A 57,671-nucleotide genomic window follows, 5' to 3' on the forward strand; every position below is an offset into this window, starting at 1 on the left:
ATTGCTCATATAACTAACCCCTTATCTTTAAAATGACAATCTCTATTATAGCAAAAAATGAAGAATGGAGTTTTCTCACATATAAAGGGGGAGCTTATAGGTGAAATAATAAAAAGGATGCATTACATGCATCCTTTTTATTCTGCAATTTTTTCTAAATTACCGTTTCGGTCCATTCGGAAAGATGTTTGAGAACGTTCTTCGTCATCCATGACTGCCAATTTACGAGCTCGGTTCATAATGTTCATAAGTGTTTCGTAATCTTCTTGTACAGTATGAGATTGCTTTTCTAATTTTTCTAGTTTCTTTTCTAGTTCCTCATTCCGAAGGATTTGTGCTTTAATTTCTTGTTTCAATCTCGTATTCTCGTTTTCAAGAGCTGTCACTTTTATATTTGAAGATCCGACTGTTTGTAAAAAATAAATAACATCTTGCATTGTCATAGAGCTTCTTGCAGCAGGAGCAGTAGATTCTTGATATGGAATAGCTTCTTTATATTGTACGATTGATTCTTCTTGTACTAATTCTTCATAATCAGTTATCGAATCTGAAGCTGGTGGTGTATAAAGTAAACGTTTTTTCGCTTGTTCACCGCTTGCAGCACGCATTTTATCTTTACGATGTTTTTTTGCTAGTTGAAGAGCTTGTTCATAGCTATAGCGAACAACAGCATTCCAGCGGAAACCACAAGCAGCAGATGTACGATTTAACTGATCCCCTACTTCCTCAAATGCATTTAATTGCGTACTTCCTTCTCTAACATGACGAAGTACCGTTTCAGCAAGTAATAAATCATCCTCATCTGTCCAAGCATCTTGTCTTACTTTCATAGATTCAACTCCCTTTCTTTTTATGAACTTCCTATTTTTATAATGGGCAAAAAAATAAACTTTTATACAAAGCTTTTAAAAATATGGTAGATTTCGATGAAAGGTAAAAATTTTCCCATGAATGGTGAGCGCTTCTGTAGGAGAGCATATAAAATATGTAGCATTATGTAGAGAATAGGCTTTGTAGGGAAACTTGCAACGAGCTTCAAAGAGCGGTAAAATACCATTTAGTGTTTATTTTTAAACGTACTTGAGAAAAGTTTAAAATAGAGGAAGTGTTATATAATGGGAAACGAGTTTCGCGTGTGCGATGACTGTCAGGCAACGAACGTTAAAACGTTAGTTCCGAAGTTAAAAAAAGTAGATTCATGTGCAACGATTGAAGTTGGATGTCAGTCTTACTGTGGTCCTGGTCGTAAAAAATCATTCGCATTTGTAAATAACCGTCCAGTTGCGGCTCCAACAGAAGATGAGTTAATCGCAAAAATTGAAGCAAAGTTAAATAAGTAAGAAAAAGAAGAGTGAAAAGATTACTCTTCTTTTTTATGCCCATAAGAGGAATAATTTATTCTGCGAAAGTACTCTTGTATGGACGAACGTTTTCTAAAGGATAGACACAACTTTTGTATTAAAATTCCAATTTGTATAAATTTATATTTCAAAATAATGGTTGACAGTCTTTTAAAGCGATAGGTAGAATAGAAGTGTCTGATTCTGAGAATCATTATCAGGAAAATAACAATTCACCTAATTTTTTTATTACTATTTGAGAATAAATTTCATTTCAATAAATATATGTTGTTAGTTAGGATGGTTGAGGGATGGAAGCGAGCGCAAGCAGTATAGAACAGCAAGAAGAGAATGTTAAAGAGATTAAGAGCAGACCGCTTATCGCTTCTATTATTTTAGTAGCGGGTACAGTTTTGTTAGCTTTAAGCATGGCAGTTTCTATTTCTTTTGGGGCTGCAGATATTAGTTTAAAGACTGTATGGCAAGCTGTATTTCAGTTTGATGGATCTATTACACATCATAATGTAATTCAAGAGCTTCGCATGCCTAGAGCAATAGGGGGCGTAGTTGCAGGTGCCTTTTTAGCGGTATCGGGAGCAATTATGCAAGGTATGACGCGAAATCCACTTGCTTCGCCATCGTTAATGGGGATTACAGATGGGGCTGTATTTGGAATTGCAATTATGTATGCATTTTTTCCTAATTCACCTTATTTAATGTTTGTTATCGCATCTTTTATTGGAGCTGCGTTTGGTGCAAGCATTGTATATGGAATTGGGTCTTCTTCACCAGGTGGATTAACACCTGTGAAATTAGCTTTAGCAGGTGCAGCTATTAGTGCTTTATTAGGGGCAATTTCATCTGGAATCGCATTGTATTTCAATCTTGCCCAAGAGGTAAGCATGTGGAATGCAGGCGGGGTTGCTGGAGTGAAATGGCAAAGTATTAATATGTTAGTGCCAATTGGCCTTGTTTGTCTTTTTATCGCAATTATGATGTCGAGATATATTACAATTTTGAGCTTCGGTGAAGAAATTGCAATTGGACTTGGTCAAAATACGACATTAATTAAATTTATCGGAACAGTACTTGTTCTTGTTTTAACGGGTTCCGCAGTTTCCATGGCAGGATCAGTTGGATTTGTTGGTCTTGTAATTCCGCATATGACTCGTTTTCTTGTAGGCTCGGACTATAGATGGGTTATTCCATGTTCTGCGGTCTTAGGCGGGCTGTTAATTGAATGTGCAGATATGTTATCTCGCGTTATTAACCCGCCATTTGAAACGCCAATTGGAGCAATTACAGCGCTAATTGGGGTTCCATTCTTCCTCTACTTAGCACGTAATGAAGGGAGAGGAAAGATGTGAGGACGAGTGTCTTAACAAAAAAGAACATTTCTATATTAACGATTTTAGTAGGACTAATCGTTTCTATATTTCTTATTAGTTTAAATACAGGAACTTTTAAAATCCCGCCAATGGACGTATTAAAGTCATTGGTTGGACTAGGGGCTGAAGATCAGTCTGTTATTTTATTTGAATTCCGCATGCCGCGTATGGTAATTGCTATACTAGTCGGATCTGCTTTAGCTATGTCAGGTGCGATTTTGCAAGGTTTATCACGAAATCCGCTTGCTGATCCAGGTATTATAGGTATTAATGCTGGAGCGGGATTAACAGTTGTTATATTCGTCTACTTCTTCTTCGGGAAAGTAGGGACTGGTACATTTTTATCTGTATTCATTCTTCCATTCTTCGCACTAGTTGGAGCGATATTAGCAGCGGTAATTATTTATTTACTAGCATGGAAAGATGGCGTTTCATCGACTCGATTAATACTTGTCGGTATTGCCGTTGCAGCTGGATTTGGAGCTGTTAGTTTAATTTTCTCTATGAAGATGACATCTAACGATTTTCGTTTTGCTACGATTTGGCTGGCGGGAAGTCTATGGGGTACAGATTGGAAATTCGTATTAAGTGTACTTCCATGGATGGTTATTTTCTTACCGCTTGCTATAAGTAAAGCACACATATTAAATGTAATGAACCTAGGCGATTCTACAGCAGTTGGCCTTGGTGTAAACGTAGAAAAAGAAAGACGTAAATTATTATTTATTGCAGTTTGTTTAGCAGGTGCATCTGTTGCTGTTGCGGGCGGAATTGGCTTTATCGGTTTAATGGCCCCGCATTTAGCAAGGCGCCTTGTTGGTGGTAAACATCAAATTATGTTGCCCACCGCTGCGCTAATAGGAACGTTTTTACTTTTATTCGCAGACGTAATTTCAAGAAGTGTATTAACAACTTCAGAAATACCAGTCGGTCTTGTTATTTCTGTAATTGGTGCACCATATTTCATTTATTTACTTATGAGGACAAAATAAAGGGAGGCTTTTCGTATGGCAACTTTAGCGGTGGATGCGGTATCTGTTGGCTATAATGAAGGTTTAATTATTGACGGGTTAACAGTTGAAATTCCGGAAGGGAAAATTACAACAATTATTGGACCAAATGGTTGTGGGAAGTCCACATTATTAAAAACGGCGTCTCGTATTTTGAAGGCAAAGCAAGGTACTGTTTATCTCGACGGAAAAGCAATTGAGAAACAGCCAACGAAAGAAATTGCAAAGAAAATGGCGATTTTACCACAAACTGCAGAAGTGCCAACGGGCCTTACTGTATTTGAGCTTGTGTCATATGGAAGATTCCCTCATCAAAAAGGGTTTGGCACGTTGAAAGAAGAGGATTATCGCTACATTAACTGGGCACTTGAAGTGACAGGAATGAAAGAATTTGCGAATCGTCCAGCAGAAGCGCTATCAGGTGGCCAACGTCAACGTGTTTGGATCGCAATGGCTCTTGCACAAGGAACAGAATTACTTGTATTGGATGAACCAACAACGTACTTAGATATGGCTCATCAATTAGAAGTATTAAACTTATTGAAAAAGTTAAATGAAGAAGAAGGTAGAACGATTGTTATGGTTATCCATGACTTAAACCACGCTTCTCGTTTCTCTGATCATATGATTGCATTAAAAGCAGGTAAGTTAATGAAACAAGGAACGCCAGATGAAGTTATGACAAGTGAAACACTTCGTAACGTATTTGAGATTGAAGCTCAAATCGTTCCATGTCCAGTAAACTGTAAGCCAATTTGTTTAACATATGATTTAGCGATGATTAGTAATCAATTGCGTAAAAAAGCATAAGTAGAACCCCCTCGTAAAGAGGGGGGCTTCTAATGGACGTTGAGCTTCTTATATATGAATGGGAAGTTGAACGCCCGTTAGAATGGGTTATTAACAACAGTTAATAAATATATATTAATTAATTGTTATCTTTGTTTCTTATAGTTCATTGTAACTTATAAGATAAATACAGCTAGAAGGAGTGGGAACATGAAGAATTTTAAAATGGCACTATTAGCAATGGTACTAGTTGTGACTTCTGTACTATTTGCAGCTTGTTCTAACAAAGAAGAAGAAAAGAAAGCAGATGCAAAGACTGAAGAGCGCACTGTAAAACATGCAAAAGGGGAAATTAAAATTCCTGCAAACCCAAAGAAAATTGCTGACCTTAGTGGTTCAACAGAAGAATTATTAATTTTCGGTATGAAACCGGTTATTACTGCTAATACATCTCAAGAAAAAATTGATGCACATATTGAAAAGAAACTAAAAGACGTTAAACCAGTTGGTTCTGCTTGGGGCGATAAAATTAACATTGAAGCAGTAGCTGCTGCAAAACCAGATTTAATTCTTGTAAATAATCGTCAAGAAAAGATTTATGATCAATTATCTAAAATTGCACCAACAGTTATGTTAAACACTCCATTAGATCAATGGCGTCCAAAATTCGAAGAAGTAGGTCAAATCTTCGGTAAAGAAAAAGAAACAAAAGAATGGTTCAAAAAGTATGATGAAAAAGCAAGCAAATTACATGACAAAATCGTCGCTAAAACTGGTGAAGCAACATTTATGAAAATGGCTGCATATCCAAATGCTTTCCGCGTATATGGTGATTACGGTTACGGTAGCGTAATCTTTAATGATTTAAAACTACCAGCAGTTAAAGGTACACCAACTGATAAACCGTTAGTACAAGTACAAAAAGAAGCTTTAATCGATTACAACCCAGATTACTTATTCGTATTTACAACTGGTGACGGTTCTCAGCGCTTAAAAGAATTCCAAGAAGAATCAATTTGGAAAAACATGAACGCTGTTAAAAATAACCACGTATTTACAATTAAAAATGAAGACTTAAACAAAGGTTACTTCCCACTAGGGAAAGATATGATCTTAGACGAAGTTGCTGAATTCGTTTTAGGTAAATAATGTATAAAGGAAATCACTTTTACTTCGGTAAAGGTGATTTTTTCTTTTTATAAAGGGAATTAATACAGTCTTTCATTTCTTTCTGTTTCTCATTTCGTTTATAATATAAAGTAAGAATGTAGTAAAGAAAGGGGGATGTCGGAAAGTGGTATATTTAAACGACAAACTCAGCGAAACAAAAGTGTTTAAAGACCCAGTACATAAATATGTGCACGTGCGTGATCGTGTTATTTGGGATTTAATCGGAACGAAAGAATTTCAACGCTTGCGCCGTATTAAGCAGCTTGGAACGACATTTTTTACATTTCACGGTGCAGAGCATAGTCGCTTTACTCATTCGTTAGGTGTATACGAAATTATTCGTCGTATGATTGATGATGTGTTTGATGGCAGACCAAATTGGAATGCTGAAGATAGATTGTTATGTTTATGTGCGGCATTACTTCATGATGTCGGTCACGGCCCATTTTCTCACTCGTTTGAAAAAGTATTTTCATTAGATCATGAGAAATTTACGCAAAAGATTATCGTAGGCGATACGGAGATTAATGATGTATTAAGTCGTGTTGATAAGGAGTTTCCACAAAAGGTAGCAGATGTAATTGCAAAAACATCTACTAATAAATTAGCGATTAGTATGATTTCGAGCCAAATTGATGCGGATCGTATGGATTATTTATTAAGAGATGCTTATTTTACAGGCGTAAAGTACGGAAACTTCGATATGGAACGTATACTGCGTGTAATGCGTCCGTATGGGAATCAAGTAGTCATTAAAAATAGTGGTATGCATGCTGTTGAGCATTACATTATGAGTCGTTATCAAATGTATTGGCAAGTATATTTCCACCCGGTAACGCGAAGTGCAGAAGTTATTTTAACGAAGATTTTACACCGTGCGAAATCACTGCACGAGAAGTATTATACATTTAAAAATCATCCTGTTCATTTCTATTCTTTATTTGAAGAAGAAGTAACAGTAGAGGATTATTTAAAGTTAGACGAGAACGTTATGTATTACTACTTCCAAGTATGGCAGGAAGAAGAAGATCCAATTTTAAGCGATTTATGCCGCCGTTTTATGAATCGAAATCTATTTAAATATGTAGAGTTTACAGATAAACACGGTTTAGATAATTGGATGGAGTTAAGTAGTTTATTTAAAAAGATTGGACTTGATCCAGAGTATTATTTAGTAGTTGATTCAACATCAGACTTACCGTATGACTTTTATCGTGCAGGAGAAGAAGAAGAGCGTCTACCAATCCTACTTCTTATGCCAAACGGAGAGCTTAGAGAGCTTTCACGTGAGTCGGATATTGTTGAGGCGATTACAGGTAAGAAAAGAACAGATCAAAAGCTATTCTATCCGCATGATTTAATCTATGAAGATGGAAGAAAAGGAAAATATAAAGAGAGAATTATTGAGTTGTTAGAAGGAAAGAAATAAGAAGCAGCTAATGACTGCTTCTTATGAAAAAACTTGAAATTATTTGTCGCTTAAGCGTTTTCCGCCAACTGCATAATGGTTTTTAGACATTTCTTCGATGAAAACAACGATGTTTTCTTCAGGAGCACCAGTTGTTTCGCTTACTGCTGCTGTTACTTTCTCAGCAAGAGCTTTCTTTTGTTCTTCTGTGCGTCCTTCTAGCATTTTCACTGTTACGTATGGCATGTACAATCGCTCCTTTTATGTAAGTTACACTCTTATTATAGCGGATTATGGGGAAGAACAATCGAAAAAACAAATAATTTCTTTTTTTGACATATGGAAGAGGAGATGAAGCATGGATCAGTTATTTAGATACCCGTTGCACCAAATTCCTTTGGTAGCAATGGCCATTATTATCGCATTATCAGTTCATGAATTTGCACATGCATATGTAGCATATAAATTTGGAGACGATACAGCAAAGAGACAAGGCCGTTTAACGTTATCACCGATGGCACACTTAGATCCTATAGGTTTGATTGCAGTATTAATTCTTGGATTCGGTTGGGCAAGACCGGTTCCTGTTAACCCATATAACTTTAAAAGACCGCGTCTTGCAGGTATATTAGTTTCAATTGCAGGGCCGATTAGTAACTTAATTTTAAGCGCAATTGGTTTAATTATTTGGTATAGCTTATTAAAATTTGGTGTATTATACTCAATTCCATCTGCAGTAGCAGATACGTTAGCTCAATTTTTCCAGATTTTTATTATGCTGAATATCGTTTTACTTGTCTTTAATTTATTACCGATACCGCCACTTGATGGGTATCGCGTAGTGGAAGATTTAGCACCAGCAAATATTCGCGCGAAAATGACACAGTATGAAAAATACGGGGCAATTGCGTTATTAATTCTTGTTATTACACCGCTTAGTAATTACACAATTCAGCCTATTTTTAATGTTGTTATTCCGTATGTATTAATATTTTTACAGAATATCATTGCGCCTATTTTCGGCCTTTAAACGAGGAGGAACTTACATATGACAGAGAAAAAGAAAAAAATCGGTTTTAATATCGTGAAAAATGATTCAACAGATGGACATGGTGGATTTGGTGTTGGGGCATTAAGCTTAGAAAACATTTCACCTGTATTTGTTGATGTACTAGAGAGAACTGCATTCGTTGATATTGGTGCGATGCACGCGCGTAGTACAGTAGAAAAAGGTATTAAGTTTTTAACAAATAAAGATGAAGTTCCAAACGGAAAACCATTTTGGCTTGTTTGGGTAACGATTGAAAGAACTGCGACAGGTGCGTATTATGCAGGTGTAACAGCTTGTGAAATGACAGTAGACCGTGAAATTCGCCGCGGATATAAATCACTTCCAGAGCACGTAAATAAAATGGATAAATCATTGAAGCGTCACATTATGGTTGACCATATGGATGAATCATCTAAAAAGGTACTTGGTACGTTCTTGAAAGAACATAATGAAGCGATTTGGAACGAATCTAGTGAAGAATTGCGCCGTGCATTATTAAGTGAATAAAAAATAGCTGACGGATGCCCGTCAGCTATTTTTTTTACCAAGGAAGATATTTTTTCCACCAACTTGTTTTTTTCTTTTCTTCAGTCGTTTTTTCAAATTCTTCTTTATCATCGACGTGATCCATACAATATTCAGTCGGTTCGGTACCTTTAGCGAAATACATTTTCACAGAAATAGGACAATTTTTTGTAGCAATTTTACCGTTCTCTGGATTGATATTAACCGCTACGACGTCACTTGGTTGTTTAAATTCTTTTTTTGGTTGTCCCTCTAACCCTTTCTCCATCGTATCAGTCCATATTTTCTTCGCATATCCTTGTTCTGCTACGTTTGAAATAGATTTAGGTTGATCATATCCGACCCACACACCAGTTACGATTTGCGGAGTAAATCCGATCATCCAACTATCCGTTTCAGTAGAACCAGATTTGCCGGCATATGTTCTTGATAGTTTGGATAACATCGATTGACCAGTTACAGCAGCATAGCTGCTTAGTTTCTTATTAAACATACCAGTCATCATTTCTTCCATTACAAACGCTTTGCTCTTGTCGAGAACTTGTTTACTCTCTAAATGAGCATCGTATAATATATTTCCTTCATGATCCATAATGCGGCGAATGAAAGTAGGTTTTACTTCTTTTCCACCATTTGCGAACATGCTATAAGCGTTAACCATTTCAATTGGTTTTACTGGTGATGTACCAAGAGCTAGAGAAGGCACATCTTTTAATGCACTTTTAATTCCAAATTGTTTCGCTGTTTTTGCAAGCGCGTCATCGCCTAAAAACAAATTCGTTTTCACAGCATATATGTTATCAGAGACTGCGAGAGCTTGTGCCATCGTTACGAAATCATCTGCATAATAATCTTTATAGTTCTTCGGTTTATACTTTGAAACGCCGTCACCTAAGGTGAATACAGTATATTCGCTTTTTAAGCGCGTAGCAGGCGTGAATCCTCGTTCTAATGCCGCATAATATAGAAATGGCTTAAATGTAGAACCAGGCTGACGAATGGCTTGTGTAGCCCTGTTAAATTGACTCGTAGTATAATCAGTTCCACCAACAAGAGCAGCCACTTCACCTGTCTTTGGATTCATAGAGACGAGAGCAGTTTGTATGTTTGTTGTGTCAGGTATGTGATCTTTTACAGCTTGTTCTGCTACAGCTTGTAGTTTAGGGTCTAGCGTTGTATAAATTCGCAAGCCACCCCGTTGTAAAGCTTGTTCGTCTAATCCAACATCACGAAGGAGCGAAGCTTGTACAGCATCTTGGAAATATGGTGCGACCTCTGCTACTTTTTTCGTATCTAATGAGGCAAAAGTTAGTGGCTCTTTCTTCGCTAAGGCTGCTTGTTGCTTCGTAATATATCCTTGTTCTACCATTTCATCTAATATGAGAGCTTGTCGTCCTTTCGCACGATCCTCTTTCAAAAAGGGAGAATAGACACTTGGCCCTTTCGGGATACCTGCGAGCATACTAGCTTCTGCTAATGTTAACTCTTTTGCCGTTTTATCGAAATATAGACGGGATGCAGCTTCGATGCCATAAGCGCCATGTCCGTAATAAATTGTATTTAAATATCCTTCTAAAATATGATTTTTATTATAATTCACCTCAAGGCGAATTGTGTACATTGCTTCTAATAGTTTACGTTTCCACGTTTTATCATGATCTAAGTAAAGGTTACGAGCATACTGTTGTGTAATCGTACTAGCACCTTGGACTTTTGCCATCGCTTTTAAATCGGCAACAATGGCACCAGCAATACGTTTCATATCAAAGCCATGATGTTTGTAGAATCGTTGATCTTCAATAGATAGTGTCGCCTCTTTTACATAAGGTGAAATTTCATTAAGAGATACATTGTAACGTTTTTGCATTTCATTACTTTGTCCTATAACAGTGTCATCATTTGCGTAAAAGACGCTTGTTTGCGGGACCGCAACAGGAGGAGGTCCCATAATTTTTGCAACTATAATAATAATAAAAAAAGAAAAAACGAAGAAAAGGACGCAAGAAAACATTGCGGTGAAGAAAAGACGTTTATATTTTTTAAGTTTTGGATTCATAGTTTGATCCATCTTTTTTCAGCCCCTCATTAATACAAGCGTTATTGTATTAGTATTGAGGGTTTTCATTTATTTTAAACAATGAAATTTCGAAAATAAAAAAGCCCCTTCCATTAAGAAAGGAGCTCAAAGGCACGTGCTGGCCAATCAGTAATGATGACATCTACACCATAATCAATCATAGTTTGTAAATCTTTGTATTCATTAATTGTATATGGACGGAAAACATACCCTTGCTCTTGTGCTAACTGCACAAATTCTTTCGTTAATAACTGGAAGTTTGGATGTAATCCATTTGCTTCTCTATGTTTTGCTTCGGCAATTGGATCAGAAAGTGGTGTATCATATAAAATTGCTCTTGGGATTTCAGGAGCAATTTCTGCTAATAATGAAACAGAGTCATGGTTAAATGATGAAAATACAATTTGATTAGAAAGATGATATTCACGCACAAGTGCAACAGCTTTTTCCTCAATATTTGGGTAATGAATAACATCTGTCTTTAATTCAATATTTAGTTGTAAGTTCGTTGTGGAAAGCCAAATGAAAACCTCACGCAACGTTGGGATTTTTGCTTCATGGAAAGAAGGGTCTTTATAGCTACCAGCGTCCAATGATTGTAGTTCCTCTACCGTTTTTTCCGAAACAAGTCCAACGCCATTTGTTGTACGATCGACGGTTTCATCGTGAATTACGACAAGTTCACCATCTTTTGATAAGTGGACATCGAGTTCAATTCCGTGAGCGCCAATGCGTTCTGCTTCTTGGAAGGCAATCATCGTATTTTCGGGATGTGTTCCTTTTACTCCGCGGTGAGCGAAAATAAGTGGTTTACTCATGTGAAATTCTCCTTATTATCTCTTTTCTTTCATTATGAAACTGCTTTAGGGAAAATACAATTGAATATGACAAACATTTACAAAAGTCTAACAGTTGCACAAAAGTTAACGTTAACGTAAAATGTAATAATCAAGTGAAGGGAGGAATAAACATGTATAAAATTGATGAAGTAACAAAGCAAGTTGGTTTGACAAAACGTACACTTCGTTATTATGAGGAAATTGGTTTAATTCATCCCCCTGAACGTAGTGAGGGGAACATTCGCCTGTATACAGACGGGGATATCGCCAGAATTAAAAAAATTGTGGAAGCGAAAGAAGTGTTAGGAATTACGCTTCAAGAGATGCAGCATTTTTTATCGTTAAAAGAAAGAATGGAGCAAAGAAGAAATAGCGAAAACCCTCGTGATCGTGAAGTGATTCAAGAAATTAAAGATATGCTTGAAAAACAAGTGGAAACGCTAGACGAAAAAATGGAGCAAATGCAACGTGTAAAGGCAGAACTAGAAGATAGTTTACATCGTGCAGTAACATTTTTAGAGAACACAAAAGGAGAGTAATCAAAATGGAGAGCAAACAAAAACTAGGGAGATTGATTACAGTGGTGGCTACCTTCCTTGCCTTTTCGGGTATAGGGGTAGTTGACCCAATTTTGCCAATTATTGCTGAGAAAATCGGTGCAACGCATTGGCAAGTTGAAATGTTATTTACCGCTTATATTTTAACGATGGCAATCATGATGTTACCAGCTGGTATATTTGCATCGAGATTTGGTGATAAACGGATGATGACAATCGGTCTTGCGATTGTGACTGTATTTGCGTTTATATGCGGTATATCGCAAACGATTGCTCAATTATCTCTTTTCCGCGCTGGATGGGGATTAGGAAATGCGATGTTTTTTGCTACAGCAATGACGCTATTAATAGCATTAAGTAAAGAAGTTCATGAAGCAGTAGGATTATACGAAGCAGCTATCGGTTTAGGCATGGCTGGCGGACCATTATTAGGCGGGATATTAGGTGGTCATTCTTGGCGTTATCCGTTTTTCGCGACAAGTATTTTAATTTTCTTAGCATTTATTTTAGTATTCTTTTTTGTAAAAGAACCGGAGCGAAAAGTGAAGCGTAAGGCTGCTGGGGTAGGAGAATTACTTAACCTGGTGAAGTATAAACCGTTTATGCAAGGTGCGATTTCAGGAATGTTATACTACTACGGATTTTTCGTTGTGTTAGCATATTCACCACTTATTATGCATTTATCAGCTATTCAATTAGGCTTTGTATTTTGCGGATGGGGGCTCGCGTTAGCTTACGGTTCTGCAATTTTAGCACATAAGCTAGAAGGGAAATATGAACCAAAAACATTATTAAAGGGTAGTTTACTCGTATTTGCGATTTTCTTAATTGCACTATTCTTTGTGAAAATTATGTGGTTACAAATTACTCTTATCGTTTTATCAGGATTGGCATCTGGCTTAAACAATGCATTATATACAAGTTATGTAATGGATATTTCACCTTATGAAAGATCTGTTACGTCAGGTGTTTATAACTTTGTTCGTTGGTTAGGTGGTGCGATTGCTCCAATTTTATCAGGAATTATCGGTCATACTGTTTCACCACAAAGTCCGTTTTTAGTAGGTGGAATTGTTGTGTTAGTTGGTTGTATTATGATCCTAATTCCAATTCGTAAACCAGTAGAAATAGAGACAAAAGCCCTTTCTTAAGAAAGGGTTTTCTTTCCTTTTACGGTGCAAACCCTTTCCGCACATATGTTAGAACCCTCTGACTAAAATATATTTTCGGTATTTTTGTACTTTTAACTATACATTTTGGATGTTTTGTTTTATTTTTGTTAGGGGACATTAATGATGTCCCTATTATAAATTTGCATTGAAAGGCGTGATTGTACGATGGAACTATGGTTCACTGAAAAACAAACAAAACATTTTGGGATTACGGCGCGTATTAACCGCACATTACATACGGAGCAAACAGAATTCCAAAAACTTGATATGGTCGAAACGGAAGAGTTCGGAAACATGCTTATTTTAGATGGCATGGTTATGACAACAGAAAAAGATGAGTTCGTTTATCACGAAATGGTAGCACACGTACCCTTATTTACACATCCAAACCCTGAAAACGTATTAGTTGTTGGTGGCGGTGATGGTGGTGTTATTCGTGAAGTGTTAAAACACCCAAGTGTAAAGAAAGCAACTCTTGTTGAAATCGATGGAAAAGTAATTGAGTACTCTAAACAATACTTACCATCAATTGCAGGCGCATTAGATAATGAGCGTGTAGAAGTAAAAGTAGGAGACGGTTTCCTACATATCGCAGAAAGCGAAAATGAATACGATGTAATTATGGTAGATTCTACTGAGCCAGTAGGACCAGCAGTAAACCTATTTACAAAAGGCTTCTACGCTGGAATTTCAAAAGCGTTAAAAGAAGATGGTATTTTCGTTGCACAAACGGACAACCCTTGGTTTACACCAGAACTAATTACAACTGTGTTTAAAGACGTAAAAGAGATCTTCCCAATTACTCGTTTGTACACAGCAAACATTCCAACTTACCCAAGTGGTCTTTGGACGTTCACAATTGGATCTAAAAAACATGATCCATTAGAAGTAAGTGAAGAGCGTTTCCACGAAATCGAAACGAAATACTACACAAAAGAATTACACAATGCAGCATTCGCATTACCGAAATTTGTTGGGGATTTAATTAAGTAAGAGAATTGTATCAAACAAATAAAGTGTAAGTAGCTCATTTAAGGTGTTTGTCCAGAAGACTTGAACATGCTAGCTACTTACACTTCTGTAGAGAAAATCGTCTTCTTGTTGTTAAAAAGAAGACCCGGTAAATCGAGAAAGAGGAGCAATTCGCTCCAAATTTGAGAAATAGTGAAAGGTTGGGATACCTTAAGTTCCACATAAGGAGGAAAAGAATATGCGTTTTGATGAAGCTTATTCAGGTAAAGTATTTATTAAAAGTCATCCAAGTTTTGAAGAGTCAAAGGTAGTTATTTATGGGATGCCTATGGATTGGACAGTAAGTTACCGTCCGGGATCTCGTTTTGGCCCTGCACGTATTCGTGAAGTATCAATCGGTCTTGAAGAATATAGCCCGTATTTAGATCGTGAACTAGAAGAGGTAAAATATTTTGATGCGGGTGATATCCCATTACCATTCGGAAACGCACAACGCAGCTTAGACATGATTGAAGAGTATGTATCAAAACTTTTAGATGCCGATAAGTTTCCACTAGGTCTCGGCGGTGAGCACCTAGTGTCTTGGCCAATTTTTAAGGCAATGGCAAAAAAATATCCGGATTTAGCAATCATCCACATGGATGCTCATACTGATTTACGTGAATCGTATGAAGGGGAGCCTTTATCCCACTCTACACCAATTCGTAAAGTGTGTGATTTAATTGGTCCGGAAAACGTATATTCTTTCGGAATTCGTTCTGGAATGAAGGAAGAATTTGAATGGGCGAAAGAAGTAGGTATGAACTTATACAAATTTGACGTATTAGAACCGTTAAAAGAAGTATTACCGAAACTTGCTGGCCGCCCAGTCTATGTCACAATCGACATTGATGTATTAGACCCAGCTCACGCTCCAGGAACAGGAACATTAGAAGCTGGCGGTATCACATCTAAAGAATTATTAGATTCCATCGTAGCAATTGCAAATTCAAATATAAATGTAGTTGGAGCAGACTTAGTAGAAGTAGCTCCAGTCTACGACCATAGTGATCAAACACCAGTCGCAGCAAGCAAATTCGTGCGGGAAATGCTGCTCGGTTGGGTGAAATAAAAGCGGAAGCCGACTGTTTAGACCCGGTGACTAAGGTTCTTAGACGCAAGGGTCTAGGAGGCGTAACTGGATAGTAATAAAAGCGGAGGCAGCTCGCTCAGAATCGCAGGTCATTGGAACGCTCGACCGAGAAGTACTTTTAGCGTAGGCCGAGAGTGTGAAATGGCTGGAGATTCTAGCCGCTGCAGCTAGATAAAGTAAGAGCCCTCTATATGATTAGAGGGCTCTTATTTTGTCGTTATGTGTCGGTAAGTCGATATATTAAAAAAATCGCTGATATAATTCGAGTTGCGCCGATATATTAAAAAAATCGCCGATATAATTCGAGTTGCGCTGATATATTAAAAAAACCGCCGATATAATTTCATTTACCGTTACGCAACACAAAAAAAAGCTATTCTCAAACGATGGGAATAGCTCTTTTTCTTATGCAACCTTCTCTTCCGAAGTAACTCCGCGAATTTCATCAGCAGAGCGGATTGGATATTTACGGAACACAATAGATCCAATGTATCCGACAATAGTGGTAACGATTCCACATAGTACGGCAGCGATCGTTACTTTTATAACGTCATTAAATCCGAATAGGACAAGAAGACCTGGAATTGGTGATGCTGTTCCTGGTGCATTATTAACAAGTTGGAATAGCGATGTAATAATACCGGCAAGTGCACCGCCAACGAAATTTGTCATATAGATAGGAATTGGATTTGCTGAGACAATATCGGCTTGTGTTAAAGGCTCGATTGCTACAGCAATTGTATCTTTCTTTGAACAAATTTTTAATCGTTTAAAGAAAATAAAGTTCATCGGGGCTGAGGCCGCAACGGCAAGACTACCAATTGCCATAGGTAAACCTGTTAATCCAAGCATTGCAGTTAGTGCCATAGAACTTAGTGGAGAGGTAGAAATAACTGTTATTAATCCACCAAGCATAATACCCATAATGATAGGACTTTCTGTAGTTGCAACTGAAATCATAGAACCGATTTTACCGAGTGTTGCGTTAACAAGCGGATCCATAAGCATTGCCATTCCGCGTGAGATTGGTGCAGCGATAAATAGGATTGCTAAAAATTCCACGCCAGCTGGTAATTTCTTTTCGAGAAATTTCACGACGAAAGCACAAACGTATCCAGCGAAAAATCCTGGTAAAATACCGAATCCACTAGTAGCGATACCAATTAAAACAGCGTATACGGGGGAAACACCGATTGCTAATGCGACTAAAATCGCTGCTGCGACACCGCTCATACTACCGGAAGCTTCTCCTACTGATTGTAAAAAGTCATTATGAAACATTTCTCCACCTATATAACGGTGAAATGCTTCAATAAGAAAACTTGCGATTGCTGCATTAGCTAAAGCACCCATCGCCTTCATTCCATAAGGCGCACGGTAACTAAAAAGTGTAAATAGACAAAGTACAACAAGTAATAGTGCTAAACCTTGCAAGATAGCCATTTGAAAACTGTCTCCTTTGATTTTTGTAATAAAAATTCGTATCATTCAATAATAATATAAAAGTGTATGAAACGGAAAAATTTTTTCTTGGGAACTTGCTGTAAGAAAAAATCCCTTACAATAATGTAAGGAAAGTGTAAGACTTTTAGATAGAGTATAGTATGCTCTTTTCCGTATAATACAAGTATAGATATAATACTAGTGAGAAAGAAGTGCAAACAGGAGGTTCATGTATGAAATTGGTAATTAAAGTTTTAGCTATATTCGCCATTATTCTAGGTGGAACAGCGTATTATTTGAACACAAAAACAGAAGGTGTACATGCTTTTGTAGACAACTTCTTTTCAAATAAAGAAATACAAGATTATTATGCGGTTATAGATAAAGGTGAGAAAAAAGACGGAGAATACTTGTATACTTTTAAAGGGTATACAGAAGACGGAAAGTTACAGATCATTAAAAGAATGATGAACCGTGAATTGCATACGGGGGCGTTTATAAAAATTTATGCAAAAGGTATGCAAGGAAAAGGATGGGCTGAAATCCCGAAAGAATCTATTCCACAAAAAGCGTTGGAAAAAATAGAAAAACCATAAAAGGAGCGACTCATTCGCTCCTTTTTAGTGCGTTAAAATAGTGATAGATGTTTTTTCCTTGTTAGAAATAATTTTTGCACGTCCACCAATTGGGAAAGTGAAAATCGGGGTTGTATGCCCGAAACTTGCGTTTGCAATGATAGGAATATGTGCAAGTTCAGGTTTTGAAGCAATCATTTCTTGAATGTCTTCTATCGTACATTCTGCACCTTTTTGCATCTTTCCTATAATGATTCCCTTTATGTATTCAAAATCTTGCTGCTGCATAAGGGAATGTAAATAACGATCAAAAGTTTTAAGAGTAGATGTTCCAGTTAAACTATCTTCTTCAATAAATAAAATTTTGTCCTTTAAATTTGGCATATATGGTGTGCCTTGCAGTAAGTTAAATGTGCTCATATTGCCACCGATAATATCTCCCGTAGCTTCTCCTTCCTGAATTGAAACGTATCCTTCATTTTTAATAAATTCTCGATTTTCCTGATCTATATACCAAGAATCATCGCTCCATGTTTCAGATGGCAGGACTTCAATAGGCTCATTAGAAGTTAAGCACTTTAAAAAGTAATCGGTTGTATACTCGAGCCCTTTCTCCATTCCAAAGGAAGAGAAATGGGGTCCTGAATATGTAACGAGACCTGTTTTTGCGTAAATTGCATTATTTAAAGCAGTAATATCTGAATAACCACAGAAAAATTTCGGGTTTTTATGAATTAGATCATAATCGAGATGTTTCAATAAACCATTGGAGTTGTATCCGCCAAGTGTCGTCAAAATAGCTTTTACATTAGGGTCTCCAAATGCTTTATGGAGGTCTTGAATGCGGGAAGAAATAGAAGAGGAAGCAAATCGATCTATCTCATCGGCATATTTTGAGAATGTAACTTGAAAGCCCATGTCGGTTAATCTCTTTATAGCAAGTTTTCTATTTTCATTTGAAACAATACTTAAACTACACGATGGTGAAATCACTCGTATTTCATCACCCTTTTTTAACTTTGTTGGTATCACTATATTCACCTCTTTAATTGAAAGAATATTTAGATTTAAAAAATATTTTATCATATGAAATAAAGTAGAAGTGAATTATTTTTTGAAATGGAGTTTTCCTGATTTTTCAGCAGACAGACAGAGTCTTTTTTTGATATGATAGGAAAAGTGATTTATTATAAGTAGTATTTAATATCTATAACATTTGAAAGGTGTGCAAGACGTGGAGAAACAACTTGCAGGCTTGCCGGTACACGTTCATTTCGTAACAGAAATCCGTGAAGGGGCGAGGAAGGAAACCGTTGCTTTTGAAGCAAATGGTCAATACTATGTAAAAGGTCAAGGTACATATGTAACATTCCAGGAGCCGAACGAACAAGGCGAAGTGAAAACAATTATTAAAATTCAAGATGAACAAGTTCTCATTATGCGTTCAGGTGCTGTTTCTATGCGTCAGACGCATGTGAAAGGTGAATGGACAACTGGTACGTATACGAGTGAACTTGGTACGTTTGCATTGCAAACAAAGACTGATAACGTTCTTTTTAAATGGTCGGATGAAAAGAAAAAAGGACAACTCTTCTTAACTTACGCATTGCTTCTAAGTGAACAAGAAGCTGGCAGATATACTATTACAATTAATTTGAAGGAGGCAAAATAATGAATTCCTTAGAACAAGTAAAAGGATTGATTAAAGAAGAAATTCAGGCTGCTGTATTAAAGGCAGAATTAGCGACAGAAGAACAGATTCCAAACGTTGTATTAGAATCTCCAAAAGATAAAACAAATGGTGACTTCTCTACAAATATGGCAATGCAACTTGCACGCGTTGCGAAAAAAGCACCTCGTATGATTGCAGAAGAACTAGTTGCAAACTTCGATAAAGCAAAAGCTTCTATTGAAAAAATCGAAATCGCTGGTCCTGGTTTTATTAACTTCTATATGGATAATAGCTACTTAACAGATTTAATTCCAACAATCGTAAACGCTGGTGAAGCTTACGGTGAAACGAATACTGGTAAAGGTGAAAAAGTACAAGTTGAGTTCGTATCTGCTAATCCAACAGGTGACCTTCACTTAGGACATGCACGTGGTGCGGCAGTAGGTGACACTTTATGTAACCTATTAGCAAAAGCAGGCTACGATGTATCTCGTGAGTACTACATTAATGATGCTGGTAACCAAATTCATAACTTAGCTCTTTCTGTTGAAGCTCGTTACATGCAAGCTTTAGGCTTAGATAAAGAAATGCCAGAAGACGGTTACCATGGTGCGGATATCATTGGAATTGGTAAACGTTTAGCAGAAGAATTCGGCGATCGTTATGCGAAAGCTGATGAAAAAGAAAGCTATGAATTCTACCGTGAGTACGGTTTAAAATATGAATTAGCAAAACTTCAAAAAGACTTAGAAAGCTTCCGCGTTAAATTTGATGTATGGTTCTCAGAAACATCACTATACAAAAACGGAAAAATCGATCAAGCTCTTGCTGTATTAAAAGAGCGTGAAGAGATCTTTGAAGAAGACGGCGCAACTTGGTTCCGTTCAATGACTTACGGCGATGACAAAAATCGTGTATTAATTAAAAACGACGGTTCTTACACATACTTAACGCCAGATATCGCGTATCACCGTGATAAATTAGAGCGTGGTTTTGATAAGTTAATCAACATTTGGGGTGCTGACCACCACGGTTACATTCCTCGTATGAAGGCTGCTATTCAAGCACTTGGTTACGATAAAGACACGCTTGAAGTAGAAATCATCCAAATGGTACAACTATACCAAAATGGTGAAAAAATGAAGATGAGTAAGCGTACGGGTAAAGCAGTTACACTTCGTGAGCTTATGGAAGAAGTAGGCGTGGACGCAATGCGTTACTTCTTCGCAATGCGTAGCGGTGATTCTCATTTAGACTTCGATATGGACTTAGCTGTATCAAAATCTAATGAAAACCCAGTATACTATGCACAATATGCTCATGCTCGCGTATGCAGTATCCTTCGTCAAGGCGAAGAATTAGGATTAGCTGTAGATGGAGATGTGAACTATAAACTTGTTACTTCTGAGAAAGAAGTAGAGTTACTGAAAAAACTTGGTGAATTCCCAGCGGTAGTTGCGGATGCAGCACAAAAACGTCTACCACACCGTATTACAAACTATGCATTTGAATTAGCAGCAACATTACACAGCTTCTACAATGCAGAAAAAGTATTAAACCAAGATAACTTAGAATTAAGTAAAGCTCGTTATGAGTTAATGAAAGCAGTACGCACTACACTTCAAAATGCATTAGCAATCGTAGGAGTATCTGCACCAGAAAAAATGTAATGAAGAAAAGCGGAAGCGGCTCGTTTAGAATAGGAGGGGGATGGAGCTCCTGACAGAGAGGTGTACTTTGCCTCGGAGGAAGGCGCGAAGCCACCGAGTATTCTAGCCGCTGGAACTGGACAATAAAGAAAAGCGGAGCCGACTGTTTAGTCCCGAAGGCTAAGGTTCTTTCCCACAGAAGATGCATTTTATCTTCTCGTGGGGAAGGTTCTTAGACAGAAGGGGCTAGGAGGCAGAGCTGGACATAAAGAAAAGCGGAAGCGGACTTTCGTTTTTAAATAAAAGGCAATCACACGATGTTGTGATTGCCTTTTTATGTGGAGATAATAAAAAAAATTTATCAAACAAAAGGGGAATTTGCGTCGTCTTATATAAATGACAGGAGGCTTATGATGGAAGAAAAGATAGAAGAATTAATTGATATATATAAGCAGCAAATATATTCCTTATGCTATAAGTTAGCGAAAACGAAAGAAGATGCGGAAGATATTTTTCAAGAGACGTGGATAAAGGTTTTTTCATCAAGGCACCAACTTTTTTATGTGGATAATTATAAAAAGTGGATTACTACAATTTGCGTTCGTACATTTTATGACTTTTACCGCAAGAAGAAAAGATGGAAAGATCGCGTCTTAGATTTATTTCATAAAGAAGATGGTGGAGAAATAGATTTCGCAGATGATGTGAATATATCAGAAGAATTTATTCAAAAAGTGGAAGCGGAAATGATACGGGAAGTTATACAGCTATTGAATGAAAAATATAAAACCGTGCTCGTACTCTACTATTATGAACAATACTCTTATAAAGAAATGAGCGAAATATTAAATATACCGATTGGTACAGTGAAATATCGCCTTAATTATGCGAAGAAGCAAATGCGAGAACATTTGGAGGGGTTCGTTTATGACAGAAGATAAATTTGAACAGAAGGTAAAGAGTAGCTTAGCAGAAGAGATAACTCCAAGCGAAGAGCTAATAAATAACACGAAGCAGGGCGTGCGAAAGGCTCAGAAGTTAGAGAGGAAATGGATGATTTGTATTCACACCATTTGGATTGTTTTGTTAACAATTGTTATAGAACAATTTGTCACACATTTGGATTATAAAATTCCTATGTTGATAGCCATTGTGATTATGATGCATGTATACATTCCGATATATGTTGTAATACAGTCATTTTTAAAGAAGGAGTATAGATTACATGAAAGAGTTCGCTAATCCGTTTGTACTATTTGAAGTAGCTGGAGTGACGATGTTTTTAGCTTTTATAGCACTTTTAATATGTGTTGCATCATGGGTATATACAGATGCTAAAGCACATCAAATGAGCAAAGGATGGAGTATTTTAGCAGTTATATTGCCATTCTTTATTGGGTTTTTATTATATATGGTAAGAAGAAGTAAAAAGAAGGTTGAAGGAGAATGTAAGGTGAATTTTGTTAAAAAACAGAAAGTAACATTAGTTGCGATATTGGCAAGCACAATGTTTGTATTACTTAGTGCTTTTACTTTTGCACAAACGTTAGATGATGCATGGAGAGCCGGGGATATATATTTAGCAAATGAGAAGCAAGGGAAAACAAGTTATGAGGCAAAATTCTCATCATGGGATATTGCCAGTAAGGATATTGAATTTCAGTATGAAAAGGATACAGAAGTGACATTTTCTTATGAGACAGATGCAAAACGAGGAAACTTATGTTTTAGTGTGTATGAAAGACAAGGAGAAGGTATAAAAGAGTTAAAGGAAATTTGTGAATCGAAAAAAGGTACTTTTACAGTTACTTTAAAAGCAAATGAAGAATATGTATTGAATATAAGCGGATTAACAGTAAAAGATGGATTTGTAAAAGTGAATTGGCAAGAGAAATAAAAGGGGCCCTATAAAGGACCTCTTTTTTATTGAATAGTATAAGTAACAGAAAAACTAACAGGACTATAGTAAACGTAAGGTGCATGAAATTGAACATACATATTTCCATCTGTTTTTGCAGTGAAAATTCGGCCGTAACCATCAGAATAACGTCCAATTAGGTTATGATTTGAGTCATAAACACTGTAACTAGGAGTTTTGCTGTTAGGATGAATTGTTAGTTCTTGTCCTTTTTGAAGGAAAATAGGTTCTTGTTCAGAACTACCTCCAGTTTGCAAAGAATAAAATTTTGTAAAGCTTTGTTCTTGAGCGGCAGCAGCGACTTTTGTTTCAGGAATAAACGCAGTAGCTCCAGTAATTCCTGCTAAAGTTAATGCACCTGCTAAAATCATTTTTTTCATAATAGAAAAAGCCTCCTTATTAGTTGTAATCAGTTTTGTTACAATTAATATTGTATACGATAATGGGTAGGATAAAATATGCTTTTATGCATATATATTTTTTCTCAATAAAAGACCACCGATAAAATCAGTGGTCTTTTAAATGATTAAGCAGCTTTCTGTTCAGTTTGAGGAACAGGTTTTTGAAGCGAGTTATAAACTCCTGTTCCGATAACGTCTAATGCCATTCTCATTCGTTCAGGTGAAATGTTTTCTAATACGTTATCTTGAGGTGTATGGTATACCTTCTCAATATGATAGATTAATGGATTCCAACTATCGACACCCATCCAAATGAATAGAGCAGCAGGAATACCAGCTTCAGCAAATGGAACATGATCACTAGAACCGAATTTACCTTGTAGGATGAGGTTATTATTTAGTTGTTTACCTGCTTGCAAGGCAGCGTCTGTTACAAAGTTTGTAGAGCCATCAGGTGTCATAGCATATAAATTCTTTGCTTTATCATAATTTGTTGCAACCATGTCGGCGTTAAAGACACCTAAAATACGGTCGCGTTCTTTTTGGGATAGACTATTCACGTAATAATCCGAACCAAGTAATCCAGTTTCTTCAGAACCAAAGGTAATAAAGCGAATTTCTTTATCAGTTTCTACATTTTGAAAAGCACGAGCTAGTTCTAATACTAATCCAGTTCCAGAAGCATTATCATTTGCGCCAGGTGCTCCGACAACACTATCATAGTGCGAGCTTACAACGACTGCTTTTTCATTACCTGTACTCTTTTTTGGTTTCTTTTTGGCGATAACATTTAGAGATGTTAATTTAGATTCATGTCTCGCTTTTAGGGAAAGAATTGTTGTCCCCTTTTTAGCGATTTCTTCTTTAAATGCATTTCCTTGCGCATAAGCAAGACCAAAGACAGGGATAGATTGCTTTTTCATTAGGTGGGGATTGAAGGTTTGTCCATAATTTCCGCGTCCGCCAATTAAACTGTATAAAAGAACACCTTTTGCACCTTTGCTAACAGCATTTTCAACTTGTTTATTATAGTCGGTAACTGTCGTTCCTCTTTCAAATAAAACAATTTTACCGTTTACTTCATTTGGAATATCTTCTAATTTTGTCCCACCTTGAACAAAGATAAGGGGAGCTGTAACAGCTTCTGTAGAAATTAGTGCATTAGGAGCGGCACCAGCTTGCCAATTACGTTTTGTTGATAGGGGTGATTCAATGAATCCAACGTATTGATCGGGCACCTGAAATGGTTGATATTCTACGTCATAGCCCATTGATTTAAGCTGCATACCAATGTAACGAGAAGCCCATTCTTCGGATTTTGTTCCACCGGGGCGAGGACCAATTGTTTCAGATAAGAAACGAACATGTTCAATCGCGCGGTTTGGATCAATCTGTTTTGTAATAGATGGAGTTTGTGTAACCTCTGACGTGGAATCCGCTTTTGCTTGCCCAATTGGAGCTAAGCTAACAGCAAGTGATACAGCAAGCAAAGAGCTTACTATTTTTTGTTTCAATAATTTTCTCATTTTTTCCTCTCCTATTCTTCTATTCTCTCTGACTGACAAAAGAAGACGGATAATGACTTTATTTTACCTTCACACCTTTTATTTTTCAATATTCTGACATTGAGAAATAAAAAAACGATATATGCATATTTGCATATTTTTGAGGGAGATATGTATGCTATCATTTTAAACGAAGGTTCGCTTTCTACTCTGAAAGCTCCTACATTGCATGAATCTAGTGTACCCAAACTTTAGATTATGTAGAGGAATGGAACCACTGTAGGGTTTCATTTCTCATGTTTGAATCAGTTGATGGTAATTATGTTTCCGCATTTCATAATTATTATCAGTGATATATGTAAGGCATCCATATGAAAATAAGAGGCTGTTCAAAGGTTTTCCGTACTTTTGGGCAGCCTCACCCCGTTAAAAGGACGATACTTTATGTATCGTCCTTTTTGTATAAAAAAACATCCAATCAATTGAGAGATTGATTGGATGTGAAAAAATTATTAATAATTTTTTTTGCGTTTTGTAGCTAAAATACTTAATAATCCAGCTAGTAGAAGAACAATACCTACTGTTTGTGTAGGGTCTTCTTTATGACCTGTATTTGGAAGGTGCTTATCCGTATTTCGATCATCTTGCTGTTTGTTATCTGTTTTATTCGATGTTTCTTCGGAAGTTCCGTTTTCGTGTTTCTCAGATGTTTCATTGCCTTTGTTATCTTCTTTATTTGGAGGAGTAATTGGCTTGTCATCTCCACCTGAAGAAGATTCAATTTTTTTATTTGAAACTGTAATTTGTAGTGGCTTAGCTTGGGCTTTATCAATTGTAAAGTTTATTGGTGATGCATCTAATTGATAGCCTTTAGGAGCCTTTGTTTCTACTAATTGATAATTACCAGGTTTCAAATCATTTACGATTACTTTTCCGTGTTGATCTGTTTTTAAACCTTCTCGGATGACTTTTCCATCTTGGTCTAAAATATTGAAAATGGCACCTTCAAGTGTTCCATGGTGATCAATATCAACTTTAGTTAACTCAATTGAACCTGTTGTTAAACTATTTAAGGCTGTAACAGAGGTAACCTGAGATTGTCCTTTCGTAATTGTGAAAGGAATTGGTTTAACGTTTAAATCATAGCCAGTTGGAGCTTTCGTTTCAATGAACTGATAATCTCCCGGACGTAAATCAGAAACTGAAATCTTCCCATCTTTATCAGTAGTTAAATCAGTGCGAACAATTTTACCTTTCGCATCGATGATGTTAAACACTGCATCAGAAAGTTTTGTATCTGGATTTATATCATCCACTTTTATTAATTCTACAGCACCCTCAGTTAAGCTATTTGTAGCAGTAACTTGGAGCTTTTCTTTTTGGCTTTTCTTAATTGTAAACTTAATAGGTGTACTATCTAATTTATAGTGTTCAGGAGCTTTCGTTTCAATAAACTGATAGTCCCCAGGACGTAAATCAGAAACAGAAATTTTTCCATGTACATCTGTTGTAAGCTCAGTGCCAATGTCGTTACCATTCATATCAGTAATTTTAAATATCGCACCTTTAAGAGCAGTACCATCTACATCATCTACTTTAGAAAGTTCCACAGTGCCTTTCGTTAAGCTATTTGTAGCTGTAACGGAGATAGGATCAGCTTGGCTCTTTGTGATTGTGAATGGAATTGGCTCTTTGTTTAAATCATAGTGTTTCGGAGCCGTTGTCTCGATGAATTGATAATCACCAGGACGTAGGTCAGAAACGCTAATTTTACCTTGTTGATTCGTAACAAGATCTTTGCGAATTACAGTGCCATTCATATCCACAATTTTAAATACTGCGCCTTCAAGAGTAGTGCCATCGACGTCATCCACTTTAGAAAGTTCCACGCCGCCTTTTGTTAAACTATTTTTCATAGTAACGGTAGCAATATCTTTTTGGCTTTTTTCAATTGTAAATATAATTGGTTTTTTGTCTAAATCATAGTGTTCAGGAGCCGTTATTTCAACGAATTGATACGTACCAGGACGTAAATTTTCGATAACGATTTTACCTTCACTGTTTGTTTTTAAATCTGTTTTAAGTACTTTGCCATCTTGATCTAGTAAATTAAATACCGCATCGGCAAGTTTTGTTTGAGTGTTTAAATCATCAACTTTAAGTAATTCGATACTACCTTGTTTTAAGCTATTTGTAGCAGTTAAAGAAATAACTTTCTTCTGTCCTTTTTCAATAGTGAATTTGATTGGTGTTTCATCTAAAACGTAATGCTTAGGAGCTTTCGTTTCGATGAATTGGTAATCACCAGGACGTAGGTCGTTAATTTCGATTATTCCTTGTTCATTTGTAACAAGGTCTTTATGAACTACATCACCGTTCATATTAACAATTTTAAATACTGCATCTTTAAGAACAGTGCCATCAATATCGTCTACTTTAGAAAGTTTAACTGCACCCTTTGTTAGAGCATTTGTAGCAGTGATATGAAGAGTTTCAGTTTGGCTCTTTTTAATTGTAAATACGATAGGTTTTTTATCTAAATCGTAATGTTCAGGAGCAATTGTTTCAACGAATTGATACGTACCAGGACGTAGATTTTCAACAACAATTTTACCTTCAGCATTTGTTTTTAAGCCTTCTTCAACTAGCTCACCGTCTGCATCTAATAAATTAAATACGGCGTTAGAAAGTTTTGTATTTATATCAATATCGTCAATCTTTGTTAGTTCAACGCTACCTTTTTTCAAAGCATTTTTGCCTGTAACATTGATCTCTTTCGTTTGATTTCTTTCAATTGTAAATGGAATCGTTGTTTCATCTAATACATAGTGCTCAGGAGCTTTTGTTTCAATGAACTGATAGTCTCCAGGGCGTAAATCAGAAACAGAAATTTTTCCGTTTTTATCTGTAACAAGATTCGTATGAACTTCCTTACCATTCATATCCACAATCTTAAAGATTGCACCTTCGAGCATCGTACGATCGATGTCATCAATTTTTGTTAATGTTACTGCACCTTTCTTTAAACCGTTAGTAGCGGTAACAGTAATATTCTCTTTTTGACTTTTTTCGATAGTGAACGGAATAGGGTCTTTGCTTAAGGTATAGTCTTTTGGAGCTTTTACTTCAATAAATTGATAGTCTCCAGGACGTAAATCAGAAGCAGTAATTTTACCGTTTTTATCAGTCGTTAAACCTTTTCGAATTACCTTTTTAGTATCATGAGCGTCAACGATTATAAATTCTGCACCTTCAAGAGTAGTGCCATCAACATCATCAACTTTTGTTAAAGTGACGCCACCTGTAAGTAAACTATTTTTTACAGTAACAGGGATAGGAAGATCTTCCTTACTACCTTTTTTAATTGTGAACTTAATAGGTGTTTTGTCTAATTTATAATGTTCAGGGGCTTTTGTTTCGATAAATTGATAATCCCCTGGTGCTAAATCAGGAATAACTAATACTCCGTGATCATCTGTTGTTAAATCTTTCATAATTTCTTTGCCAGTTGCGTCTTGCAATGTGAATACAGCGCCGGCAAGAGCTTTACTACTTTCCACATCATCTTCTTTAATAAGTTTAACTTTTCCTTTCGTTAAACTATTTTTAAATGTAAGTGGAAGGAGTTTTTGTTGTCCTTTTTCGATTGTAAATTCAATTGGTTCTACATTTACATCGTAATAAGTTGGAGCCTTTGTTTCGATAAGTTCATAGTTACCAGGACGTAAGTCATCTACAACTAGCATTCCTTTACTATTCGTAACAAGGTCCGTACGAACATCTTCATTAGTATCTCTATTAACGATTTTAAATACTGCACCTTCAAGTGTTTCCTTTTCATCTGCAGCATTCACTTTTGTTAATTCAATACCGCCTTTTGTTAAGCTGTTTTTAGCGGTAACAGTAGCCTGAGTTGTTTGACTTTCTGTAATCGTAAATTTAATTGGTTTTGTATTTTTGTCGTAATACTTCGGTGCTGTTACTTCGATAAATTTATAATCGCCAGGGCGTAAGCCAGTAGCGATAGCTTTACCATCCGCACCAGTTTTTACATTTTCGCGAATGACTTTCTTTTCATCATTAGCATCAACAATTTTAAATACAGCACCTTCAAGAGCTGTACCATCGATATCATCAACTTTTGTTAATTCAACATCTCCTGGTTTTAAAGCATTTTCAGCTTTCACAAGTAGAGTTTCTTTCTGACTTCTATCGATTGTAAATTTAATAGGTTCTGCTCGTAAAACGTAATGTTCAGGAGCAGCTATTTCAATAAATTTATACGTACCAGGACGTAGGTTACTAACTTTAACTTTACCGTTTTTATCAGTAGTTAAGTTAGTGTAAGGGGAAACGTCATTATTATTTGTATCGACAAGCTTGAATACTGCACCTTCAAGTGGTTTTTTCTCACCAAACTCATCAACTTTTAATAATTCAACTTCGCCCGTTTTTAAGCTGTTATTTGCCGTAACAGTAGCAAGAGCTTGTTGGCTTTTATCAATTGTAAACTCGATAGGGTTTGTACTTAACGTATAATCCTTAGGAGCTTCTGTTTCGATAAATTTATAAACACCAGGCTCTAGATCTTTAACGGTAACTTTTCCATCTGAACCTGTTTTTATATTTTCACGAATTACTTGTTTCTCGTCATTCGCATCGACAATTTTAAATACAGCACCTTCAAGGGCAGTGCCATCGACATCATCGACTTTCGTTAAAGTGACACCACCTTTAATGAGGTGATTTGTCGCGGTAACAGTAAGTGCTTTCTGTTGGCTTTTATCAATTGTAAATTTAAGCGGTTTTTTATCTATTTCATAATTTTCAGGTGCTTTCTCTTCAACAAATTGGTACTCTCCAGGAAGTAAATTTTTCGCTTCGATTTGTCCGTTACCATTTGTCGTTAATTTGGTATAACCAGGAATTCTTTTGTTATTTTGGTCCCGTACACTAAATACAGCACCTTCTAAAGTATTACCCTCTTTATCAACTTTTGTTAGGATAGCTGAGCCTCTAATTAAGCTGTTTTGGGCCGTTTTATTAATTACTGTTGTTTGATCTTCCTCGATTGTAAATTCAATAAGTCGATCATCTAATTGATAATGCTCAGGAGCCTTTATTTCTTTTAAGTAGTATGTTCCTGGTTTTAAATTATCTACAGTAATTTGTCCTTTATCATTTGTTGTTAATTTTTCGTGTTCTGAAATTATTTTTTGGTCTTTATCAAGTAGTGTGAAAACGGCACCTTGCAGTGTGACGTTTTTATTCAGGTCATCAGACTTTGTTAAAACTACTTTACCGACAAACTTCTTATTTGCAAGTTTATATGTTGTAGTCTCTTGTGTACCAAGTTCAACAATTTTCCCTTGTTTTAAATCCCAGCTAATTACATAGCCTTCAGGAGCCTTTGTTTCTTTTAATAAATACTTATCGCGTTTTAAATTATTAAATTTAGCGATACCGTCTTTGTCTGTTGTAATTTTACGGATAACAGTTTTACCTGTACGATCGTATAAAGTAAATTCTGCCCCAGCTAATAGTGCGTTTTTATTGTCGTTATCTACCTTTATAATTTCAAGGTTTCCACGGCCTTTAGTAGCAGATCCTCCGCCTGAACCAGAAGACATTCTCACTTCAATCGTTTCAGTAGTTTCTGTGTTTTTAACTGTCAACTTATTGCCTGTGATTTTCGCTTTATTACTTACTTTTTCTTTATCGTCTGCATTAATAAGTGAGCGATATTCTAAAATATAAGCTCGATCAATTTTTTTCAAGAAGGCAATTTCGAAATGTTGTTTTCCGGTATTATTGTCTGTTGTTATTTTGAGTTTATAGTCTGTTCCTTCTTTTAATTCGTTTACTGTATCTTTTGTTAAATTTCCATATGGATCAACAGTTGTAGGATATAAGTGGAATGAATCTTCCACAATTACCTGATTTTCGGTTGGGTCATCTGTTACAACGGCATCTGCAATGGTTGATTGGCTTTCGTTAATTGCGATACTCCAATTAATATAGTTGTCGTCTTGCACAGCTTTTTTAGTAACGAAGCTGCCACCTTTATTTACTTGAGTGTCACCTGTAAGGGTGTTTACGATTTTAGAGCCATCTTTTAAATCTGCCTCGTTTTTGTAGGTGCCTTGGATAAGTTCACCATCAAGGCTTGTTTTAAAGATAATATAGTAAGGTGAATTAATTGATTGTTTAAAATGAACCTTTAGGGTGTTTTTATTGTTCTCTGTAGGTTCTTCAAGTTCATATTTCTCAGTTGGTACAGCATTACCAGGTTGTGCATTATCAGGATTTCTATTTAAAATCATATCGCGCACTTCAATGGATCCAGGCACTAACTTTTGTTTATCTTGTATGACGTCTATAACATAAGGATCTTTAATCTCAACATTATTATAGTTAAAGCCTATTATCCAAGTAATTTCCTTCGTTTGGGCGTTATAAGAACCGTATTTATAACCATTTGCCTTTGTGAAAGTATCAGGATCGAAATTAGCTTCAACTTTATTTGATTGTGGATTAGAATCCGTATCTATCCAAGAAAGGTTACCTGTATTTTTAAATGAAGTTTTACCACTTTCTAGCTTTGTATAATCAAAGTCTGTCGTATATTTTACGACTAATGTCTTTGTCATATTAGACTGATACGTACCTATAAGAGTAATTTTGAAGCCTTTATCTGTTACATCTAAAACATAGTCAGTCCCAGCTTGAAGGGTATAATTTCCGTCTTTAATTTCTAGTTTCTTATCTTTTAATTGTAATCCACCATGATCAAAGGTGTCCGTAATAATCGCGTTGTTTAATGGATAGTTGTTATTATTTACTATAATTGTCCAAGTTGTTGTTTTGTCTTTATAATTTGTTTCAGCTTTATTATTAGATTTAATAATATTTTGCTGCTTGAAGCTAGCTTCATTTTCTTTACTTGAATCATTATCAGCTGTAACTTTATTTTTTACTTTTCCATCTTCTATAACTTTATTAGTTGGCTTGGTTTTATAGGTAATCACATAAGCACTATTAATATCATCATTAAACTGTAAATCGAATCCATTCTTCTTGTTACTTACAGTGTAATTATTAACAGCGTCTCCTGTTACAAGCGTTCCTTTTTCATTATATGAAGCGTTTTTTACAACAATAGAATTTGCATCTAGTTCGTGTGTATCGTCAAAAATATCTTTTAAAATCGCATCTGCTTTTTTGATCTCTCTTTGATCACCATTGTAAGTAATTGTCCACTCAATTGTTTGCGTCTTTGGATCATATTTACTTGTTTTATTTAAGTGTGTACCACGAGAAACCGTTACAGTAGAGCTTGCGTTTTGTTGCTTTTGATTATCACTCGTTATCGTAACGTTATTTCGGAAACTTTTAATATTTTCATCAGTAATTTTTGTGGCATATTCGATTTGATATGCTTTATTGATAGAATCTTTGAAAGCAATCTCCAATTTTGAGCCATCTGATGAAATAATATTGTAATCTGTTGGCTCGGCTTCTGCACCACGCGTTACATTCCCATTAACATCAACTTCTAAATAATAAACTTTAATAGAATCTTTATTTAAGCTTGTACCTTGTGGAATGTTATCTTTAAAAACAGCGTTTTTAAGGGTGTCTTTCGTTTTGTTCATCTCTACTTTCCAATTAATTTCATTTGTATTAATTGGTCTATCAGGTAAACCCTTTTTATTCGTAGCTGTTTGTACATTAGGCTTAAAGTCAACTGTAATAGAAACATCCTTATCTTTAATCGGGAAAGGAATTTCTTGTGTTGTTGTACCTTTAATTTCAGCTTTATTAAATTCTGTCTTTAATTGTAGGTTACCAGCAACATCTGGATGCTCTTCAACATAATCGTTGAATGTCATCGTGACTTTTCCATCTTTTGTAACAGTAAAATTACCAATTTGATGGTTTTCACTATCATATAAAGGACTGTTAATTGTATTGTAAATCTTAAAATGTTTAGGAAGATCAAAAATATAGTAATCTCCATTTTTCACATTCATTGATTTTAAAAGTTCCCATGTAAACTCAATATTGGCAGGGGAATCTGTACTTGGACGGTTATCCTCTATAAATGGTTTTCCGTCTTTATCCGTCAACTTTACACCGGTTAAAATGTTTGTTGTTATTTGCTTTGGACCTGAATTTGTATTCTCAGCAGGGTCGCTTGATAGCTTTTGTTCTGGATTGTCAGTAGCAATTTTAGCTGCTGGGTTTTGTTCCGGATTATCAGTGGCAGTTTTAGCTGCTGGGTTTTGTTCCGGATTATCGGTAACAGTTTTAGTTGCTGGGTTTTGTTCCGGATTATCAGTAACAGTTTTAGTTGCTGGATCTTGCTCCGGATTGTCAGTAACAGGTTTAGCTACTGGATCTTGCGCTTGTTTATTAGTATCCTGTTTGGTGCCATCTTCTTTAGAGTTTTCTACTTGAACAGGAACTGATATAGGCTGAACCATTGTTCCTAAAGGAAAAGCGATTTGAACTGATTTTTCCCCAGGTTTTAAAGTTGGGTTAAACACGGTATCAACTTTAATTTTTCCTTTAGCGTCTTTCAAATTTTCTACTTGATCATTAAATATTAATTTTAATTTATTATCTTTAGCTGTTATAAAATATTGACCAATATTTTTTTGATCTGTTACTAAATCCCCTTGCAAATCTTTAGATACTTTTAATGCAAGTGGTATTTGAACTACTGCTGTATCATTTGCGTGTGCAACTTGTTGATCCTTTATTGACCAAGCGTATTCTACTTGAATGGTTGATCCTATCTTTATTAAATTGTTAGGATTTTTTGATTCGTCAATAATATGATTCGTCGCATCTTTCATTTCAACAGTGTCAAATAAGGAATCTCCTGTTAAGGTTTCCGCTCTTACTTGATTGTATGGAAAACTAGCAAGTTGCGAAAATAGTACGAATACAATTAAACATACATTAAAAAGTTTTTTCATTTTTCCTCCTCTGAACATTCATTTGTCCATTGGGGACTTATTCCACATGAACAAATGGAATATTAAAAGTATTTGTTATAAGCTATTTATTTTTGTTATCCCTCCGTTTCTATACGCGTTCTCAGACAAACAGAATTATGTTCAAAGCAATATTATTTAACGTAAAACAAAATGTATATTTACACAGTTCTATGGAAATATACACAATTCGACAAAAAATGTCGAAAAAAATACTGATATAAATAATGATATCAGACCTTTATATGTGAGATAGTTTTCATGTATATCTAGTAAAAAAGAATGGTTATAAAGGTAAGTTTTACGATACATACTAACCAATGTAGTGTATCCCTTTGTGAAGGCTTATTTTTGCCTTAAAGTTATGTGGAAATAAAAATCTAGATAGGGTTGGTTTTGGTCAGAATGAAGACAATATGTACTTTGAAAATAGTCATTTATTTTGTCTAAAGAGAGTTGTGCGATTAGTGGACCGAAGTTGAAAGGTGATAGTTTCTTACATTGTTAGAGAAATATAAGGATTACAGAATATTCGACTAACACGTTACTACGGTCATTTTTGAGCCTGTTTAAACAATAGGAAAGAAGGTGTTTTACTCCTTAGTTACAATATCTTTTTAGTAAAGATAAGCTTAAGTAACCTCCGCTAAAGATTATATACTTAAATGATAAAGAGTTCAACACTAGTTCACATATTTTCCCAAAAATAAAAAACGGCTGTTTTATGTGGAATAAATCTACAAAACAGCCGTTTTTGGTATTAGATTTCTGTTAAGATTATTGGTTCACCGCGTGTTACGACAACGGTATGTTCACATTGTGCAACAAGACTTTTATCTGGTGTAACGAATGTCCAACCATCGTCACCACGTTCAATAATATGATCAGCTTTCATAGAGATGAACGGTTCTACAGCGATAACAAGACCGTCTTTTAGAAGCGCATTATCCATTGGGTCATAGTAACTTAAAATGTGATTTGGTGCTTCATGTAAGCTAAGACCAATGCCGTGACCAGTTAAGTTTTGGATAACATTGTATCCACTTTTATGTGCGAAGTTTGAAACAGCACGACCAATTTGATTTTGTTTTGAGCCAGCTCTAACCTTTTTCATTGCTGCCCAAAATGCATCAACCGCTGCTTGGCAAAGTTTTTCTTTTGCCTCGTCTTCTCCAAGAACAAATGAAATGCCTGTATCTGCATAATAGCCATCAAGTGCAGCGGATACATCGACGTTTACTAAGTCGCCTTCTTTTAATACACGATCTCCTGGAATACCATGAGCAACTTCTTCATTTACACTAATGCAAGTTACACCTGGAAAATCATATTCTTTTTCAGGTGCAGAAATAGCACCATGCTCATCTAATACTTTTTTACCGATCAAATCAAGCTCTTTCGTTGTCATACCTGGCTTCGCTTGTTTTTTCATTTCTTCACGTGCAAGCGCAACGATGCGGCCGATTTTTCGTAAGCCTTCTAAATCTTGTTCATTACGAATAATCATGAAAACCACTGTCCTTCCTCGAATATATATCTTATCCGATTGTATCATGTTTATTTTCGTCCTGCTACTCGCTTGCGGTATGCAGGTTGATTCCTCTCATAAAGAATACATGACAATTGTCATATCGATGTCATGACGCATCATACTGTTTCCTAAGTTTTCCAAGGAATACAATGTAAATATAAGAAACAGCGGGGGTGGAGAGATGGAAAAGATTATTGAAGTAAATGATGTTTCTAAAACATTTAAACATAAAAACGCAGTAAATAATGTTTCATTTCATGTAAATAAAGGGGAAATAGTAGCGTTGCTTGGTCCAAATGGTGCGGGGAAAACAACGACGATGTCGATGATGCTTGGATTAAAGGAACCAACGGAAGGTAAGGTCTCTATATTTGGAAAGAGTCCAAAGCATAGAGATGTTCGTAATAGCCTCGGTGCGATGCTGCAAGAAGTAAGTGTCATTGATAGTATTACGGTGGAAGAGGCAATTGAGTTATTCCGTAGTTATTATACGAATCCTATAGAGAAAGAAACGTTACTGCAGTTAGCAAATTTAGAATCAGAGCGAAAGCAAAGATGTGAGAAATTATCAGGTGGGCAAAAAAGAAGGTTAAACTTTGCGCTTGCACTTGCGGGAAATCCGGATTTGTTATTTTTAGATGAGCCGACAGTCGGAATGGATATTACGTCTCGAAGAACGTTTTGGGAAACGATTCGAAAGTTAGCAAGTGAAGGGAAAACGATTATTTTAACGACGCATTATTTAGAAGAAGCAGATGCTTTAGCAAATCGTATCTTATTATTTGCGAACGGAAAGATTATCGCAGATGGTACACCAGACGAAATGAAAGCAACGATTTCGAGAAAAACAATTACATTTTACTCAAAGGAAAGCATTCCTACAAAATTACTAAAGGAATTACCAAATGTAACAGAAGTAAAGTCAAACGAAGGACGCTTCATTTTAACAACGGAGGATACGGATGCAACTTTAAAAGCCATTTATCAAAGGAGTTTACCTGTAACAGATGTTTCAGTTGAACGTGGAAGCCTTGATGAGGCATTTGAACAGTTTGTCGCAAATCAGAAGGAGGAAATCGCATGAGAGCGTTATGGATGCAGTGCAAAATAGAAATTTTACGTACATTCCGCAATAAATTATTTATCTTTTTCTCATTATTAATGCCTGTTATGTTTTACTACATTTTTACAAATGTTGTTCAAGTACCACAAAACGGAGATGCGTGGAAAGCACATTATTTAATTTCGATGGCAACTTTCAGTATTGTAGGGACTGCACTCTTTAGTTTCGGTGTGAGACTTTCTCAGGAAAAAGGGCAAGGATGGACACATCTTTTAAAAATTACACCGCTTCCAGAGGGAGCATATTTAACAGCGAAAATTATCGCTCAAACAGTAGTAAATGCTTTTTCAATATTAGTTATCTTTATTGCAGGGATACTAATTAATCATGTTGAGTTAACGGTAGGGCAATGGATTGGTGCGGGGTTATGGTTATTGTTAGGGGTAACACCATTTTTAGCGTTAGGAACAGTAATAGGTTCCATTAAGAAGGCGGACGCAGCTGCTGGCTTAGCAAATATTTTAAATATGAGTTTAGCTATAGTTGGCGGGTTATGGATGCCGATTGAAGTATTCCCCAAAATATTAAGAACGATTGGTGAATGGACACCAACATACCATTTCGGAAGTGGTGCGTGGGATATTGTAGCTGGAAAATCAATTGGATGGGAAAATATCGCGGTATTAGGAGGTTATTTCCTTATATTTGTTGTAGTATCAATATATATAAGAAAAAGACAGGAAGCGGTATAAATGATAGAGAAGAAGAGGATTGAGATTTTTCCGAAACATATGGGATTTTTTCCGTACATGTGGCTTGTTTATTTATTATTTCCAATTTACCATTTAGCACAAGCATCAGGATGGAAGCTTGTGCTAGGAAGCGGTATGTTGATACTTTTTATTATCACATACCGTCAGCTATATTTTGTTCAGAAGACGTTTATTTTATGGGCATGCATTCAAATGATACTCATCTTTTTATTTGCTTTATTTTATAATCCCTTCATGATATTCTTTGGCTTTTTCACGGCAAGTGCGATGGGATTTGCACCAAGTAAGAAAGTATTTCGGGTATTACTCTGTTTGTTAGCTGTAATGCTTGGAGCATTTGTATTTGTAAATATGAATCAACTAACACCAACAAGTTTAGTAAATATCGTCCCGATGTTTATTTTAATGCTTCTTACGCCATTTGGTATGCGTAATTTTAATCAGAAAAAGATGTTAAGAAATCAATTAGATGAGGCGAACGAGCAAATTAAAGACTTAGTAAAACGTGAAGAACGGCAGCGGATTGCAAGAGATCTTCATGACACATTAGGGCATACGTTATCTCTTATTACTTTGAAAAGCCAGCTTGTAGAGAAGTTAATTGTGAAAAATCCGGAGCGTGCAAGTGCGGAAGCGAAGGAAATTACACAAACGTCTCGTACAGCCTTAAAACAGCTGAGAGAATTAATTTCTGATATGCGTATGATTACGGTAGAAGAAGAGCTAGAGCAAATAAAAGCAATCTTACAAGCAGCTAACATTGAATTAGAAGTGAGGCAAGAAGCAAGATCGAGCTCGTTATCACCAATTGAACAAAATATTGTCGGGATGTGTTTACGTGAGGCCGTTACAAATGTTGTAAAACATAGTAAGGCGACGCGGTGCGCAGTTTCTGTATTAGAATCACAAGGTGAACTAATTTTGAAAGTAGAAGATAACGGAATTGGTTTAACAGATCAAAATCATGATGGAAATGGTATTCGCGGCATGAAAGAACGAATTGCTCTTATTGATGGATTTGTTGAACTAGGTACAATCAATCCAGGGACGTTGTTAACAGTAAAAGTTCCAGTTGTTATTAGAACAGGAAAAGATGAGGTGAGGGCATGATCCGAATTATTATTGCAGAAGATCAGCGGATGCTTCGTGGTGCGTTAGGGGCTCTGCTTGATCTAGAAGATGATATCGAAGTAATTGGACAAGCGGCAAACGGGGAAGAGGCGCTAAAATTAATTGAATCGTTAAAACCGGATATAAGTATTATGGATATTGAAATGCCGATTCAAAGTGGATTAGATGTTGCTGAAGCGTTAAAGAAAGAAAAATCATCATGCAAAGTAATGATTTTAACAACATTTGCACGGCCGGGATATTTTGAAAGAGCAATGAAAGCTGGTGTGCACGGCTATTTATTAAAGGATAGCCCAAGTGAAGATTTAGCGGCAGCAATTCGTAATGTAATGAAGGGAAAACGAGAGGTCTCCCAAGATTTAATGTTCGGCCTATGGCAGGAGCAAAATCCGTTGTCAGATCGCGAAAAGGAGGTATTGTTGCTTGCGAAAGAAGGAAAGACGGCAAACGAAATTGCGAAGGCACTTTATCTTTCGCCGGGTACAGTACGTAATTATATTTCTGAAGTATTAGCGAAGCTTGATGCGAAAAATAGAATTGAAGCAATTACAATTGCGGAAGAAAAGGGTTGGATATAAAAAGAAGGTTACCTATGAGAGGTAACCTTCTTTTTATAATTATTGTACTTCTATTACTTGATTTACTTTTTGTAACGGTTTGTAACCGTGTGCTTCAAATGCCTTTGCAAATTCATTTGATACGGCAGTGCTATATAAATCTTTTGCAGCTTGTACGATGTGAGATTGAAGTGATTCAAAGTCTTCAGCGGAAGTTGCATAATTTTGCAATGCACGCATAACAACTTTACTTACTTTTTCATTGCCTTGTTTTTGGACAGCAACACTGTTATATGTTTTACCTTCAGCTAATTGATATAATACGTGACTGATAATACCAGAATTCACGTGTGATTCTTGATTATTACCATCGTTATAGAAATCTTGTAAATTTGTATATAGTTTATGACCGCCGTCACCAATTTCCCTTGGGATATCACGAATTGTTAGGCCACCTAATGTATCGCCCATAATCCAGTTTCCTTTATCTTTCTTTACGTAATATTCGATTTGTGTACCCCAGAAATCCGCTAATCCCTCGTTTAGTGCAGATGTTTCAGCGCTTGGATATCTCACGACTTTATTTTTCGTCGTGCCACTAAATACAGCATGTCCAAATTCATGAGCTGTTACATCAAGAGCGGATGTTAGTTTTCCGTCTAAACCATCACCAAATACCATTTGGTTCCAAGCGGGATGCCAAAATGCATTTACATAGTCTTCTTTTACACCATCACTAACTTCAGTAGAATCAAAACCGTGTACACTAGCGACAACTTTTGAATCTTTATTGTCGTAACTTTTTAGATTATGTTCTTTCTTAAAGTAATCGTAAATATCACTCATGTTCTTCATAGCGCCCGCGGCTTCTTTATCTGCAAAATTAGGAGTACTACTTGAAATTAGTGTCCCTGGATAACCAGCTTGACTATATCCCCCGAGGGAATCGGCGTAGTTTGCATTATAAATATAAATACCATTTCCGCGTGATAAATCCGCTAAATAAAATTTTCCATCAGTTCCTTTGGCAATATTGAAAGAGATGTTTTCTTGAAGTGCATTTTTCCCAGTTCCTTGCTCACTTGCGGGGGATAATCTAGGTGATGTTACTTGATTTATAGTCTTATTCTCTTTGTTTTTAATGAATTTTTCTTGGAAAAGTACTTCGCCAGTTTTTAAATCAACTATAGCATTGCCGTTTATAATTTGTTCATTGTTTTCATAAGTAAATGTAATAACAGTTGCGAATGTATAATAGCCATCTTTTTTCTTATAAACAACGGTTTCGCTAGAGAATTCTGTCTCAACTGCATCACTTGGAATTTGAACTATATCGCGTAATTTAGATTTTACTTCATTTTTCGACAAAAAATTTGTTATAGTAAGATTAGGTTGTTGATTTAAATTTTGAACAACTTTACCACTAACAGTTGTGATTACTCCATTTTTATCTACTTTTACAATGAGATCTTGGCCATATACTTTATAGTTTTTATATGTTTGTGCAAGGCGAACTTCGGTTTGATTTTCTTTGGTTTCTTTATTTGTAGGTTGGAAATCTACATTTTTTTCAGTAGTGACTTGTTCTTGTTGAGCTTTCGCCCCATTTACCTCACCTTTTAAATACTTTTTAGCAATATTTTCTTTCGTATCATTTTGAGGTTGTGTTAATTTACCGATTGTTAAACCAGGCTGAGCAATTTCAACTTTGACTGCACCTTTGTCTAATTCTTGAGCATGAATAGCTTCTGTTGATAAAGGGCAAAGAAGACCGAATGTAACGAAAGCACTAGCAAGTTTTCTATAATTCATCTATAACACTCCTAATCTATTATTGTATGTGAGATGAATTGTATGAAAAATTTGCCGAATTTTATATATATTATGCATTATTTCATATCAAAAATTGTCGAATTCACATTATTGTAGTGGTATGACAACTCAAAAAATTAGATTGTTCTAATGGGATGGTGAGTAAGTATGCACGCAGAAAAATTAGGAAGTGAAATTAAGAAAATTAGGGTGATGAGAGGATTAACACAGAAACAGTTATCCGAGAACATATGTCATCAATCGGAAGTGAGCAGGATTGAATCGGGCGCGGTATACCCAAGTATGGATATATTGCAAGGTATCGCAGCAAAATTACAAGTTCCCATTATTCATTTTTATGAGGTACTCATTTATTCTGATATTGAAAGAAAAAAACAGTTTAAAGATCAAATCATTATGCTTTGTAAGCAAAAAAGATATAAAGAAATTTATAATAAAGTATGGAATGAGCTGAAAAAGGAAGAATATCATCCTGAATTTCAGCAGTTTCTTCAATGGCAATATCATGTAGCAGCTTACATATTAAAGAAAATCGATTACGAATATTGTATTTTAGAATTGAAAAAATTGTTAAATCAACAGTTAGCTGGAATAGACGTATACCAAAATCTTTATATAGAAAATGCGATTGCAAATATTTATGCTGAAAATAGCTATTTTAAGAAGAGTATTGAGTTATTTGAAGATATATTAAAACAATTAGATGTATTGCATGATAATGAAGAATTTGAAGTGAAGGTAAGATATAATCATGCAAAAGCATTATATTTAGATAATCAATATGAAGAGTCACTTTATCAAGTAAATAAAGCTATTGAAATATCATGCCGAATTAATAGTATGGCATTAATTGGACAGCTATATTATCAAAGAGGTGAATGTCTAGGAAAGTTGGAGTACGATGAGGCAGAGGTTGAAGATGCATATAAAAAGGCAAGTTTCTTTTTTGATATATTAGAAATGCATGCATATAAAGAAGCGCTCGTAAATAAAATCAGTAGATAAATATCCTAAAAAATGGGTATGCATAATTGCATATAATAGGGATAAATTTTCATGATATATTAAAATAAAAAATGTGGGTGATGGAATATGAAGAAATTACTTATTGGTAGTTTATTAACGTTAGCGATGGCATGGGGTATTTCATTAGGCGATACGGCATTAGAGAAAAGCCATATAATTTCTCATAACGATCAAGAGGTACAATTAGCTAAAGATTTACCTTTTGAATATTAAAAAACAACCGTCTTACTTAGGCGGTTGTTTTTTTATGGAGTAACATCCAAACGTCTTTACTAGAAACAGGTTTGCTAATAAAGAATCCTTGAATGTGATCACAATTTTGTTTATGTAAAAATTCCCATTCTTCTGCTGTTTCTACACCTTCTGCAATCACTTTTAAATTTAGTTCTTTTGATAGTGTAATAATGGAAGAGACAATTGCTTCTTCTAAAGGACTAGTTGTAATTCCACAAATAAACTCTCGAGCGATTTTTAATGTGTTGATTGGATATTTTGTTAAATAAGCTAAAGAACTATAACCAGTACCAAAGTCGTCGATTGAAATTTGAATACCGAGATTTTGAAGTTGTTCTAGTTTTGCAACTACAGATTGATTTTGATTAATTGCGATGCTTTCCGTAATTTCAATATCTAGTGCTTCTGGTTTCAGTTCTGTCTCTTCCAACACCTTTGAAATAGTTGGGATTAAATCTGCATGGTTAAATTGAACAACAGATAAATTCACACCAACTTTTAAGTGAGAAAAACCTTGATTATGCCATCTTTTTGCTTCTAAACAGGCAGTACGTAAAATCCAATTGCCAAGTTCAATAATAAAACCAGTTTCCTCTGCTAGAGGGATAAATTGGGCAGGAGATACGATACCGAGTTTTGGATGCTTCCAACGTATTAATGCTTCAAAACCGATAATTTGTTTTGTTTTTGTGCTTACTTGTGGCTGGTATTCAAGGAAAAATTCATTTTGTTGTAATGCTTTTGAAAGTTCACCTTCTAAGAATTGAATTTCATTTTGAGCGATACTCATTTCTTTTGAGAAGAAAACAAATCTGTTTTTTCCATTTGCTTTCGCACGATACATAGCCATATCAGCATTTTTCATTAACTCATTTACATCAGTTCCATAATCAGGGTACATCGCAATTCCGATACTTGGTGTAATAGAGAGTTCTTCGCCTTGAATGAAGAATGGTTTGTTTAAAATAGTTAAAATCTGTTCAGCTATAAAAATTGCACTTTTTTCTGAGTACATTTCTGGTAATAGAATTGTAAACTCATCTCCACCTTGACGAGCGACGATATCTTTTGAACGCAAGCAACCGCGTAATCTTTTTGCTACTTCAATTAATAATAAATCTCCGACGTCATGACCAAGTCTATCGTTAATTTTTTTAAATCGATCTAAATCAAGGAATATGACGGCGACATCATTTGCGTTAGTTTGAGCTGTATTTAAAATGGCTTTTAAATCTTTTTCGAACTTTCGGCGATTTGGTAATCCAGTAAGTGCATCGTGAAAGGCTAAATGTTCTACTTGTTTTTGTTTTTCATATAAGGTGGTAATATCACGTGCTATCCCAAACATTCCGACCACTTCTTTGTTTATAAAAGTAGGGATAAGTGTAATATGAAGATAATAATAATAGCCTTCTTGTTCTTTTGTCCGAACTTCTAACGTTTGTGGCCTACCTTCCTTTGTAATTTGTAAAGCCTTCTTTAGTAGTTCGTGGTCTTTTGAATCAATGAAGTGTACCAGAGAATAGCTTGCCACTTGGCAATAATAGGCAGTAAATAAGCTTTCGCAAGCCTTATTAGATTGTTGAAAAATGCCATTCATATTTAAAGAGAAAACGGCATCGGGATGATCTTCGAATAAAGACTTATAGCGTTGTTCACTTTTTGATAATGCAAATGCACCTTCTTCAACTTCATCCTCTAGTTGTGTAGTCAACTGTTCATATGTAAGGATTAGTGCTTGATTATCTTTCCACATGTAAAGTTGCCGCAAGAATAACAAAATAAGTGATAATACGAGACCAATTAACATAAATTTATCATCCCAAGGTTGAATGATAATAAAGGAAAAAGTAATAATTATACTAAAATAAGGTAGTATAAAACGTACATAATCGAATCGATAATATTTTGCTTTCGTTTCATGTTGCATTGGTTTATCCAAGATATATAGTATGGAAGAAAGTCCAATTAATAGAATAGAAGCAGTGTGTATTAAATAATTAAATTCAGGAGAAGTTTTCATCCCAAAATTTAATTGAAACAGATGAATGTAACCGTATACGAGTATAATAGTGAAACCGATAATTAATGCGATTCTACTAGAAGAATATTGTTCTCTTCTATAAAGACTAATAACGGCGTAAATTACTAATGATTGTGCAATAAAATAGCCAATTAAAATCCAAGTTTCCTTTGTTAACATACGGAAGCTTGAAAGGTCCAAGATAAAAGTTAAAGTGAAATAAATGTTCATAATAACAATAAAGATGCTATCGAATGAAAATTGAGCAAGACCCTTAATAGAGTAAATTTTTATAAACTTTATAGCAAATCCAACAAAGAGTAAAACATATTGTATGATAAAAAAAGGTAATGCTTTATATGAGAATATAACTTGCTTATGAATAGAAAGTGAAGGAAGAAATAAAGTTATCTCCATAGCTAACCCGCATAGACAAGTACATAATAATAAAATCCAAAATAATTTATCACCATGCGTCATTTTTCTAATCGCTTTACATAAGCAATAGCAAGAAAAAAGTGCAGCGAAACAGAATAAGAAAAGAATCCCGATTTCTTTTATATTCGACTCATTTGGTATAAGGAATATCCAAAGAGCAAATATAAATATGTATATTATGACAGATTGTATATACTTTTTTTGATTAATCATATTGTGACTCCGTTTCAATAAAGTTGAATCTTGGGGAGAAAATGCTAATTTAAATAATAGCATATAAAATAGAATATTTTTTACTATAAAAATTACTTTTTTGAAAAAATGGTGCAAAGTTACAATTTACCACTGTAACTTTGCACCACCTATTCTTTTCATTCCTCTTATAGCAGAAAGTTCATCTATTAATTGGAATAGTGCTAAGTCTTTTTGTTTACTTTCAATCATAATATCGAAATTATGATTGTTTTTTTTCGCAATGTGTAAGAAGGGCTTAATAAACTCTAAATCGATATATTCAGCATGGGCCCTAAATTCTTTTTCCGATCTCGGGGAGGAAATGTGAACTTTAGGAGAGATATTTGTATGTGACCAAGTTTCAAAAATTGCAGGAAGCAACTCTTCTAGTGGTTCTTCGCAAAGATTGGCCATATGATGATGATAATCAAATACAAATGGGATATTTTCTTTTTGGCAAATTGATAAAGTTTCAGCGGTTGTATAGGTTTTATCATCATTTTCAAGAGTCATTTGTTTTTTTATATGTGTAGGAAGTTTTTTTATGTTTTCATGGAAGCGCTCAATTGCCTTTTCTTTATTTCCATAGGCTCCACCTACATGAATATTAATGTAAGAAGAATCTGCAATGCCTATAGCATCCAATATTTTATAATGATAAGTCATATCCGTAATAGCGTTAGTAGTAATATGTGGCTTGTCGCTTGTAAATAGCGTAAATTGATTTGGATGAAAACTTATTCGTAAATTGTGTTCTTTAATTAAAGCCCCTATTTTACGCCAAAGTGGTGTGAATACCCCAATATAGTCAAACTCGACTTCGGGATGTGTTGCAAGTGGGACGATGGAAGACGATAGGCGATATAGTGGGATTTCATGCGCTATATTGTAATGAAGGATACGTATTGTGTGCTCTAAATTTTGCTTTATAACATGGTACAGTTTGTCTTCTCGTTCTTGCTTGCTAAGTTTCTTAAAACTTGTAAACGTCATTGTTTTGGCAGGAGAACAGTCCCAGAGTGCCATTGCATGTGAGACATATCCAAACCGTATAATCATATGAGATACACCTCTTTTATTCATTGTTTTTCCTATAAAAAGAAAGCAAGTACTGTTCCAATCCATTCCTTTCCTCTATTGATAAGAGAAGGCGGGTTTACATCGCTATATGAAAGTACGGATGCATTCTCTAGATCTTCATGAAATTTATTTTTTACTGTTTGAATGAAATGTTTATTATATAACAGGCAGTTTATTTCATGGTTAATATATAAACTTCTCATATCAAAGTTTGCAGTTCCGATATCACAAATATCATCGTCCACTATAATAATTTTGGCGTGAAAAAACCCTTGTTGAAATGCATAAATATTGCAACCAGCCTGTATTAATTTTCGGCAGTACGGGAATTTTGCTTCCCGAACGAGAGGGTGATCAGCTTTTTCTGGAACAAGAATTGTGATTTGAACCCCTCTTTCTCTTGCTTTTAATAAGGCATTCATAATTTTTTTTCCAGGAATGAAATATGGCGTACCGATACAGATTTCTTTTTTTGCTCCGTTAATTAAATGTAAAAAAGTATGCTGTAAATAAGCACCATCAGTCGGAATAAATTGATGCAAGATGGTACCTGGTTGTTGTTTTGGAAAATAAAGAGAAGCATCCAATAAATTCTGTTTCGTATCATCAAACCAATCATGCAAAAATTGCTTTTGTAAATCTTGAACCCCTTCTCCTGTAAGACGTAAATGATAGTCTCGCCATAATCCTAAGTGTTCATTATGCCCTAGATACTCTTCGCCAATATTAAATCCCCCGATATAGCCGGTTTTCCCATCAATCACTGTAATTTTTCTATGATTTCTTTGATTGGCAGAAAAGAAAGGAAGAGGAAATTTTACCTTATGACAAAATGAAAAAGATACACCATGTTTTTGCAGGGAGCGAATAGCTTCGTTTGATAAAGAATGGCTGCCAAATCGATCAAGTAAAAGTCGTACTTCAATTCCTTCCTGAGCCTTATCAATCAGCAAATTTAAAAATTCACGACTGATTTTATCGTTTTTTACAATGAAGAATAAAATATGAACGTGGTGCTGTGCTTGTTTTATATCAGTAAATAAAGCGTCATATAAATCTTTCCCATATGTATAAAGGTGAAAATCACTTTGACGTAAAGGGAAAGTGCGAGAGCTTACCCGTTTTAAATGAAGAAGTCTCCCGTATGAAAGGTCAATTGTAATCCAAAGAGCAACGGATATTAACAAAAGAGATAAGTAGAGCATCAGTGAATTCCCTCCTTCGCATTCTTTTCACCTTCAGTATGTTACAAATGATACGGGTAGCACGGCTGTTATTATAAATTTCTTTAGAGGATAGTATGTTGCACTGATTAAAGTTTCACTTTATCCCGCTTTAACGGGCAGTAAGCTTCCCACCTCAAAAACTGTTGGATAAGTAGAAGTTAGTTTGGAAATCAACTGCCCGTAAAAGCCCGATTGGTTCAACTAATAATCAGCGGGGGAAGAACCGCCCCTACTGATTAAAGTTTCACTTTATAGTTTCACCGAAATAAACAGCTTTATGAAAAAATGTGTTGTTCTATAACAAAAAACTGTTGACTGAATGCTCACTCATTATATAATGGGGATAGGGGATATAATTCAGAAAATTATATATTTTTGAAGATTCAAAAAGAAAGAGGGCTTACAAAGAGAGGGGTAGCATAAAAATGAATAGCTTACTGATTATCAATTGGCTGGCTGCCATTGCTGTTATTGCTTATGCAGGATATTTGTTTGTATATCTTATACGGACGAGAATGGCCTACATACAATTAGGAAAAAAAATTGAGTTTGACCGTCGTTTTAAAGAGCGTTGGGATCTCCTTAAGGTCAATGTTTTCGGTCAGAAAAAGCTGCTGAAAGATAAGAAAAGCGGCATCATTCACGTTATGTTCTTTTACGGGTTTATTCTTGTCCAATTTGGAGCAATTGACTTCGTTTGGAAAGGACTCGCACCAGGATCACATCTTCCACTTGGACCACTATACCCTGCATTTACATTCTTCCAGGAAATTGTCACACTTGTTATTTTAATTGCAGTATTTTGGGCTTTTCATAGACGTTATGTAGAAAAGCTTGTTCGTTTAAAACGTAACTTCAAATCAGGTCTTGTTCTTATTTTTATCGGTGGTTTAATGATTTCTGTGCTACTTGGTAACGGTATGGGACTTATATGGCATGGCGAGGAGCTTTCATGGAGTGAACCAATTGCTTCTGCAATCGCTTACGTTTTTAGCGGGATAAATGAAACCGTAGCCATTTCAGTGTTCTATTTTTCTTGGTGGGTGCATTTACTAATTTTGTTAACGTTTTTAGTGTATGTTCCACAATCAAAACATGCGCATTTAATTGCAGGACCAGCTAATGTATTCTTCGGTCGTCTTTCAAACCCAGGGAAGCTTGAAAAGATTGATTTTGAAGATGAAACGCAAGAAACATTTGGTGTTGGTAAAATCGAAGACTTTAGACAAAATCAACTTATTGACTTATACGCTTGTGTAGAGTGTGGCCGTTGTACAAATATGTGTCCGGCAACAGGAACAGGAAAAATGTTATCACCGATGGACTTAATTTTAAAACTTCGCGATCATTTAACTGATAAAGGAGCTGCGGTAACATCAAAAGCACCGTGGGTTCCAGTAGTTGCCTTCAATAATACACAAGGAAATCAGTTAGCGATGATGGCAGCTGGAAAAGGGCAACAAGAATCAGCGTCTACAACGCTCGCTTACGATCCGAGTTTAATCGGAGATGTTATTACAGAAGAAGAGATTTGGGCATGTACAACGTGTCGTAACTGTGAAGATCAATGCCCAGTTATGAATGAGCATGTTGACAAAATTATTGACTTACGTCGATATCTCGTTTTGACTGAAGGGAAAATGGACGCGGAAGCACAACGCGCGATGACAAATATCGAGCGTCAAGGAAATCCGTGGGGGCTGAACCGTAAAGAGCGTGAAACATGGCGCCAAGGTGATGACGAAGTAACAGTTCCAACTGTAAAAGAAAAATCAAAAGCTGGGGAGGAATTCGAGTATTTATTCTGGGTTGGTTCAATGGGATCATACGACAATCGTAGTCAGAAGATTGCGATATCGTTTGCGAAGTTAATGAACGAAGCAGGCATTTCATTCGCAATTCTCGGTAATAAAGAAAAGAATTCTGGAGATACACCACGCCGCCTTGGAAATGAATTTGTATTCCAAGAGATGGCGACAAAGAATATCGAAGAATTTGACAAGGCAGGAGTGAAGAAAATCGTTACGATTGATCCTCATGCTTATAACACATTTAAAAATGAGTATCCGGACTTTGGCTTGCAAGCAGAAGTCTATCATCATACAGAATTGTTAGCTCAGTGGGTGAAAGAAGGGCACTTAAAGCCTGTTCACGCTATTGAAGAAACAGTTACGTACCATGATTCCTGTTATTTAGGAAGATACAACGAAGTGTATGAAGCGCCACGTGACATTTTGAAAGCGATTCCTGGAGTGAATCTTGTAGAAATGGCACGTAACCGTGAAACGGGAATGTGCTGTGGCGCAGGTGGTGGCTTAATGTGGATGGAAGAAACAACAGGTTCACGTATTAACGTTGCTCGTACAGAACAAGCATTAGCTGTACAGCCATCCATTATCGGTACAGGTTGTCCATATTGCTTAACGATGATCAGTGATGGAACGAAAGCGAAAGAGGTAGAAGAGAAGGTTCAAACTCTTGATGTGACAGAGATTTTAGAACGATCTGTTATCGGACAGAAAAAAGAAGCGATGTAGTTTGTAAGAATGTATACAACTTTAGAAAGAGGTGCAATGATTGCACCTCTTCTCAACGTAGGGATACCGAGCGAGCGCTCAGTGTTAAAAAATGAAATGGGGGAAAGAAACATGAATAAAACAGTTATTTTAAGTGCTGCAAGAACACCAGTTGGAAAATTTGGAGGATCTTTAAAAGATGTAAAAGCGACGGAACTTGGAGGAATTGCAATTAAAGCAGCGCTTGAAAGAGCAAATGTTGAGGCTAGTGATGTTGAAGAAGTTATATTTGGAACGGTTATTCAAGGTGGACAGGGGCAAATTCCATCGCGCCAAGCTGCGAGGGCTGCTGGAATCCCATGGGAAGTGCAGACGGAAACAGTGAATAAAGTTTGTGCATCAGGACTTCGTGCGGTTACGTTGGCGGATCAGATTATTCGTACTGGCGATCAATCACTAATTGTAGCTGGCGGTATGGAGTCGATGAGTAACAGTCCTTACATTTTACGCGGAGCAAGATGGGGATACAGAATGGGCAATAACGAAGTTGTTGATTTAAACGTTGCTGACGGTTTAACATGCGCATTTTCAGGTACACACATGGGCGTTTATGGCGGAGAAGTTGCGAAGGAAGATGGAATTTCTCGCGAAGCGCAAGATGAATGGGCATATCGTAGCCATCAGCGTGCGGTTTCAGCGCATAAAGAAGGGCGTTTTGAAGAGGAAATCGTGCCAGTAACGATTCCGCAAAGAAAAGGCGATCCTATTGTCGTTGCAAAGGATGAGGCGCCACGTGAAGATACAACGATTGAAAAGTTAGCAAAGTTAAAACCTGTATTTGATAAGACAGCGACGGTGACAGCTGGTAATGCGCCGGGACTAAATGATGGTGGTGCCGCACTTGTATTAATGAGCGAAGACAGAGCGAAGCAAGAAGGAAGAAAGCCATTAGCGACAATTTTGGCACATACAGCAATTGCAGTGGAATCTAAAGATTTCCCAAGAACGCCAGGTTATGCAATTAACGCATTGCTTGAAAAAACAGGAAAGAAAATTGAAGACATCGATTTATTCGAGATTAATGAAGCATTTGCAGCGGTAGCAATTGCAAGTACAGAAATCGCAGGAATTGATCCGGAAAAATTGAATGTAAATGGCGGCGCGGTAGCGATGGGACATCCAATTGGAGCAAGCGGAGCGCGCATTATCGTTACACTAATCCATGCACTTAAGCAGCGCGGCGGCGGAATTGGAATTGCTTCGATTTGTAGCGGTGGCGGTCAAGGGGACGCAGTGATGATTGAAGTTCACTAATTAAAGTTCGAGGGTATAAAATTTATTAACAATTAAGGGGGAAGAAAAAATGGGTGTACAAAACATTGTTGTAATTGGTGCAGGGCAAATGGGATCAGGAATTGCACAAGTATGTGCAATGGCAGGATATGACGTGAAGGTACAAGATTTAAAGCAAGAGCAATTAGATAGAGGAATGGCTATCATTACGAAAAACTTAGCGCGCCAAGTAGAAAAAGGACGCATGAAGGAAGAAGAGAAGGAAGCGACATTAAATCGTCTTACAGTAACGCTTGATTTAGATTGTGTGAAAGAAGCGGATCTTATTATTGAAGCAGCTGTTGAGAAAATGGATATTAAAAAGAAAATCTTTGCGAATCTAGATGAAATTGCTCCAGAACACGCAATTTTAGCGACGAATACGTCATCTCTGCCAATTACAGAAATTGCAGCGGTAACGAAGCGTCCGGAAAAAGTAATCGGTATGCACTTTATGAATCCAGTTCCAGTTATGAAGCTTGTTGAGATTATTCGTGGTTTGGCTACCGATGATGCGGTATATGAAGCAATTGAAGATATTACGAAAAAAATTGGGAAAGTACCAGTTGAAGTGAATGATTTCCCAGGTTTTGTATCAAACCGCATTTTACTACCGATGATTAACGAAGCAATTTATACGTTATATGAAGGTGTAGCGACGAAAGAAGCAATTGATGAAGTCATGAAGCTTGGTATGAACCATCCGATGGGGCCTTTGACACTCGCTGATTTTATCGGTTTAGATACGTGTTTATACATTATGGAAGTGTTGCATGAAGGATTAGGAGATAGTAAATATCGCCCATGTCCATTATTACGTAAGTATGTGAATGCAGGATGGTTAGGGCGTAAAACAGGTCGTGGATTCTACGTTTACGAATAAATGCCCCCTTTGTTACAACATAGTGGTCTTACCAAATTATTTAAAGGATATATAGCAAATGGAGGCGGAATATATGAACTTTCGTTTTAATGAAGAGCAGCAAATGATGAGGAAAATGGTTCGGGATTTTGCACAGAAGGAAATAGCTCCCTTTGTTCCTAGTATGGAACAAGGGGTGTTCCCGAAAGAGATTTTGCAAAAGATGGGTGAGCTTGGATTAATGGGTATTCCAGCGCCTGCAAAATACGGCGGGGCAGAAATGGACTTTATTTCTTACATTCTAGCAATTGAGGAAATCTCAAAGGTAAGTGCAACAGTTGGTGTAATTTTAGCTGTACATACGTCAGTTGGAATGAATCCGATTTTATATTTTGGAACAGAAGAACAGAAGAAAAAATATGTTTCTAAACTTGCAACCGGGGAATATTTAGGTGCATTTGCTTTAACAGAGCCAAATGCAGGATCAGATGCAGGGAGTTTGAAATCAAGAGCTGTGAAAAAAGGTGATCATTATATTATTAATGGATCGAAAGTGTTTATTACAAATGGTGGTGAAGCAAGTACATACATTGTATTCGCTTCTACAAATCCAGAGGCAGGGAAAAGTGGTATTTCTGCATTTATAGTAGAGAAAGATACACCTGGTTTAATCATTGGAAAAGATGAACATAAGATGGGACTTCTCGGTTCTCGTACAGTACAACTTACTTTTGAAGATATGAAAGTGCCAGCTGAGAATTTACTTGGGGAAGAAGGACAAGGATTCAAGGTGGCGATGGCGAATTTAGATGTTGGGCGAATTGGAATCGGTGCGCAGGCGTTAGGAATTGCTGAAGCGGCGCTTGGCTGTGCAATTGATTATGCAAAAGAAAGAGAGCAATTCGGGAAGCCCATTGCGGCGCAGCAAGGGATTGGCTTCAAGCTTGCAGATATGGCAACAAGTATCGAGGCAGCAAGGTTACTCGTATATAGAGCGGCATCTCTTAGGGCACAAGGATTACCATGCGGTAAAGAAGCATCTATTGCGAAATTATTTGCTTCTAAGACAGCGGTTGGAGTCGCGATTGAGGCGGTGCAAGTATTTGGTGGTTACGGTTATACGAAAGACTATCCAGTAGAACGATTTTTCCGTGATGCGAAAATTACGCAAATATATGAAGGAACAAGTGAAATACAGAAACTTGTTATTAGCCGTGCTTTATAAAAGGGCGAGGGGGAGACGGAGATGCATTTTAAACTATCAGAAGAACATGAAATGATAAGAAAAATGGTTCGAGATTTTGCTAAAAATGAAGTGGCACCAACAGCAGCTGAGCGTGATGAAGAAGAGCGATTTGATCGAGAGTTATTTGATCAAATGGCAGAGCTTGGTTTAACTGGTATTCCATGGCCTGAAGAGTACGGTGGAATTGGAAGCGATTACTTAGCATACGTAATCGCTATTGAAGAATTATCTCGCGTTTGTGCTTCAACAGGTGTAACACTGTCTGCGCATACTTCACTTGCGGGATGGCCAATTTTTAAATTTGGGACGGAAGAGCAAAAGCAAAAGTTTTTACGGCCGATGGCTGAAGGGAAGAAAATTGGTGCATACGGCTTAACGGAACCAGGATCTGGATCGGATGCTGGTGGAATGAAGACAATCGCAAAGAGAGATGGCGATCATTATATTTTAAATGGATCAAAAATTTTCATTACAAATGGCGGTATTGCTGATATTTATGTTGTTTTTGCGCTAACTGATCCTGAATCGAAGCAGCGCGGTACGAGTGCATTTATTGTAGAAAGTGATACACCGGGATTTTCAGTTGGGAAGAAGGAGAGCAAGCTAGGGATTCGCTCTTCACCAACGACTGAAATTATGTTTGAAGATTGCCGTATTCCTGTAGAGAATCTACTTGGAGGAGAGGGGCAAGGGTTTAAAGTTGCGATGCAAACATTAGATGGAGGTCGTAACGGTATTGCGGCGCAAGCTGTTGGGATTGCACAAGGGGCTTTAGATGCTTCTGTAGAATATGCAAGGGAGCGCCATCAGTTTGGAAAACCAATTGCGGCGCAGCAAGGGATTGGCTTTAAACTTGCGGATATGGCAACAGATGTAGAAGCAGCACGCCTTTTAACATATCAAGCGGCTTGGCTTGAATCAGAAGGGCTTCCGTATGGAAAAGAATCAGCGATGTCAAAAGTATTTGCAGGCGATGCAGCGATGAAGGTGACGACTGAAGCGGTGCAAGTATTTGGTGGTTACGGTTATACGAAAGATTATCCAGTAGAGCGTTATATGCGAGATGCAAAGATTACACAAATATATGAAGGAACACAAGAGATTCAGAGGCTTGTAATTTCTCGTATGTTAACGAAGTAGGAACGAAAGCGTAGGTATTTTCCTACGCTTTTTCCTTCCAAAAAATAATAGAGAGAGGTGAAGGGAATGGTTAAACATAATGTGCATGCATCGGTGAAAGATGAAAAATTAGTTGCGTTAAGACGTGAACAAATGATTAAAGGTGCGGTGCAACTGTTTAAACAAAAAGGATTTCCGCGTACAACAACGAGAGAGATTGCAAAAGCGGCTGGGTTTAGTATAGGGACACTTTATGAGTACATTCGTACCAAAGATGATGTTTTATATTTAGTTTGTGATAGTATATATGAACATGTAAAAGAAAGATTAGAGGAAGTAGTGTGTACAGAAAAAGGGAGTATAGAAAGTTTAAAGATAGCAATAACGAATTACTTTAAAGTGATGGACGAATTACAGGAAGAAGTATTGATAATGTATCAAGAGGTACGCTTTTTACCGAAAGAATCACTTCCGTATGTATTAGAAAAGGAGTTTCAAATGGTAGGAATGTTCGAGAATATTTTAGAACAGTGTACGGAAAATGGAACATTTACATTAAATAAAAAAGAAATACAGCTTCTTGCGCATAATATTTTTATACAAGGACAGATGTGGGGATTTAGACGCTGGGCGCTGCAAAAACTGTATACGCTCGAAGAATATACAGAAATGCAAATTAGGTATGTATTGCAAGGGGCCCATATGCTTCCGAAATAAGGAACAGACAAATTATAATTTTACTACCCTATAAAAGTTTCCCGTTTTTTTTGTAGCATATTTGTGCGACTTTTGTTTATAATGAATAGTATGGATTTTTTTAAGCAGGCCGTTATATATAAGGTTATATTTGATGAAAGGAAGTGCCGCATAAGTGGATTTTAAGCAATATTCACCAGAAGAGCTAAAAGAATGTTCAATGATTGAAGTTGTACATAGCGTTTTAGGGGATAAAAAACAAGCAACGACATTCAACGAGTTGGTTCAAGAAATCGCTCAAGTGCTGGGACTATCTCAAGAGCAAGTTAATGCGAAAATCGCACAATTTTATACAGACTTAAACATCGATGGACGTTTCATTAATTTAGGAGAAAATCGTTGGGGACTACGCAGCTGGTACCCATATGAGCAAATTGATGAAGAAATCTTGCCTCAACCAAAACCGAAGAAGAAACGTAAAGTTGAAGAAGACGGTTTTGACGACTACATTGAAGAAGACGAAGATGACTTCGACGATGCAGACGTAAGTGAAGATGAAGACGATGTAGAAGATTTGGACAAGGTTCTTGAAGAAGAAGACGGAGATGACGACGATCTTGATGATTTAGACGAAGATGACGACGACTTCGCTGAAGAAGAACTTGAGTATGATGAAACTGAAGAAGAAGAAGAGGAAGAACTGTAGTTCTTGACTTTTCATTATCGTCCATGTAGAATCATTTTTGGGCTCTTTAAAAAAGGACGATAATACTTTTAAAGTGTAAATATAAAAGAAAATTGCTCCCTACTTATTACTTTTTGTGATGAGGGGAGCAATTTTCTTTTTTGTTTTTTGTTTAGAAAATAAAAAGAGTCTAACAATAAGATGGATACAGTGTTATCTACATACGTTGCGCTTTGCAACGGTGATTATATAACAGCAAAATAGAAGGGAGCTTTTTCATGACTAAGTATATTTTTGTAACAGGCGGTGTAGTATCGTCTTTAGGAAAAGGTATTACAGCAGCATCTCTTGGAAGACTTTTAAAAAATCGTGGTTTAAACGTAACGATTCAAAAGTTTGATCCATACATTAACGTAGACCCAGGGACTATGAGCCCATACCAACACGGTGAGGTATTCGTAACAGATGATGGCGCAGAAACTGACTTAGACCTTGGTCACTATGAGCGTTTCATCGACATTAACTTAAACAAATACAGCAACGTAACAACAGGTAAAATTTACTCTTCAGTTCTTCAAAAAGAGCGTCGCGGTGAATATTTAGGAGGAACAGTTCAAGTTATTCCTCATATTACTAACGAAATTAAAGAACGCGTATATCGTTCTGGTCGTGAAACAAATGCGGATGTTGTTATTACAGAAATCGGTGGAACTGTTGGTGACATCGAGTCTCTACCATTCTTAGAAGCAATCCGTCAAATTAAGAGCGACATCGGTCGTGACAATGTAATGTACATTCACTGTACGTTAATCCCGTACTTAAAAGCAGCGGGTGAAATGAAGACAAAACCAACACAACATAGTGTTAAAGAACTTCGTAGCTTAGGTATTCAACCAAACATTATCGTTGTTCGTACAGAAATGCCTGTTTCTCAAGATATGAAAGACAAGCTTGCATTATTCTGTGACATCGATACAAAAGCAGTTATCGAAGCTCGCGATGCAGATACTTTATATGCGGTTCCATTATCTCTTCAAGAACAAAACATGGACCAAATCGTTTGTGACCACTTAAAATTAGACAATCCAGCTGCAGATATGACAGAGTGGACTGCGCTAGTTAACAAAGTGCGTAATCTTTCTAAGAAAACAAAAATCGCTCTTGTTGGTAAATATGTAGAACTTCAAGATGCTTATATTTCTGTTGTAGAAGCACTTCGTCATGCTGGTTACTCATTCGACACAGATGTAGAAGTAAAATGGGTAAATGCTGAGCACGTAACAGCAGAAAACGTAAAAGAATTAGTTGGCGATACAGATGGTATCCTTGTACCAGGTGGCTTCGGCGATCGTGGTGTAGAAGGTAAAATCGTTGCGATTCAATATGCTCGTGAAAACAAAGTTCCATTCTTAGGAATTTGCTTAGGTATGCAACTTGCATCAATCGAATTCGCACGTAATGTATTAGGTTTAGAAGGTGCTAACTCTTCTGAAATCAACCCTGACACACCATATGCAATCATCGACTTATTACCAGAACAAAAAGATGTAGAGGACCTAGGTGGTACACTTCGTCTTGGTCTATACCCATGTAAGCTTGCTGAAGAAACAAATGCTTACAATGCTTATAATGAGCCGGTTGTATATGAACGTCATCGTCATCGTTATGAGTTCAACAACCAGTTCCGTCCGGATATGGAAAAAGAAGGATTTGTATTCTCTGGTACAAGCCCAGACGGCCGTCTAGTTGAAATCATTGAATTAAAAGACCACCCTTGGTTCGTGGCAGCACAGTTCCACCCAGAACTTGTTTCTCGTCCAAACCGTCCACAACCATTGTTCCATGACTTCGTAAGAGCTTCTATTACGAATAAAGAGAGCAAGTAATAAAAAAAGCGCCTGAAATAAGGCGCTTTTTTTAATATTCATTTAACATTTCATCGATTGTAAATTTGATTCCGTGATAAGCAAATAAAGCTACTATTAAACTTGGGAATCCGTAGCGATTACCTTCATCGTCTGGAATAAGACCTTTTAACAGTTTTGTATCAATATGTACGTCTGTATATCGTTCGAGTGATTCCGTACCTTCTTGAAGAGCAGAAATGCCGACAATAGAGTGTCCCTCTTCTTGTAGTTTTTTTGCAATTTCTACAACCGCTTCATCTGTTGAAAAACGGCTAATAAGAAGTACACGATCCGCAGAGGTTACTTCTGCTTCTTTACCATTTTCAAATAAGCGTTTTGCTTGCTTCATTGGTTCAGCACCGAATAGTGCCTCGGCAACAACGCCTTCCATTTCATTTGTACCATGTAAATAAATGAAACCATCGCCAACTAGTGCTTGAGCAAGTAAACGAGCACTATCTTCTATATTCATTTCTTCTTTTTGAGAAACTCTGGAGAAATAACCACTTAATTGAGTTGAAAAAATTTTTAACATAATGTTACTCCCTTCGTACGTGTTTGCCG

General features: G+C 36.3%; 48 protein-coding genes (1 of these 48 only partly in view). 32 read left to right on the plus strand and 16 right to left on the minus strand.

Features of this window, described 5'->3' with window-relative positions:
- Together B9A45_RS02260 and B9A45_RS02265 are read right to left on the minus strand one after the other, a co-directional pair.
- Window positions 1-9 carry the start of a lipoate--protein ligase family protein gene (locus B9A45_RS02260; protein ID WP_000071949.1) on the minus strand. Its footprint begins 837 nt before the window's first position, so only the first 9 of its 846 coding nucleotides appear in the window; its start codon is at window positions 7-9; the stop codon falls past the left edge of the window.
- Between the two features lie 128 nt (window positions 10-137).
- Window positions 138-830, minus strand: coding sequence for an RsfA family transcriptional regulator (locus B9A45_RS02265; protein ID WP_000868358.1), 693 nt, complete (start codon window positions 828-830; stop codon window positions 138-140).
- A gap of 285 nt (window positions 831-1,115) precedes the next feature.
- On the opposite strand from B9A45_RS02265, the gene B9A45_RS02270 reads away from it, so the two are divergent.
- The 6 genes from B9A45_RS02270 (at window position 1,116) to B9A45_RS02295 (ending at window position 7,126) form a co-directional block, all read left to right on the plus strand.
- Window positions 1,116-1,340 carry a YuzB family protein gene (locus B9A45_RS02270; protein WP_000526078.1) on the plus strand — a complete coding sequence of 75 codons (225 nt, stop codon included), beginning with the start codon at window positions 1,116-1,118 and terminating at the stop codon, window positions 1,338-1,340.
- 311 nt (window positions 1,341-1,651) lie between these two features.
- Complete coding sequence (locus tag B9A45_RS02275; protein WP_000388296.1) at window positions 1,652-2,707, plus strand: FecCD family ABC transporter permease; 1,056 nt, start codon at window positions 1,652-1,654, stop codon at window positions 2,705-2,707.
- Window positions 2,704-3,720: a FecCD family ABC transporter permease gene (locus B9A45_RS02280; protein WP_001260757.1), complete on the plus strand. Its 1,017-nt coding sequence runs from the start codon at window positions 2,704-2,706 to the stop codon at window positions 3,718-3,720. Before B9A45_RS02275 ends, B9A45_RS02280 begins: the two co-directional genes overlap by 4 nt.
- A 15-nt stretch (window positions 3,721-3,735) precedes the next feature.
- Entirely contained in the window at window positions 3,736-4,548 is an 813-nt protein-coding gene (locus B9A45_RS02285; protein WP_000212068.1) for an ABC transporter ATP-binding protein, read from the plus strand.
- Window positions 4,549-4,737: 189 nt separating this feature from the next.
- Window positions 4,738-5,676 carry an ABC transporter substrate-binding protein gene (locus tag B9A45_RS02290; protein WP_000787724.1) on the plus strand — a complete coding sequence of 313 codons (939 nt, stop codon included), beginning with the start codon at window positions 4,738-4,740 and terminating at the stop codon, window positions 5,674-5,676.
- Between the two features lie 145 nt (window positions 5,677-5,821).
- Complete coding sequence (locus tag B9A45_RS02295) at window positions 5,822-7,126, plus strand: HD domain-containing protein (protein ID WP_000262730.1); 1,305 nt, start codon at window positions 5,822-5,824, stop codon at window positions 7,124-7,126.
- Window positions 7,127-7,165: 39 nt separating this feature from the next.
- On the opposite strand, the gene B9A45_RS02300 is transcribed toward B9A45_RS02295, so the two are convergent.
- On the minus strand, window positions 7,166-7,351 hold the full coding sequence (locus B9A45_RS02300) for a 2-hydroxymuconate tautomerase (RefSeq protein WP_001147171.1): 186 nt from the start codon (window positions 7,349-7,351) through the stop codon (window positions 7,166-7,168).
- A gap of 112 nt (window positions 7,352-7,463) precedes the next feature.
- Between B9A45_RS02300 and B9A45_RS02305 the strand changes: the two genes are divergently transcribed.
- A complete protein-coding gene (locus tag B9A45_RS02305) occupies window positions 7,464-8,135 on the plus strand; it encodes a site-2 protease family protein (RefSeq protein WP_016111037.1) in 672 nt (223 codons plus the stop codon).
- 18 nt (window positions 8,136-8,153) lie between these two features.
- On the plus strand, window positions 8,154-8,663 hold the full coding sequence (locus tag B9A45_RS02310; RefSeq protein WP_016111036.1) for a YwhD family protein: 510 nt from the start codon (window positions 8,154-8,156) through the stop codon (window positions 8,661-8,663).
- Between the two features lie 34 nt (window positions 8,664-8,697).
- On the opposite strand, the gene B9A45_RS02315 is transcribed toward B9A45_RS02310, so the two are convergent.
- Window positions 8,698-10,749, minus strand: a complete 2,052-nt coding sequence (locus tag B9A45_RS02315) for a transglycosylase domain-containing protein (RefSeq protein WP_016111035.1) — start codon at window positions 10,747-10,749, stop codon at window positions 8,698-8,700.
- A 101-nt stretch (window positions 10,750-10,850) separates the two neighbouring features.
- Window positions 10,851-11,576 (minus strand): glycerophosphodiester phosphodiesterase, encoded by a 726-nt coding sequence (locus B9A45_RS02320; RefSeq protein ID WP_000042788.1) that lies wholly within the window; start codon window positions 11,574-11,576, stop codon window positions 10,851-10,853.
- Window positions 11,577-11,728: 152 nt separating this feature from the next.
- Between B9A45_RS02320 and B9A45_RS02325 the strand changes: the two genes are divergently transcribed.
- The 4 genes from B9A45_RS02325 (at window position 11,729) to speB (ending at window position 15,409) form a co-directional block, all read left to right on the plus strand.
- Entirely contained in the window at window positions 11,729-12,136 is a 408-nt protein-coding gene (locus B9A45_RS02325) for a MerR family transcriptional regulator (RefSeq protein WP_000276578.1), read from the plus strand.
- A gap of 5 nt (window positions 12,137-12,141) precedes the next feature.
- Complete coding sequence (locus B9A45_RS02330) at window positions 12,142-13,305, plus strand: MFS transporter (RefSeq protein WP_000444233.1); 1,164 nt, start codon at window positions 12,142-12,144, stop codon at window positions 13,303-13,305.
- A gap of 186 nt (window positions 13,306-13,491) precedes the next feature.
- Window positions 13,492-14,319 carry a polyamine aminopropyltransferase gene (speE, locus tag B9A45_RS02335; RefSeq protein ID WP_000424696.1) on the plus strand — a complete coding sequence of 276 codons (828 nt, stop codon included), beginning with the start codon at window positions 13,492-13,494 and terminating at the stop codon, window positions 14,317-14,319.
- A 217-nt stretch (window positions 14,320-14,536) separates the two neighbouring features.
- Entirely contained in the window at window positions 14,537-15,409 is an 873-nt protein-coding gene (gene speB / locus B9A45_RS02340; RefSeq protein WP_001209831.1) for an agmatinase, read from the plus strand.
- A gap of 426 nt (window positions 15,410-15,835) precedes the next feature.
- Here the strand turns inward: speB and B9A45_RS02355 are convergent, their stop codons facing one another.
- Window positions 15,836-16,873, minus strand: coding sequence for a PTS sugar transporter subunit IIC (locus tag B9A45_RS02355; RefSeq protein ID WP_000996309.1), 1,038 nt, complete (start codon window positions 16,871-16,873; stop codon window positions 15,836-15,838).
- Window positions 16,874-17,106: 233 nt separating this feature from the next.
- Here B9A45_RS02355 and B9A45_RS02360 point away from each other — a divergent pair, with 233 nt between their 5' ends.
- Window positions 17,107-17,469 carry a YxeA family protein gene (locus B9A45_RS02360; RefSeq protein ID WP_000779915.1) on the plus strand — a complete coding sequence of 121 codons (363 nt, stop codon included), beginning with the start codon at window positions 17,107-17,109 and terminating at the stop codon, window positions 17,467-17,469.
- 24 nt (window positions 17,470-17,493) lie between these two features.
- Here B9A45_RS02360 and B9A45_RS02365 read toward each other — a convergent pair whose 3' ends face one another.
- Window positions 17,494-18,480 (minus strand): S66 family peptidase, encoded by a 987-nt coding sequence (locus tag B9A45_RS02365; protein ID WP_000613236.1) that lies wholly within the window; start codon window positions 18,478-18,480, stop codon window positions 17,494-17,496.
- 202 nt (window positions 18,481-18,682) lie between these two features.
- Here B9A45_RS02365 and B9A45_RS02370 point away from each other — a divergent pair, with 202 nt between their 5' ends.
- From B9A45_RS02370 to B9A45_RS02390, 5 genes are all read left to right on the plus strand, one after another.
- Window positions 18,683-19,120, plus strand: coding sequence for a YwiB family protein (locus tag B9A45_RS02370; protein WP_000414867.1), 438 nt, complete (start codon window positions 18,683-18,685; stop codon window positions 19,118-19,120).
- A complete protein-coding gene (gene argS / locus B9A45_RS02375) occupies window positions 19,120-20,790 on the plus strand; it encodes an arginine--tRNA ligase (RefSeq protein WP_001086446.1) in 1,671 nt (556 codons plus the stop codon). Before B9A45_RS02370 ends, argS begins: the two co-directional genes overlap by 1 nt.
- A gap of 392 nt (window positions 20,791-21,182) precedes the next feature.
- Complete coding sequence (locus B9A45_RS02380) at window positions 21,183-21,710, plus strand: RNA polymerase sigma factor (RefSeq protein WP_000391478.1); 528 nt, start codon at window positions 21,183-21,185, stop codon at window positions 21,708-21,710.
- Window positions 21,697-22,011 carry a hypothetical protein gene (locus B9A45_RS02385; RefSeq protein WP_000133823.1) on the plus strand — a complete coding sequence of 105 codons (315 nt, stop codon included), beginning with the start codon at window positions 21,697-21,699 and terminating at the stop codon, window positions 22,009-22,011. Before B9A45_RS02380 ends, B9A45_RS02385 begins: the two co-directional genes overlap by 14 nt.
- On the plus strand, window positions 21,995-22,666 hold the full coding sequence (locus tag B9A45_RS02390) for a hypothetical protein (protein ID WP_000657191.1): 672 nt from the start codon (window positions 21,995-21,997) through the stop codon (window positions 22,664-22,666). The genes B9A45_RS02385 and B9A45_RS02390 overlap by 17 nt, the downstream gene beginning before the upstream one ends.
- A gap of 26 nt (window positions 22,667-22,692) precedes the next feature.
- Here the strand turns inward: B9A45_RS02390 and B9A45_RS02395 are convergent, their stop codons facing one another.
- The 4 genes from B9A45_RS02395 to map all read right to left on the minus strand — a co-directional run bounded on the left by B9A45_RS02395 (window position 22,693) and on the right by map (window position 35,150).
- Window positions 22,693-23,067 (minus strand): hypothetical protein, encoded by a 375-nt coding sequence (locus tag B9A45_RS02395; RefSeq protein ID WP_000738221.1) that lies wholly within the window; start codon window positions 23,065-23,067, stop codon window positions 22,693-22,695.
- Between the two features lie 146 nt (window positions 23,068-23,213).
- Complete coding sequence (locus B9A45_RS02400; protein WP_001228769.1) at window positions 23,214-24,614, minus strand: M28 family metallopeptidase; 1,401 nt, start codon at window positions 24,612-24,614, stop codon at window positions 23,214-23,216.
- A gap of 491 nt (window positions 24,615-25,105) precedes the next feature.
- Entirely contained in the window at window positions 25,106-33,577 is an 8,472-nt protein-coding gene (locus B9A45_RS02410) for a SpaA isopeptide-forming pilin-related protein (RefSeq protein WP_142263038.1), read from the minus strand.
- A 778-nt stretch (window positions 33,578-34,355) separates the two neighbouring features.
- Window positions 34,356-35,150, minus strand: a complete 795-nt coding sequence (gene map, locus B9A45_RS02415; RefSeq protein ID WP_003313889.1) for a type I methionyl aminopeptidase — start codon at window positions 35,148-35,150, stop codon at window positions 34,356-34,358.
- Between the two features lie 157 nt (window positions 35,151-35,307).
- On the opposite strand from map, the gene B9A45_RS02420 reads away from it, so the two are divergent.
- Genes B9A45_RS02420 through B9A45_RS02435 form a run of 4 tightly spaced genes read left to right on the plus strand, consistent with a single transcriptional unit; the run spans window position 35,308 to window position 38,671 of the window.
- Window positions 35,308-36,210 carry an ABC transporter ATP-binding protein gene (locus tag B9A45_RS02420; protein WP_016111033.1) on the plus strand — a complete coding sequence of 301 codons (903 nt, stop codon included), beginning with the start codon at window positions 35,308-35,310 and terminating at the stop codon, window positions 36,208-36,210.
- A complete protein-coding gene (locus tag B9A45_RS02425) occupies window positions 36,207-36,941 on the plus strand; it encodes an ABC transporter permease (protein ID WP_001202427.1) in 735 nt (244 codons plus the stop codon). The genes B9A45_RS02420 and B9A45_RS02425 overlap by 4 nt, the downstream gene beginning before the upstream one ends.
- Window positions 36,942-38,072: a sensor histidine kinase gene (locus tag B9A45_RS02430; protein WP_000570626.1), complete on the plus strand. Its 1,131-nt coding sequence runs from the start codon at window positions 36,942-36,944 to the stop codon at window positions 38,070-38,072.
- Window positions 38,069-38,671, plus strand: coding sequence for a response regulator transcription factor (locus tag B9A45_RS02435; RefSeq protein ID WP_000619244.1), 603 nt, complete (start codon window positions 38,069-38,071; stop codon window positions 38,669-38,671). Before B9A45_RS02430 ends, B9A45_RS02435 begins: the two co-directional genes overlap by 4 nt.
- Window positions 38,672-38,710: 39 nt before the next feature.
- Here the strand turns inward: B9A45_RS02435 and B9A45_RS02440 are convergent, their stop codons facing one another.
- On the minus strand, window positions 38,711-40,462 hold the full coding sequence (locus tag B9A45_RS02440) for a M4 family metallopeptidase (RefSeq protein ID WP_016111032.1): 1,752 nt from the start codon (window positions 40,460-40,462) through the stop codon (window positions 38,711-38,713).
- A 168-nt stretch (window positions 40,463-40,630) separates the two neighbouring features.
- On the opposite strand from B9A45_RS02440, the gene plcR reads away from it, so the two are divergent.
- Both plcR and B9A45_RS02450 read left to right on the plus strand, forming a co-directional pair.
- Window positions 40,631-41,488 carry a transcriptional regulator PlcR gene (plcR, locus tag B9A45_RS02445; RefSeq protein ID WP_000542919.1) on the plus strand — a complete coding sequence of 286 codons (858 nt, stop codon included), beginning with the start codon at window positions 40,631-40,633 and terminating at the stop codon, window positions 41,486-41,488.
- An 87-nt stretch (window positions 41,489-41,575) separates the two neighbouring features.
- Entirely contained in the window at window positions 41,576-41,722 is a 147-nt protein-coding gene (locus tag B9A45_RS02450; RefSeq protein WP_000734730.1) for a quorum-sensing peptide PapR, read from the plus strand.
- Between the two features lie 16 nt (window positions 41,723-41,738).
- Here the strand turns inward: B9A45_RS02450 and B9A45_RS02455 are convergent, their stop codons facing one another.
- From B9A45_RS02455 to cls, 3 genes are all read right to left on the minus strand, one after another.
- Window positions 41,739-44,417: a DUF4084 domain-containing protein gene (locus tag B9A45_RS02455; RefSeq protein WP_016111031.1), complete on the minus strand. Its 2,679-nt coding sequence runs from the start codon at window positions 44,415-44,417 to the stop codon at window positions 41,739-41,741.
- 126 nt (window positions 44,418-44,543) lie between these two features.
- Window positions 44,544-45,497 (minus strand): UV DNA damage repair endonuclease UvsE, encoded by a 954-nt coding sequence (gene uvsE / locus B9A45_RS02460; protein WP_053513750.1) that lies wholly within the window; start codon window positions 45,495-45,497, stop codon window positions 44,544-44,546.
- A gap of 32 nt (window positions 45,498-45,529) precedes the next feature.
- The gene (cls, locus tag B9A45_RS02465) at window positions 45,530-46,723 is read right to left on the minus strand and encodes a cardiolipin synthase (protein ID WP_084063835.1); all 1,194 of its coding nucleotides are present in this window, start codon (window positions 46,721-46,723) and stop codon (window positions 45,530-45,532) included.
- A gap of 446 nt (window positions 46,724-47,169) precedes the next feature.
- Here cls and B9A45_RS02470 point away from each other — a divergent pair, with 446 nt between their 5' ends.
- The 8 genes from B9A45_RS02470 (at window position 47,170) to pyrG (ending at window position 57,086) form a co-directional block, all read left to right on the plus strand.
- Window positions 47,170-49,281: a (Fe-S)-binding protein gene (locus B9A45_RS02470; protein ID WP_084063836.1), complete on the plus strand. Its 2,112-nt coding sequence runs from the start codon at window positions 47,170-47,172 to the stop codon at window positions 49,279-49,281.
- Between the two features lie 9 nt (window positions 49,282-49,290).
- Window positions 49,291-50,574: an acetyl-CoA C-acetyltransferase gene (locus tag B9A45_RS02475; protein WP_100240226.1), complete on the plus strand. Its 1,284-nt coding sequence runs from the start codon at window positions 49,291-49,293 to the stop codon at window positions 50,572-50,574.
- A 49-nt stretch (window positions 50,575-50,623) separates the two neighbouring features.
- Window positions 50,624-51,475 carry a 3-hydroxybutyryl-CoA dehydrogenase gene (locus tag B9A45_RS02480; protein ID WP_000538880.1) on the plus strand — a complete coding sequence of 284 codons (852 nt, stop codon included), beginning with the start codon at window positions 50,624-50,626 and terminating at the stop codon, window positions 51,473-51,475.
- 73 nt (window positions 51,476-51,548) lie between these two features.
- Window positions 51,549-52,679: an acyl-CoA dehydrogenase gene (locus B9A45_RS02485; RefSeq protein WP_016111026.1), complete on the plus strand. Its 1,131-nt coding sequence runs from the start codon at window positions 51,549-51,551 to the stop codon at window positions 52,677-52,679.
- A gap of 21 nt (window positions 52,680-52,700) precedes the next feature.
- Window positions 52,701-53,840: an acyl-CoA dehydrogenase AcdA gene (acdA, locus tag B9A45_RS02490; protein WP_000545545.1), complete on the plus strand. Its 1,140-nt coding sequence runs from the start codon at window positions 52,701-52,703 to the stop codon at window positions 53,838-53,840.
- Window positions 53,841-53,906: 66 nt separating this feature from the next.
- Window positions 53,907-54,536 (plus strand): TetR/AcrR family transcriptional regulator, encoded by a 630-nt coding sequence (locus B9A45_RS02495; RefSeq protein WP_000238599.1) that lies wholly within the window; start codon window positions 53,907-53,909, stop codon window positions 54,534-54,536.
- A 154-nt stretch (window positions 54,537-54,690) separates the two neighbouring features.
- Window positions 54,691-55,221 carry a DNA-directed RNA polymerase subunit delta gene (gene rpoE / locus B9A45_RS02500; protein WP_000346280.1) on the plus strand — a complete coding sequence of 177 codons (531 nt, stop codon included), beginning with the start codon at window positions 54,691-54,693 and terminating at the stop codon, window positions 55,219-55,221.
- A 257-nt stretch (window positions 55,222-55,478) separates the two neighbouring features.
- The gene (pyrG, locus tag B9A45_RS02505) at window positions 55,479-57,086 is read left to right on the plus strand and encodes a CTP synthase (RefSeq protein ID WP_000170460.1); all 1,608 of its coding nucleotides are present in this window, start codon (window positions 55,479-55,481) and stop codon (window positions 57,084-57,086) included.
- A 31-nt stretch (window positions 57,087-57,117) separates the two neighbouring features.
- Here pyrG and B9A45_RS02510 read toward each other — a convergent pair whose 3' ends face one another.
- On the minus strand, window positions 57,118-57,642 hold the full coding sequence (locus B9A45_RS02510; protein WP_000912402.1) for a DUF2529 domain-containing protein: 525 nt from the start codon (window positions 57,640-57,642) through the stop codon (window positions 57,118-57,120).
- Window positions 57,643-57,671: the final 29 nt, after the last annotated feature.

Origin of the sequence: Bacillus sp. JKS001846 (assembly GCF_900176455.1) — a bacterium.
Taxonomy (GTDB): Bacteria; Bacillota; Bacilli; order Bacillales; family Bacillaceae_G; genus Bacillus_A; species Bacillus_A cereus.

Excerpts from the sequence above, each read along its gene's own strand:
- pyrG (WP_000170460.1), top strand. The coding sequence starts at position 55,479 with ATGACTAAGTATATTTTTGTAACAGGCGGTGTAGTATCGTCTTTAGGA.
- B9A45_RS02480 (WP_000538880.1), top strand. The coding sequence starts at position 50,624 with ATGGGTGTACAAAACATTGTTGTAATTGGTGCAGGGCAAATGGGATCA.
- B9A45_RS02400 (WP_001228769.1), bottom strand. The coding sequence starts at position 24,614 with ATGAGAAAATTATTGAAACAAAAAATAGTAAGCTCTTTGCTTGCTGTA.
- B9A45_RS02455 (WP_016111031.1), bottom strand. The coding sequence starts at position 44,417 with ATGATTAATCAAAAAAAGTATATACAATCTGTCATAATATACATATTT.
- acdA (WP_000545545.1), top strand. The coding sequence starts at position 52,701 with ATGCATTTTAAACTATCAGAAGAACATGAAATGATAAGAAAAATGGTT.
- argS (WP_001086446.1), top strand. The coding sequence starts at position 19,120 with ATGAATTCCTTAGAACAAGTAAAAGGATTGATTAAAGAAGAAATTCAG.
- B9A45_RS02495 (WP_000238599.1), top strand. The coding sequence starts at position 53,907 with ATGGTTAAACATAATGTGCATGCATCGGTGAAAGATGAAAAATTAGTT.
- B9A45_RS02430 (WP_000570626.1), top strand. The coding sequence starts at position 36,942 with ATGATAGAGAAGAAGAGGATTGAGATTTTTCCGAAACATATGGGATTT.
- B9A45_RS02420 (WP_016111033.1), top strand. The coding sequence starts at position 35,308 with ATGGAAAAGATTATTGAAGTAAATGATGTTTCTAAAACATTTAAACAT.
- uvsE (WP_053513750.1), bottom strand. The coding sequence starts at position 45,497 with ATGATTATACGGTTTGGATATGTCTCACATGCAATGGCACTCTGGGAC.
- B9A45_RS02390 (WP_000657191.1), top strand. The coding sequence starts at position 21,995 with ATGAAAGAGTTCGCTAATCCGTTTGTACTATTTGAAGTAGCTGGAGTG.
- B9A45_RS02285 (WP_000212068.1), top strand. The coding sequence starts at position 3,736 with ATGGCAACTTTAGCGGTGGATGCGGTATCTGTTGGCTATAATGAAGGT.
- B9A45_RS02440 (WP_016111032.1), bottom strand. The coding sequence starts at position 40,462 with ATGAATTATAGAAAACTTGCTAGTGCTTTCGTTACATTCGGTCTTCTT.
- speB (WP_001209831.1), top strand. The coding sequence starts at position 14,537 with ATGCGTTTTGATGAAGCTTATTCAGGTAAAGTATTTATTAAAAGTCAT.
- B9A45_RS02310 (WP_016111036.1), top strand. The coding sequence starts at position 8,154 with ATGACAGAGAAAAAGAAAAAAATCGGTTTTAATATCGTGAAAAATGAT.
- B9A45_RS02475 (WP_100240226.1), top strand. The coding sequence starts at position 49,291 with ATGTATACAACTTTAGAAAGAGGTGCAATGATTGCACCTCTTCTCAAC.
- B9A45_RS02425 (WP_001202427.1), top strand. The coding sequence starts at position 36,207 with ATGAGAGCGTTATGGATGCAGTGCAAAATAGAAATTTTACGTACATTC.
- B9A45_RS02320 (WP_000042788.1), bottom strand. The coding sequence starts at position 11,576 with ATGAGTAAACCACTTATTTTCGCTCACCGCGGAGTAAAAGGAACACAT.
- B9A45_RS02290 (WP_000787724.1), top strand. The coding sequence starts at position 4,738 with ATGAAGAATTTTAAAATGGCACTATTAGCAATGGTACTAGTTGTGACT.
- B9A45_RS02300 (WP_001147171.1), bottom strand. The coding sequence starts at position 7,351 with ATGCCATACGTAACAGTGAAAATGCTAGAAGGACGCACAGAAGAACAA.
- B9A45_RS02265 (WP_000868358.1), bottom strand. The coding sequence starts at position 830 with ATGAAAGTAAGACAAGATGCTTGGACAGATGAGGATGATTTATTACTT.
- B9A45_RS02330 (WP_000444233.1), top strand. The coding sequence starts at position 12,142 with ATGGAGAGCAAACAAAAACTAGGGAGATTGATTACAGTGGTGGCTACC.
- B9A45_RS02355 (WP_000996309.1), bottom strand. The coding sequence starts at position 16,873 with ATGGCTATCTTGCAAGGTTTAGCACTATTACTTGTTGTACTTTGTCTA.
- B9A45_RS02360 (WP_000779915.1), top strand. The coding sequence starts at position 17,107 with ATGAAATTGGTAATTAAAGTTTTAGCTATATTCGCCATTATTCTAGGT.
- B9A45_RS02435 (WP_000619244.1), top strand. The coding sequence starts at position 38,069 with ATGATCCGAATTATTATTGCAGAAGATCAGCGGATGCTTCGTGGTGCG.
- B9A45_RS02305 (WP_016111037.1), top strand. The coding sequence starts at position 7,464 with ATGGATCAGTTATTTAGATACCCGTTGCACCAAATTCCTTTGGTAGCA.
- B9A45_RS02395 (WP_000738221.1), bottom strand. The coding sequence starts at position 23,067 with ATGAAAAAAATGATTTTAGCAGGTGCATTAACTTTAGCAGGAATTACT.
- B9A45_RS02315 (WP_016111035.1), bottom strand. The coding sequence starts at position 10,749 with ATGGATCAAACTATGAATCCAAAACTTAAAAAATATAAACGTCTTTTC.
- B9A45_RS02510 (WP_000912402.1), bottom strand. The coding sequence starts at position 57,642 with ATGTTAAAAATTTTTTCAACTCAATTAAGTGGTTATTTCTCCAGAGTT.
- B9A45_RS02410 (WP_142263038.1), bottom strand. The coding sequence starts at position 33,577 with ATGAAAAAACTTTTTAATGTATGTTTAATTGTATTCGTACTATTTTCG.
- B9A45_RS02270 (WP_000526078.1), top strand. The coding sequence starts at position 1,116 with ATGGGAAACGAGTTTCGCGTGTGCGATGACTGTCAGGCAACGAACGTT.
- B9A45_RS02325 (WP_000276578.1), top strand. The coding sequence starts at position 11,729 with ATGTATAAAATTGATGAAGTAACAAAGCAAGTTGGTTTGACAAAACGT.
- B9A45_RS02470 (WP_084063836.1), top strand. The coding sequence starts at position 47,170 with ATGAATAGCTTACTGATTATCAATTGGCTGGCTGCCATTGCTGTTATT.
- B9A45_RS02450 (WP_000734730.1), top strand. The coding sequence starts at position 41,576 with ATGAAGAAATTACTTATTGGTAGTTTATTAACGTTAGCGATGGCATGG.
- B9A45_RS02485 (WP_016111026.1), top strand. The coding sequence starts at position 51,549 with ATGAACTTTCGTTTTAATGAAGAGCAGCAAATGATGAGGAAAATGGTT.
- map (WP_003313889.1), bottom strand. The coding sequence starts at position 35,150 with ATGATACAATCGGATAAGATATATATTCGAGGAAGGACAGTGGTTTTC.
- cls (WP_084063835.1), bottom strand. The coding sequence starts at position 46,723 with ATGCTCTACTTATCTCTTTTGTTAATATCCGTTGCTCTTTGGATTACA.
- B9A45_RS02380 (WP_000391478.1), top strand. The coding sequence starts at position 21,183 with ATGGAAGAAAAGATAGAAGAATTAATTGATATATATAAGCAGCAAATA.
- plcR (WP_000542919.1), top strand. The coding sequence starts at position 40,631 with ATGCACGCAGAAAAATTAGGAAGTGAAATTAAGAAAATTAGGGTGATG.
- B9A45_RS02385 (WP_000133823.1), top strand. The coding sequence starts at position 21,697 with ATGACAGAAGATAAATTTGAACAGAAGGTAAAGAGTAGCTTAGCAGAA.
- B9A45_RS02275 (WP_000388296.1), top strand. The coding sequence starts at position 1,652 with ATGGAAGCGAGCGCAAGCAGTATAGAACAGCAAGAAGAGAATGTTAAA.
- speE (WP_000424696.1), top strand. The coding sequence starts at position 13,492 with ATGGAACTATGGTTCACTGAAAAACAAACAAAACATTTTGGGATTACG.